This window comes from Pantoea sp. RIT-PI-b, from assembly GCF_001187905.1.
Classification (GTDB): domain Bacteria; phylum Pseudomonadota; class Gammaproteobacteria; order Enterobacterales; family Enterobacteriaceae; genus Pantoea; species Pantoea nemavictus.
Genome location: NZ_LGIS01000012.1, coordinates 461,374 through 519,044, shown reverse-complemented (window position 1 = coordinate 519,044; position 57,671 = coordinate 461,374). Strand labels below are relative to the sequence as shown.

Annotated in this window: 51 protein-coding genes (2 of these 51 only partly in view); 19 read left to right on the top strand and 32 right to left on the bottom strand. The window is 57.1% G+C overall.

Annotated elements, in window-relative coordinates:
* Positions 1-445 carry the end of a 30S ribosomal protein S12 methylthiotransferase RimO gene (rimO, locus tag AC790_RS04155; RefSeq protein ID WP_049850988.1) on the top strand. The gene continues 881 nt to the left of window position 1, outside the view, so only the last 445 of its 1,326 coding nucleotides appear in the window; its start codon lies beyond the left edge, outside the window; its stop codon occupies positions 443-445.
* Here the strand turns inward: rimO and AC790_RS04150 are convergent.
* The gene (locus AC790_RS04150) at positions 442-891 is read right to left on the bottom strand and encodes a DUF4385 domain-containing protein (protein ID WP_049850987.1); all 450 of its coding nucleotides are present in this window, start codon (positions 889-891) and stop codon (positions 442-444) included. The genes rimO and AC790_RS04150 overlap by 4 nt on opposite strands.
* A gap of 115 nt (positions 892-1,006) precedes the next feature.
* On the opposite strand from AC790_RS04150, the gene AC790_RS04145 reads away from it, so the two are divergent.
* Complete coding sequence (locus AC790_RS04145) at positions 1,007-2,668, top strand: methyl-accepting chemotaxis protein (RefSeq protein ID WP_049850986.1); 1,662 nt, start codon at positions 1,007-1,009, stop codon at positions 2,666-2,668.
* A 135-nt stretch (positions 2,669-2,803) separates the two neighbouring features.
* On the opposite strand, the gene gsiD is transcribed toward AC790_RS04145, so the two are convergent.
* The 5 genes from gsiD to AC790_RS04120 form a co-directional block, all read right to left on the bottom strand.
* Positions 2,804-3,709: a glutathione ABC transporter permease GsiD gene (gsiD, locus tag AC790_RS04140; protein WP_049850985.1), complete on the bottom strand. Its 906-nt coding sequence runs from the start codon at positions 3,707-3,709 to the stop codon at positions 2,804-2,806.
* Between the two features lie 10 nt (positions 3,710-3,719).
* Complete coding sequence (gene gsiC / locus AC790_RS04135) at positions 3,720-4,640, bottom strand: glutathione ABC transporter permease GsiC (RefSeq protein ID WP_007887711.1); 921 nt, start codon at positions 4,638-4,640, stop codon at positions 3,720-3,722.
* 49 nt (positions 4,641-4,689) lie between these two features.
* On the bottom strand, positions 4,690-6,225 hold the full coding sequence (gene gsiB, locus AC790_RS04130) for a glutathione ABC transporter substrate-binding protein GsiB (protein ID WP_049850984.1): 1,536 nt from the start codon (positions 6,223-6,225) through the stop codon (positions 4,690-4,692).
* 63 nt (positions 6,226-6,288) lie between these two features.
* Complete coding sequence (gene gsiA, locus AC790_RS04125; protein ID WP_007887715.1) at positions 6,289-8,145, bottom strand: glutathione ABC transporter ATP-binding protein GsiA; 1,857 nt, start codon at positions 8,143-8,145, stop codon at positions 6,289-6,291.
* A 9-nt stretch (positions 8,146-8,154) separates the two neighbouring features.
* On the bottom strand, positions 8,155-9,120 hold the full coding sequence (locus tag AC790_RS04120; protein WP_049850983.1) for an isoaspartyl peptidase/L-asparaginase family protein: 966 nt from the start codon (positions 9,118-9,120) through the stop codon (positions 8,155-8,157).
* 359 nt (positions 9,121-9,479) lie between these two features.
* Between AC790_RS04120 and moeA the strand changes: the two genes are divergently transcribed.
* Together moeA and moeB are read left to right on the top strand one after the other, a co-directional pair.
* On the top strand, positions 9,480-10,715 hold the full coding sequence (gene moeA / locus AC790_RS04115) for a molybdopterin molybdotransferase MoeA (RefSeq protein ID WP_304437688.1): 1,236 nt from the start codon (positions 9,480-9,482) through the stop codon (positions 10,713-10,715).
* Entirely contained in the window at positions 10,715-11,470 is a 756-nt protein-coding gene (gene moeB, locus AC790_RS04110; protein ID WP_049850981.1) for a molybdopterin-synthase adenylyltransferase MoeB, read from the top strand. The genes moeA and moeB overlap by 1 nt, the downstream gene beginning before the upstream one ends.
* A gap of 74 nt (positions 11,471-11,544) precedes the next feature.
* On the opposite strand, the gene AC790_RS04105 is transcribed toward moeB, so the two are convergent.
* The 7 genes from AC790_RS04105 to mntR all read right to left on the bottom strand — a co-directional run bounded on the left by AC790_RS04105 (position 11,545) and on the right by mntR (position 20,188).
* On the bottom strand, positions 11,545-13,137 hold the full coding sequence (locus AC790_RS04105; RefSeq protein ID WP_007887723.1) for an ABC-F family ATPase: 1,593 nt from the start codon (positions 13,135-13,137) through the stop codon (positions 11,545-11,547).
* Positions 13,138-13,441: 304 nt separating this feature from the next.
* Positions 13,442-13,843 carry an H-NS family nucleoid-associated regulatory protein gene (locus AC790_RS04100; protein ID WP_007887725.1) on the bottom strand — a complete coding sequence of 134 codons (402 nt, stop codon included), beginning with the start codon at positions 13,841-13,843 and terminating at the stop codon, positions 13,442-13,444.
* Positions 13,844-14,258: 415 nt separating this feature from the next.
* Positions 14,259-15,788 (bottom strand): efflux transporter outer membrane subunit, encoded by a 1,530-nt coding sequence (locus AC790_RS04095; RefSeq protein ID WP_007887727.1) that lies wholly within the window; start codon positions 15,786-15,788, stop codon positions 14,259-14,261.
* Between the two features lies 1 nt (position 15,789).
* Positions 15,790-17,358 carry a DHA2 family efflux MFS transporter permease subunit gene (locus AC790_RS04090; RefSeq protein WP_007887728.1) on the bottom strand — a complete coding sequence of 523 codons (1,569 nt, stop codon included), beginning with the start codon at positions 17,356-17,358 and terminating at the stop codon, positions 15,790-15,792.
* The gene (locus AC790_RS04085; protein WP_007887731.1) at positions 17,355-18,485 is read right to left on the bottom strand and encodes an HlyD family secretion protein; all 1,131 of its coding nucleotides are present in this window, start codon (positions 18,483-18,485) and stop codon (positions 17,355-17,357) included. Before AC790_RS04085 ends, AC790_RS04090 begins: the two co-directional genes overlap by 4 nt.
* A 114-nt stretch (positions 18,486-18,599) precedes the next feature.
* Positions 18,600-19,709 (bottom strand): SLC13 family permease, encoded by a 1,110-nt coding sequence (locus tag AC790_RS04080; RefSeq protein WP_049850980.1) that lies wholly within the window; start codon positions 19,707-19,709, stop codon positions 18,600-18,602.
* A gap of 20 nt (positions 19,710-19,729) precedes the next feature.
* Positions 19,730-20,188 (bottom strand): manganese-binding transcriptional regulator MntR, encoded by a 459-nt coding sequence (gene mntR / locus AC790_RS04075; protein ID WP_007887735.1) that lies wholly within the window; start codon positions 20,186-20,188, stop codon positions 19,730-19,732.
* A 201-nt stretch (positions 20,189-20,389) separates the two neighbouring features.
* On the opposite strand from mntR, the gene AC790_RS04070 reads away from it, so the two are divergent.
* A complete protein-coding gene (locus AC790_RS04070; protein WP_049850979.1) occupies positions 20,390-20,584 on the top strand; it encodes a hypothetical protein in 195 nt (64 codons plus the stop codon).
* 146 nt (positions 20,585-20,730) lie between these two features.
* On the opposite strand, the gene ompX is transcribed toward AC790_RS04070, so the two are convergent.
* Positions 20,731-21,240 (bottom strand): outer membrane protein OmpX, encoded by a 510-nt coding sequence (gene ompX, locus AC790_RS04065; RefSeq protein ID WP_007887740.1) that lies wholly within the window; start codon positions 21,238-21,240, stop codon positions 20,731-20,733.
* A gap of 378 nt (positions 21,241-21,618) precedes the next feature.
* Between ompX and rhtA the strand changes: the two genes are divergently transcribed.
* From rhtA to ybiO, 6 genes are all read left to right on the top strand, one after another.
* A complete protein-coding gene (gene rhtA / locus AC790_RS04060; protein ID WP_049850978.1) occupies positions 21,619-22,527 on the top strand; it encodes a threonine/homoserine exporter RhtA in 909 nt (302 codons plus the stop codon).
* A gap of 296 nt (positions 22,528-22,823) precedes the next feature.
* Positions 22,824-23,327: a DNA starvation/stationary phase protection protein Dps gene (gene dps / locus AC790_RS04055; RefSeq protein WP_036620516.1), complete on the top strand. Its 504-nt coding sequence runs from the start codon at positions 22,824-22,826 to the stop codon at positions 23,325-23,327.
* A gap of 322 nt (positions 23,328-23,649) precedes the next feature.
* Positions 23,650-24,396, top strand: coding sequence for a glutamine ABC transporter substrate-binding protein GlnH (gene glnH / locus AC790_RS04050; protein WP_007887743.1), 747 nt, complete (start codon positions 23,650-23,652; stop codon positions 24,394-24,396).
* An 85-nt stretch (positions 24,397-24,481) separates the two neighbouring features.
* The gene (glnP, locus tag AC790_RS04045) at positions 24,482-25,141 is read left to right on the top strand and encodes a glutamine ABC transporter permease GlnP (RefSeq protein ID WP_007887744.1); all 660 of its coding nucleotides are present in this window, start codon (positions 24,482-24,484) and stop codon (positions 25,139-25,141) included.
* Complete coding sequence (gene glnQ / locus AC790_RS04040) at positions 25,138-25,860, top strand: glutamine ABC transporter ATP-binding protein GlnQ (protein ID WP_007887746.1); 723 nt, start codon at positions 25,138-25,140, stop codon at positions 25,858-25,860. Before glnP ends, glnQ begins: the two co-directional genes overlap by 4 nt.
* 156 nt (positions 25,861-26,016) lie before the next feature.
* Positions 26,017-28,290, top strand: coding sequence for a mechanosensitive channel protein (ybiO, locus tag AC790_RS04035; protein WP_049850977.1), 2,274 nt, complete (start codon positions 26,017-26,019; stop codon positions 28,288-28,290).
* Between the two features lie 2 nt (positions 28,291-28,292).
* On the opposite strand, the gene rlmF is transcribed toward ybiO, so the two are convergent.
* From rlmF to AC790_RS04005, 6 genes are all read right to left on the bottom strand, one after another.
* Entirely contained in the window at positions 28,293-29,219 is a 927-nt protein-coding gene (rlmF, locus tag AC790_RS04030; RefSeq protein WP_049850976.1) for a 23S rRNA (adenine(1618)-N(6))-methyltransferase RlmF, read from the bottom strand.
* Between the two features lie 79 nt (positions 29,220-29,298).
* Positions 29,299-29,694, bottom strand: a complete 396-nt coding sequence (locus AC790_RS04025; RefSeq protein ID WP_007887749.1) for a hypothetical protein — start codon at positions 29,692-29,694, stop codon at positions 29,299-29,301.
* A 16-nt stretch (positions 29,695-29,710) separates the two neighbouring features.
* The gene (locus AC790_RS04020) at positions 29,711-30,586 is read right to left on the bottom strand and encodes an HlyD family secretion protein (protein WP_049851214.1); all 876 of its coding nucleotides are present in this window, start codon (positions 30,584-30,586) and stop codon (positions 29,711-29,713) included.
* 37 nt (positions 30,587-30,623) lie between these two features.
* Positions 30,624-30,818 (bottom strand): DUF1656 domain-containing protein, encoded by a 195-nt coding sequence (locus AC790_RS04015; protein WP_049851213.1) that lies wholly within the window; start codon positions 30,816-30,818, stop codon positions 30,624-30,626.
* Complete coding sequence (locus AC790_RS04010; protein ID WP_049850975.1) at positions 30,808-32,688, bottom strand: FUSC family protein; 1,881 nt, start codon at positions 32,686-32,688, stop codon at positions 30,808-30,810. The genes AC790_RS04015 and AC790_RS04010 overlap by 11 nt, the downstream gene beginning before the upstream one ends.
* A 110-nt stretch (positions 32,689-32,798) precedes the next feature.
* The gene (locus AC790_RS04005; RefSeq protein WP_049850974.1) at positions 32,799-33,704 is read right to left on the bottom strand and encodes a LysR family transcriptional regulator; all 906 of its coding nucleotides are present in this window, start codon (positions 33,702-33,704) and stop codon (positions 32,799-32,801) included.
* 152 nt (positions 33,705-33,856) lie between these two features.
* Between AC790_RS04005 and AC790_RS04000 the strand changes: the two genes are divergently transcribed.
* Positions 33,857-34,492 (top strand): flavin reductase family protein, encoded by a 636-nt coding sequence (locus AC790_RS04000; RefSeq protein ID WP_049850973.1) that lies wholly within the window; start codon positions 33,857-33,859, stop codon positions 34,490-34,492.
* Positions 34,493-34,919: 427 nt separating this feature from the next.
* Here AC790_RS04000 and hutH (AC790_RS03995) read toward each other — a convergent pair whose 3' ends face one another.
* The 7 genes from hutH (AC790_RS03995) to hutI form a co-directional block, all read right to left on the bottom strand.
* Positions 34,920-36,413, bottom strand: a complete 1,494-nt coding sequence (gene hutH, locus AC790_RS03995; RefSeq protein ID WP_049850972.1) for a histidine ammonia-lyase — start codon at positions 36,411-36,413, stop codon at positions 34,920-34,922.
* Positions 36,410-37,204 carry an ABC transporter ATP-binding protein gene (locus tag AC790_RS03990; RefSeq protein ID WP_049850971.1) on the bottom strand — a complete coding sequence of 265 codons (795 nt, stop codon included), beginning with the start codon at positions 37,202-37,204 and terminating at the stop codon, positions 36,410-36,412. The genes hutH (AC790_RS03995) and AC790_RS03990 overlap by 4 nt, the downstream gene beginning before the upstream one ends.
* Before the next feature lies 1 nt (position 37,205).
* Positions 37,206-37,934, bottom strand: a complete 729-nt coding sequence (locus AC790_RS03985) for an ABC transporter permease (RefSeq protein WP_007887768.1) — start codon at positions 37,932-37,934, stop codon at positions 37,206-37,208.
* A gap of 11 nt (positions 37,935-37,945) precedes the next feature.
* Positions 37,946-38,665 (bottom strand): ABC transporter permease, encoded by a 720-nt coding sequence (locus tag AC790_RS03980; protein WP_036620519.1) that lies wholly within the window; start codon positions 38,663-38,665, stop codon positions 37,946-37,948.
* Positions 38,666-38,677: 12 nt separating this feature from the next.
* Positions 38,678-39,529, bottom strand: a complete 852-nt coding sequence (locus tag AC790_RS03975; protein WP_007887773.1) for a transporter substrate-binding domain-containing protein — start codon at positions 39,527-39,529, stop codon at positions 38,678-38,680.
* Between the two features lie 391 nt (positions 39,530-39,920).
* The gene (gene hutG, locus AC790_RS03970) at positions 39,921-40,712 is read right to left on the bottom strand and encodes an N-formylglutamate deformylase (protein ID WP_049850970.1); all 792 of its coding nucleotides are present in this window, start codon (positions 40,710-40,712) and stop codon (positions 39,921-39,923) included.
* Positions 40,709-41,926, bottom strand: a complete 1,218-nt coding sequence (hutI, locus tag AC790_RS03965) for an imidazolonepropionase (protein ID WP_049850969.1) — start codon at positions 41,924-41,926, stop codon at positions 40,709-40,711. The genes hutG and hutI overlap by 4 nt, the downstream gene beginning before the upstream one ends.
* 91 nt (positions 41,927-42,017) lie before the next feature.
* Between hutI and AC790_RS03960 the strand changes: the two genes are divergently transcribed.
* Positions 42,018-43,373 (top strand): formimidoylglutamate deiminase, encoded by a 1,356-nt coding sequence (locus AC790_RS03960; RefSeq protein ID WP_049850968.1) that lies wholly within the window; start codon positions 42,018-42,020, stop codon positions 43,371-43,373.
* On the top strand, positions 43,370-43,909 hold the full coding sequence (locus AC790_RS03955) for a HutD family protein (protein WP_049850967.1): 540 nt from the start codon (positions 43,370-43,372) through the stop codon (positions 43,907-43,909). Before AC790_RS03960 ends, AC790_RS03955 begins: the two co-directional genes overlap by 4 nt.
* A gap of 174 nt (positions 43,910-44,083) precedes the next feature.
* Here the strand turns inward: AC790_RS03955 and hutC are convergent, their stop codons facing one another.
* Complete coding sequence (gene hutC / locus AC790_RS03950) at positions 44,084-44,839, bottom strand: histidine utilization repressor (protein ID WP_007887779.1); 756 nt, start codon at positions 44,837-44,839, stop codon at positions 44,084-44,086.
* A 319-nt stretch (positions 44,840-45,158) separates the two neighbouring features.
* Here hutC and hutH (AC790_RS03945) point away from each other — a divergent pair, with 319 nt between their 5' ends.
* The 3 genes from hutH (AC790_RS03945) to AC790_RS03930 all read left to right on the top strand — a co-directional run bounded on the left by hutH (AC790_RS03945) (position 45,159) and on the right by AC790_RS03930 (position 50,490).
* The gene (gene hutH, locus AC790_RS03945) at positions 45,159-46,712 is read left to right on the top strand and encodes a histidine ammonia-lyase (RefSeq protein WP_049850966.1); all 1,554 of its coding nucleotides are present in this window, start codon (positions 45,159-45,161) and stop codon (positions 46,710-46,712) included.
* A 10-nt stretch (positions 46,713-46,722) separates the two neighbouring features.
* The gene (gene hutU, locus AC790_RS03940) at positions 46,723-48,408 is read left to right on the top strand and encodes a urocanate hydratase (RefSeq protein ID WP_049850965.1); all 1,686 of its coding nucleotides are present in this window, start codon (positions 46,723-46,725) and stop codon (positions 48,406-48,408) included.
* 924 nt (positions 48,409-49,332) lie between these two features.
* Positions 49,333-50,490, top strand: coding sequence for a M20 aminoacylase family protein (locus tag AC790_RS03930; protein WP_049850963.1), 1,158 nt, complete (start codon positions 49,333-49,335; stop codon positions 50,488-50,490).
* A gap of 163 nt (positions 50,491-50,653) precedes the next feature.
* Here the strand turns inward: AC790_RS03930 and ybiB are convergent, their stop codons facing one another.
* The 3 genes from ybiB to AC790_RS03915 are packed head-to-tail and all read right to left on the bottom strand — an operon-like array spanning position 50,654 to position 54,770.
* Positions 50,654-51,622 (bottom strand): DNA-binding protein YbiB, encoded by a 969-nt coding sequence (gene ybiB, locus AC790_RS03925; RefSeq protein WP_049850962.1) that lies wholly within the window; start codon positions 51,620-51,622, stop codon positions 50,654-50,656.
* Positions 51,623-51,674: 52 nt separating this feature from the next.
* Complete coding sequence (dinG, locus tag AC790_RS03920) at positions 51,675-53,819, bottom strand: ATP-dependent DNA helicase DinG (protein WP_049851212.1); 2,145 nt, start codon at positions 53,817-53,819, stop codon at positions 51,675-51,677.
* 54 nt (positions 53,820-53,873) lie between these two features.
* On the bottom strand, positions 53,874-54,770 hold the full coding sequence (locus tag AC790_RS03915; RefSeq protein WP_007887790.1) for a LysR family transcriptional regulator: 897 nt from the start codon (positions 54,768-54,770) through the stop codon (positions 53,874-53,876).
* A gap of 124 nt (positions 54,771-54,894) precedes the next feature.
* Here AC790_RS03915 and speB point away from each other — a divergent pair, with 124 nt between their 5' ends.
* Together speB and AC790_RS03905 are read left to right on the top strand one after the other, a co-directional pair.
* Complete coding sequence (gene speB / locus AC790_RS03910) at positions 54,895-55,851, top strand: agmatinase (protein ID WP_049850961.1); 957 nt, start codon at positions 54,895-54,897, stop codon at positions 55,849-55,851.
* Complete coding sequence (locus tag AC790_RS03905) at positions 55,851-56,936, top strand: iron-containing alcohol dehydrogenase family protein (RefSeq protein ID WP_049850960.1); 1,086 nt, start codon at positions 55,851-55,853, stop codon at positions 56,934-56,936. Before speB ends, AC790_RS03905 begins: the two co-directional genes overlap by 1 nt.
* 180 nt (positions 56,937-57,116) lie before the next feature.
* On the opposite strand, the gene AC790_RS03900 is transcribed toward AC790_RS03905, so the two are convergent.
* Positions 57,117-57,671: the final stretch of an MmgE/PrpD family protein gene (locus AC790_RS03900; RefSeq protein WP_049850959.1), read on the bottom strand. The gene runs 807 nt beyond the window's last position; 555 of the gene's 1,362 nt are visible here — the last part of the coding sequence; its start codon lies off the right edge, out of view; its stop codon occupies positions 57,117-57,119.

The following is a 57,671-nucleotide window of genomic DNA, read 5'->3' as shown; positions in this document are numbered from 1 at the left end:
CTGCCCGGAGCTGACGCTGCGCTCAACCTTTATTGTTGGCTTCCCGGGTGAAACCGAAGAAGATTTCCAGATGCTGCTCGACTTCCTGCAGGAAGCGCGCCTCGATCGCGTTGGCTGCTTCCAGTACAGCCCGGTGGAAGGCGCAACCGCTAACCAGCTGCCGGATCAGGTGCCGGACGATGTGAAGCAGGATCGTTTCGATCGCTTCATGCAGCTGCAGCAGAAGATCTCCAGCGAACGTCTGCAGGAGAAAATCGGCCGCGAAGTGCTGGTGCTGATTGATGAAGTGGACGAGGAAGGCGCGGTGGGCCGCAGCATGGCTGATGCCCCGGAAATCGACGGCGCGGTCTATCTGAATGGCGATCGTCAGTTAAAAGTCGGCGACGTGGTTCGCGTCAAAGTCGAGCACGCCGACGAATACGATCTGTGGGGCACGCGCGTTTAACCATACTTCTGCTGGTGCGCCCGTTTGCGCGCCAGATAGTCAGTATCGGCGCGCAGTTTATCCCAGCACGCTTTGAAAACGGCCGCCGCAGCGGCCTTCTCTTTTTCTGTGGTACGCGGCAGTTCGTTGCCCGCCGCGTCATATTTACGCCCACCCTGATGATTGCTGTAGCGCCGCGCGCGCGTATAGCCCATCTGAATGTATTTCCGCGCCATATCCATACCAACAAAATCATCCTGCGCGCGATACTCCTCAAACAGCTGCATAATCTGCTGCGAAGATTGCTGCGCCAGCTCTACGGTGCGAAAGCGCCAGTGTGGCAAAATCTCACTTTTGTAAGGTTCGACCATCAGCACGCCCTGTTCGCCACGTCCAACCTGATATAACTCTGGCTGCCGACGAAAATCAATGTGCTTGAAATCCTGCTCATAATTAAACGCTTTCATCTGGTTTTATCACCCTCTCATCATCCCGTGACGTAATTATTTCCTGCTGGCACTTAAGCGATGTGTTTTTGCACCGATAACGTAGATATAAGCCTACTTCCTCAGAGATGCCCCTATGTTTAAACGAATGAGAATTGTGACCGCCATCATGATGATTTTGGTGGTATTCACCGTGATGCAGGCGATTTCAGGATCGCTGTTCTTGTCATCACTGATTACCGGTCAGCATAATTTCACCACCAGCAATCAGCTATCGCATCAGCAGCGTGAACTAGCCGACGGCTGGCAAACGCTGGTGAAAACCCGCGTTATCATTAACCGCGTCGCGATTCGCATTCTGAAAAAGCAGACCGATGACGCGTCACTTGCAGCCATCAATAAACTGCTGATTAGCGCTAACGCGTCCCTTGATGAAGCAAAGCAGCATTACGATCTCTACCAAAGCATGCCGCGTCTGCCGGGACAAAGCGCTGACTCAGCCAGCGTGGTTGATGCGAAATTCATCGCCTTCACCGAATTGCTGCAGCAGTCGGCGGCATTCCTCAAAGCCAATGATTACGCTGCGTATGGCAACCTGGATGCACAACAGGCGCAGGACGATCTTGAAGCGGCTTACAAACAGTGGCGCGAGCAGAACGTCCAGCTGCTGGCGGAACGCAGTGCGCAGAACGACAGCACCTATCAGCAGATGCTGGTAATGGTAGCCGTGATGGCGGTAGTTGTCGTGCTGATGCTGGTTGCCGTGTGGATGCTGGTACGCCGTATTCTGCTCGCCCCGATGAAACAGGTGCAGCAGCAGATGGAGCGCTTCGCCGACGGCGATCTCTCCGCCAGCCTGCAGGTCGAGGGCCGTAGCGAAATGGCCTTGATTGCCGCCAGCCTCAATCATATGCAGCAGTCGCTGCTCAGCACCATCAACAATGTGCGTGATAGTGCGGATGCCATATTCGGCAGCGCCAGCGAAATTGCCACCGGCAATAACGATCTCTCCTCGCGTACCGAGCAACAAGCGGCTTCGCTGGAAGAGACGGCGGCAAGCATGGAAGAGTTAACCGCGACGGTGAAACAGAATGCCGATAACGCGCGTCAGGCCACGCAGCTGGCGAAAACCGCCTCCGAAACCGCGGATAAAGGTGGCAACGTGGTGGATGGCGTGGTGAAAACCATGCGCGACATCGCCGACAGTTCGAAAAAAATCGCCGACATCACCAGCGTAATTGATGGCATTGCGTTCCAGACCAACATCCTTGCGCTCAACGCGGCGGTCGAAGCCGCGCGCGCTGGTGAACAGGGCCGCGGCTTTGCCGTGGTGGCAGGTGAAGTACGCAACCTGGCACAGCGTAGCGCCCAGGCCGCTAAAGAGATCAAACTGCTGATTGAGAATTCAGTGCAACGCGTGAACGTCGGCTCGCAGCAGGTAAGCAGCGCTGGCGACACCATGCAGGAGATCGTCAGCGCGGTGACCCGCGTCACCGATATCATGGGCGAGATCGCTTCGGCCTCAGATGAGCAGAGCCGCGGCATCGATCAAATTGGTCAGGCGGTGAACGAGATGGATCGCGTGACGCAGCAGAACGCCACGCTTGTGCAGGAATCCGCTAACGCTTCAGCATCGCTGGAACAGCAGGCAAGCAGCCTCTCTTCAGCGGTGGCGCGTTTTAAAACCGGCACCCGCCAGGCGATCGTGCCGGTGGCGAAAATGGTGAAGCCGGCGATAGCGTCCACCCGCGCACAGCCTGTTGCCGCGCACAGTAATGACCACTGGGAAACGTTCTGAGGCTATAAATCGGTGTGCCGTTCGCACCAGTCGCCATCAATGAGCGGCCGAAGGCGTGCGGTGATTGAAACGGTCGCCATGAATGGCGACCCTACGATTTTGTAGGGTGCGCATTTATGCGCACCGGGTTTTCCATCAGGTCTTCAATTTCGGATCAAGCGCATCGCGCAAGCCATCACCCAGCAGATTAAACGCCAGCACGGTAAGGAAAATCGCCAGGCTGGGGAAAATCGCCACGTGCGGCGCAATGACCATATCGGCGCGCGCCTCATTCAACATCGCGCCCCACTCTGGCGTTGGCGGCTGCGCGCCCAACCCCAGAAACGACAAGCTCGCCGCAGTGATAATTGATGTGCCGATGCGCATGGTGAAATAGACCACAATCGACGACACCGTGCCGGGTAGAATGTGTCGCATGATAATGGTCCAGTCCGACGCCCCAATGCTGCGCGCCGATTCAATATAGGTTTGGTGCTTCAGTACCAGCGTGTTGCCGCGCACCAAACGGGCAAAAGCAGGAATACTGAAAATCGCCACCGCGACAATCACATTGCTCATGCCGCTGCCCATGATCGCCACCACCGCTATCGCCAGTAGAATGCCGGGAAAGGCGAACAGCACATCGCAGATACGCATGGTGATGCGATCCCACCAGCCTTCGTAGTAACCGGCCAGCAAACCTAACACCGTGCCAATTAGCGCGCCAATCGCCACCGAGAAGAAACCGGCAATCAGCGAGATGCGCGTCCCCACCAGCACACGGCTGAAGATATCGCGTCCCAGCGAATCGACGCCAAACCAGTGCATTAATGACGGCCCTTCATTCAGCCGGTCGTAATCGAAAAAGTTTTCCGCATCAAACGGCGCCATCATCGGCGCGATAAACGCCACCACAATCAGCAGCAGCACAAACAGTCCGGCCAGCAGCGCCACATGCTGACGGCGAAAACGCCGCCAGAATTCGCGCCACGGCGTGCGTACCCGGTTTTCCGTGATGGTCGGCATGGTCTTTAATGCCGCGGCACGTCGCCAGTTCTTCAATTGCGACTCCTTACTTGTAGCGAATTGCCGGGTTGATTGCCGCGTACAGCACATCGACAATCAGGTTAATCAGGATGAACTCCAGCGAGAACAGCAACACTTCGGCCTGAATCACCGGGTAATCGCGCATCTCAACCGAATCCACCAGCAAGCGGCCTAAGCCTGGCCAGTTGAACACCACTTCCACCACAATCGAGCCGCCCAGCAGGAAACCAAACTGCAGGCCCATCATGGTCACCACCGGAATCATCGCGTTACGCAGGCCGTGTTTCACCACCACCAGTGATTCGCGTACCCCTTTGGCGCGGGCGGTGCGCATGTAATCTTCCTGCATCACCTCCACGAATGAGGCGCGGGTGAAGCGCGCCATCACCGCCGCCACCGCGGCACCCAGCGTGATTGACGGCAAAATGTAGTGTTTCCAGCTATCGGCTCCGACGGTAGGCAACCAACCCAGCTGCACCGAAAACACCTGCATCAGCAGCATGCCGAGCGCGAAAGCCGGGAACGAAATCCCCGACACCGCCAGCGTCATGCCGATACGATCCGGCCAGCGATTGCGCCATACCGCCGAGGTGATACCAATCGCCATGCCGAAAATAACTGCCCACACCATGCTGCTCAGCGTGAGCCATAGCGTAGGGAAAAAGCGCGCGGCAATTTCATCAATCACTGGACGCTTCGAGACCAGCGAATGACCGAAATCGCCCTGCACTGCATTGAGCATGAAGTGCCAGAACTGCTTGATCAGCGGCTGATCGAGGCCGAGATCCTGACGCACCAGCGCCACTACCGAGGCATCCGCTTCCGGGCCAGCAATCAGGCGCGCCGGATCGCCCGGCAGCAGGTGAACAAACAGGAACACCAGCACCGCGACAATCAGCAGCGTGGGAATCAATCCCAGTAATCGTTTGAGAAAATAGTTGAGCATGCGAAGTCCTGCGCAGCATCGGCCAGCCCCGCAAGGCTGGCCGCGTCTGTTACTTCAGATCCGCCTCATCAAAATTGAATGAGGTATCGGGCATGACATAAAAACCGCTGAGGTTTTTATTGTTGGCAGACAGCAGTTGCTCGACCACCAGCGGGATCCACGGATGATCGTTCCAGATGCGATCCTGTGCGTCTTTATACAGTTTGGCTTTCTGGTCGCGATCGGTGGTTTTCAGCGCATCGCCGAGATCTTTATCCACCTGCGGATTGCTGTAGAAGGCGGTGTTAAAGATCGCTGGCGGCCAGGACGTGGTAGCGAACAGCGGCGTCAGCGCCCAATCGGCTTCACCGGTTGACGCCGACCAGCCGGTATAGAACATACGCACACCGCTCTCTTTCTGCCCTTTGCTCTCCACTTCAGCCGCGCGCTGACCGGCATCCATCGCCGTCACTTTGACCTTCACGCCCACCTGCGCCAGCTGCTGCTGGGTAAACTGCAGTACTTTCTGCGCGGTGCTGTGGTTATGCGATGACCACAAGGTGGTTTCGAAACCGTTCGGGAAGCCCGCTTCTTTCAGCAATTCACGCGCTTTAGCCGGATCGTATTTAATCGCCGGATAGCTCTGCGCAAAATCGATGGTCGGCGGCACGATGCCGGTTGCTGGCGTGGCATAACCCGCAAACGCCACTTTTGCCAGCGCCTGACGGTTAATCGCGTACTCCAGTGCTTCACGCACCTTCGGATTATCAAACGGCTTTTGCGTGACGTTGAGGCTGATGTAGCGCTGCATGATCGACGGCGTGGTCACCACATCGAGCTTGCTGTTACCTTGCAGCAGTTTGGCCTGCTCGAACGGCACCGGGAAGGCAAAGCTTGCTTCACCGGTTTGCAGCATCGCCGCGCGGGTGTTGTTATCCACCACCGGACGCCAGGTAATGCTATCCAGCTTCGGATAACCTTTTTTCCAGTAGCCCTCCCACTTCTTCACTTTCACGAAGTCGGTCTGATTCCAGGTATCAAAGGCAAACGGGCCGGTTCCGACCGGATGGAAGCCGATATCCTTGCCATATTTCTTCAGCGCGGTTGGCGAAATCATTACCGCCGCCGGGTGCGCCAGGTTATTGATGAAGGCCGAGAACGGCTGCTTCAGGGTGATCTTCACCGTGGTTGGGTCAACCACTTCAGTGGTGGCAATGTATTTGAACAGGTTATAGCGCTTGAGATGGTTGTCCGGATTGCTGGCGCGATCGAGGTTAACTTTCACCGCGTCGGCATTGAAATCGGTGCCATCCTGGAATTTCACACCGGAACGCAGCTTGATGGTGTACGTCAGGCCATCGCTGCTCGCCTGATAGCTTTCCGCCAGCACGTTGGTCAGCTTCATGTCTTTATCAAAGCCGAATAAGCCCTGATAGAAAGACTTCGCCACCGCCTGCGACAGCGTGTCGTTGGCATCGTAAGGATCGAGCGTGGTAAAGGTTGAGGCCACCGCAATCACCGCATCTTTCGCCGCCCACGCGGGCAGCGCCAGCGCCGAACTCAACAAACCGGCAGTGATAACCCCTTTTCGCATAATATGGTGCATCGTTATCGTTCTCCTGTAATCCCTGTCATGCGCGACATCTGAAGATGTGCGATTGGTTGCTGCTCAGGCGCCGCTAATAGCGTGGCGGGCGACAAAATGGCCCGGTGCCACTTCCAGTAAGGGCGCCACTTCCGGCTCATCACCCAGCGGGCGAATCGGGCTGGGGATCTCATCCACCATCAGCGCCCGCTCACGATGCCGGTGGGCCGGATCGGCCACTGGCACCGCGGCCATCAGTTTTTTGGTGTAAGGATGACGCGGCTGTTCGAACACCGCCTGGCGCGGTCCCATCTCCACGATCTGTCCAAGATACATCACCGCCACGCGATGGCTGATGCGTTCCACCACCGCCATATCGTGCGAAATAAATAAGAAGGCGATACCAAACTCACGCTGCAAATCGAGCATTAGATTAATGATCTGCGCCTGAATCGATACATCCAGCGCCGACACCGATTCATCGGCGATCACCACTTTAGGATTGAGCGCCAGCGCGCGAGCAATGCAGATGCGCTGCCGCTGACCGCCTGAGAATTCGTGCGGATAGCGCTGCGCATGTTCCGGCAGCAGGCCAACGCGTTCCAGTAGCCAGGCAACGCGCTTCTCCGCCTGACGGCGATCCATCGTTTGATGCACCAGCAGCGGTTCCATAATGGAAAAACCTACGGTCAACCGCGGATCGAGCGAGGCGTAAGGATCCTGGAAAATAAACTGGATATCGCGGCGCAGCGACGCCAGCGCATTGCCCTGCAACGCATCAATGCGCTGGCCGTCAAAGGTAATAGTGCCGCCCTGGCTGGCCACCAGCCGCAGCAGTGAACGTCCGGTGGTGGATTTACCACAGCCGGATTCGCCCACCAGCGCCAGCGTTTCACCGGCGTAGAGATCAAAACTGACTTTCTCCACCGCGTGCACGCGGCGCTTAACGCGATTGAGCAACCCGCCGCGAATATCGAAACGCGTAACTAAATCGCGGACCTGTAAAATCGGCGGGCGATCGTGGCGTACCGTATCCTGCGGTTGAGCCCGCTCTTCGCGGCCGTTGGCATGCAGTAAGGGGAATTTTGCCGGCAACGCCTGGCCGTGCATCGCGCCCAGCTTCGGCACCGCTGCCAGTAACGCGCGGGTATAGGGCTGCTGCGGATCGGCAAACAGCTGCTGCACCGGCGCGCGTTCAACCACATCACCGCGATACATCACCTGCACGCGATCGGCCATCTCTGCCACCACGCCCATGTCGTGGGTGATAAAAATCACCCCCATCTGCATCTCTTTTTGCAGCACGCGGATCAGCTGCAGGATCTGCGCCTGAATCGTGACGTCGAGTGCGGTGGTGGGTTCATCGGCAATCAGCAGCGCCGGTTTGCACGACAGCGCCATCGCGATCATCACGCGCTGACGCATGCCGCCGGAGAGTTGATGCGGATAGCGCCCCAGCACATTTTGTGCTTCCGGAATACGCACCAGATCGAGCATGCGGCGCGCTTCGGCCAGCGCCTGCTGGTGGCTTTTCCCCTGATGCAGACGGATAGATTCCGCTATCTGCTCGCCGACGGTGAACACCGGGTTAAGCGAGGTCATCGGCTCCTGAAAGATCATCGCCATATCGGCGCCGCGCACCTTGCGCATCTGACCGCTGGAAGCGCGCATTACATCCAGCACCTCGCCATTACGGCGACGCAGCTGAATTTCACCGCTCACATCGCCACCGGCCTGTTGAATCAGACGCATCAGCGCCAGCGAGGTGACGGATTTGCCCGATCCCGATTCACCCACCAGCGCCAGCGTTTCACCGCGATGCAGGTCGAGCGACAGGTTGCGCACCGCTTCGGTAATGCGCCCTTCATGCTCGAAGCGCACGTTAAGATCGCGCACCGCCAGAACCTGCTCCGGCGCAAACTGCAGCTGTTGGTCCGTCATGCCTGCTCCTTAGCTGTCGCGGTAAATCGCTACCTCAACGTCACCCTCAACATAGGCGAATCCGCGATACATACCTTCGCTGTTAAACGGCAGCGCCACATTGCCTGCGGCGTCAATGGCGATCAGCCCGCCGCTGCCTTCCAGTTCCTGCACTTTGTCGTGAATGACATTGGCAGTGGCCTGCTGCAGCGAGCGTCCGGCGTAATGCATCTGCGCCGCCACGTCATAGGCGGCGAGCGTACGGATAAACACTTCGCCGGTGCCGGTACAGGAGACCGCCACGCTGTCGTTGCTGGCATAGCAACCTGCGCCCACCAGCGGTGAGTCGCCGACGCGACCGGCCTGTTTGTTGGTCATGCCACCGGTTGACGTGGCGGCCGCCAGATTACCCTGAAGATCGAGCGCTACCGCACCCACGGTGCCAAATTTGCGATCCGGGTCCAGCGGATCATCGCTGTGGCTGTTAGCTTCACCATCATGATCGAGCACCATCTGCTGGCTGTGCAGCGCGCGTTGCAGCTGCTCCCAGCGCTCGGGCGTGGAGAAGTAATCGGCATTAACCGGTTCTAAGCCTTGCTCGGCAGCGAAGGCTTCTGCGCCCGCCCCGATAAACAGCACGTGCGGGCTATTTTCCAGCACCTTACGCGCGGCGAGGATAGGATTACGAATGTGGCTGACGCCCGCAACCGCCCCCACATCGAGCGTGCGACCATCCATGATGCTGGCATCCAGTTCGTGCGTGCCTTGATGGGTGAACACCGCACCTTTACCGGCGTTGAACAACGGACACTCTTCCAGCAAGCGAACCGCTTCGGTCACCGCATCGAGTGCACTGCCACCCGCCGCGAGAATCTGCTGGCCTGCGGTAACGATTGCGGTGAGTTGCTGACGATAGTGCTGCTCTTTTTCGGCGCTCATTGCCGCGCGCGTAATCGCGCCGGCACCGCCGTGAATTGCGATAACTGCTTTAGCCATAACCGGTACCCTGTAAAGGAATCAGAACCAAAAACACTGATTTAGAATGGTTTTCATCTTTTTTTGGCAATTTTCGACTATAGAAAGCCCCCCTCATCTTGTAAAGCAGAAACTGTCTTCATGGTCATAACCTTTTATTGTGGATTATGCTTTTTTGGTCGCGATGGGTTTACTCACTTGATAGTTGCAAACCAAGACAACCGATATCACCGATCGCACGCAGCGTAGCGGCGCAACTTATTGCGCGATAAATCGCGCCGCTATGGAATGTGCGGTGAATGAGTAACGTGCGCGCTCGCTTAACGGCCACGCATTACCCATAATAGACCGCATCTGAAATTAACCAGGCAGAGATGGACATGGAACCTTTTACCGCAGGATTAATCTCCCTCGAAGACGCGCAGCAAAAGATGCTGCAGCAGTTAACGCCCATTAGCGATTCGCTGAACGTTTCGCTGTTTGAAGCCGCCGGGCGCATCACCGCTAAACCGATTAACTCACCGCTCGATGTGCCCTCTTTTGATAACTCAGCCATGGACGGTTACGCCGTTCGTCTGGCGGATAGCGCAGCCGATCGCGTGTTGCCGGTGGCGGGAAAAGCCTTCGCCGGTGCGCCCTTTAACGGTGAGTGGCCAGCGGGTAGCGTGATTCGCATTATGACCGGCGCGCCGATTCCCGCCGGTTGTGATGCCGTGGTAATGCAGGAGCAAACCGAGCAGCGCGACGGCGGCATTGTGATTACCGCACCGCTGCAGGAAGGGCAAAATATCCGCCGCATCGGCGAAGATATTCAGGCGGGAAAACAGGTACTGGATGCCGGTGTGCGCCTTGGTGCCGCCGAGTTGCCGCTGCTGGCGTCGCTGGGCATCGCCGAAGTGAGCGTGCTGCGTAAACTGCGTGTGGCGATCTTCTCGACAGGTGATGAACTGCAGGCGGTGGGTCAGCCATTAGCCGCCGGCCAGATTTACGATACCAACCGTTTCACCGTCGCGCTGATGCTCAACAAACTGGGCTGCGAAGTCATCGATCTTGGCGTGATTGCTGACGACCAGGCGGCGCTGCGTACCGCCTTTACCGAAGCCGATCGTCAGGCCGATGTGGTGATCAGCACCGGCGGCGTGTCGGTCGGCGAGGCCGATTTCACCCGCGCGATGCTGGAGGAGCTGGGCGCTATCACCTTCTGGAAACTGGCGATCAAGCCGGGCAAACCCTTTGCCTTCGGACGGCTGGCAAACAGCTGGTTCTGCGGCCTGCCGGGTAATCCGGTCTCGGCAGCGGTGACGTTCTATCAGCTGGTACAGCCGCTGCTGGCGACGCTCACTGGCCAAACCACGCGCATCATGCCGCTGCGTCAACGCGCGCGCGCCACGCAACGCCTGAAGAAATCCCCGGGTCGTCTCGACTTCCAGCGTGCCATTTTCAGCCGTGGTGACGACGGCGAGCTGGAAGTGCGCAGCACCGGCGCGCAGGGTTCGCACGTCTTCAGCTCCTTTGCGCTGGCCAACTGTTTTGTGGTGCTCGAGCGCGATCGCGGTGACGTTGAGCCCGGCGAGTGGGTAGAAATTGAAGCCTTCAACAGCCTGCTGGAGGGCTAATGAGCGTGGAGTTGAGCGATGATGAGATGCTGCGCTATAACCGCCAGATTGTGCTGCGTGGCTTCGATTTTGATGGCCAGGAGAGACTCAAGGCGGCACGCGTGTTGCTGATTGGCCTCGGCGGATTGGGCTGCGCGGCGGCACCTTACCTGGTGTCGGCAGGCGTGGGCCATCTCACCTTGCTCGATTTCGATACCGTGAGCCTGAGCAATCTGCAACGGCAGATCCTGCACAGCGATGCAAAAATTGGCGTGGCGAAAGTCACCTCGGCACAGCAGCCGCTGGCGGCGCTTAATCCGCACTGCCAGCTCGAGCCGATTGATGCGCAGTTAGATGATACGCAGCTCAGCGCACTGATTGCCCGCCACGATGCCGTGGTAGATTGCACCGATAACGTCACTACGCGCGAGCAAATCAATCGCCTTTGTTTCCAGCACCAGGTCCCGCTGATTTCCGGTGCAGCGATTCGTATGGAAGGCCAGCTGAGCGTATTTACCTGGCAGCCCGGCGAGCCGTGCTATCGCTGCATCAGCCGCTTATTCGGCGATCAGGTGTTGAGCTGTGTAGAAGCCGGGGTGATGGCACCGCTGGTGGGTGTGATCGGCGCGATGCAGGCGATGGAAACCCTAAAGGTGCTGACGGAGTTTGGCAAACCAGCCAGCGCGCGCTTACTGATGTATGACGCAATGAGCGCGGAATTCCGCAGCATGAAAGTCGCGCAGGATGCGCATTGTGAAGTTTGTGGGAAGCCGTAAATGATGAAGGCCGCCTCCAGGGCGACCTTCATTACAGTAAGGTGCGCATTGATGCGCACCTGGCGATGCAGAGATTAAACAATACCCTGGCTGCGCAGGTAATCTTCATAGTTACCCGTGAAGTCGACAATACGATCGGCTTTCATCTCCATCACACGCGTGGCCAGCGAGCTCACAAACTCACGGTCATGCGAGACGAAGATCAAGGTGCCTTCGTACATTTCCAGCGCCATGTTGAGCGACTCGATCGATTCCATATCCAGGTGGTTAGTCGGTTCATCCATGATCAGAATGTTCGGCTTCTGCATCATCAGCTTGCCAAACAGCATGCGGCCCTTCTCACCACCGGACAGCACCTTAGCGGGCTTGTTGATCTCATCATGACCAAACAGCAGACGACCGAGAACGCTGCGCACCGCCTGCTCGTCATCGCCTTCCTGCTTCCACTGGCTCATCCAGTCAAATACCGTCAGATCTTCAGCGAAGTCTTCCGCATGATCCTGACCGTAATAACCGATGCGTGCATTTTCAGACCATTTCACCGTACCGCTATCGGGAGTATGTTCACCAATCAGCGTTTTCAACAGCGTGGTTTTACCGATACCGTTAGCACCCAGAATCGCCAATTTCTCGCCGACTTCTAACATCAGGTTGAGCTTATTAAACAGCGGACCGTTATCAAAACCTTTGGTCAGCGCCTCAACTTCCAGCGCATTACGGAACAGCTTCTTATCCTGATCAAAACGGATAAACGGGTTTTGACGGCTGGAGGCTTTCACCTCTTCCAGCTTAATTTTATCAATCTGCTTAGCACGCGAAGTCGCCTGACGGGATTTAGAGGCGTTGGCGCTAAAGCGGCTAACGAACGATTGCAGATCGGCAATTTGCGCTTTCTTCTTCGCATTATCCGATAATAAACGTTCGCGCGACTGCGTCGCCGCGGTCATATATTCGTCATAATTACCCGGATAAACGCGCAGTTCGCCGTAATCCAGATCCGCCATGTGCGTACAAACCATATTCAGGAAATGACGGTCATGCGAAATGATGATCATGGTGCTGTTACGTTCGTTGAGCACTTGCTCCAACCAACGAATGGTATCTATATCCAGGTTGTTGGTCGGTTCATCGAGCAACAAAATATCGGGATTAGCAAATAATGCCTGCGCTAACAGCACGCGCAATTTCCAGCCCGGCGCAATTTCACTCATCGGGCCGTAATGCTGCTCCACGGGAATGCCCACGCCCAGTAATAATTCACCGGCACGTGATTCCGAACTGTAACCGTCCATTTCACCGTATTCGACTTCAAGGTCGGCCACTTTATAGCCTTCCTCTTCGCTCATTTCTGGCAAGGCATATATACGGTCACGCTCTTGCTTCACTGCCCACAATTCATTGTGGCCCATGATCACGGTGTCCAGCACACTATATTGCTCAAAGGCAAATTGGTCCTGGCGTAACTTACCGATACGCTCATTAGGATCGAGGGAAACATTTCCACCTGTTGGAACCAGGTCGCCGCCCAGTATTTTCATAAAGGTTGATTTACCGCTGCCGTTCGCACCGATTAAACCGTAACGATTACCGCCGCCAAATTTAACGGAGATATTCTCGAACAGCGGCTTACTGCCGAACTGCATGGTGATATTGCTGGAAACTAACACGGCATTGACCTTTGTTACGCAGTGGAGGAAAAACAGCGGGCATTATGCCAGAAGCGGGCACCCTGACGCCACCTCTGCGCCAGAAGCAGAGCGTGTAATGAGCTGAACATGTTGAGCGCATACGCAAAATAATTTGCGCGATAGCAAGGCCGCAAGCGGGCGAGTCCCTGGAATCTTACGCCGTTGAGTGAACGAGACCAGCGTGTGCAGCTAATGTGCCCGGGCGCGAGGTAAAATGTATTTAAATAAATAAAAAAAGCCGAAGACATTTGCCTTCGGCTCCCACTTACAAGGATTGTGCGGATTATTTGATCAGGAAAGTGTCGAGGCTTTTACCTGAATCCAGTGCTTTCTTAATCGCAGCTGGGGTACGGCCTTGGCCAGTCCATGATTTTTCTTCACCGTTTTCGTCAGTGTAAGAATATTTCGCTGGACGCGGTGCACGCTTGGCGCGCTTTTTACCCACTTCCAGAGCACCCAGTAATTCGTTCGGGTCAATACCGTCAGCCAGCAGCATTTCGCGATATTTAGACAGCTTCTCTTCTTTTTCGCGATTCTGTGCTTCTTCTGCATTTACTTCGTCGCGACGTTCAGTCACAACGACGGTTAATTTTTCCAGAATCTCTTCCAGATCGGTCAATGGCAGTTCACGAGCCTGCGCACGTAATGTGCGAATGTTGTTCAGAACTTTAAATGCGTCACTCATCACAATGTCCTTGCTTAAGGGGGTTAAATAAACTGTAGTGGCAAGATTACCTAATTCAAATAAAAAAATAAATTAATTTTATTGCCTGGATTAATCTGAAGTTGCTTACATATTTCTTACGTTGAGGTTTAAAAGCGCCGCATCGCCTTTAATTAACCCTGAATTAACAACCCTTGGTTGTTGCTTATGTTGCAGCTGGAATCGATTTCAAACCAATATTCCCAGGTATTAAACAATCATTTAGCAGCTATTGTGCTGTGCAGCATAACTGAGCATAAAGGTAAAAAAGGATTAATGGTGTAACGCAGGCCCTATTTTCATAGGGGATTATTATATTGCCGAGGATGGGAGAGAAATCTCATTTTTACTTATCGTGGCGATAAAAAGCCGGTGGTTAACCGGCTACTAAGTAAAATTAATGCACCTCTGTTGCCGGGCCAAACACAGAATAGTCCGGCAGGTTGACGTTTTGATAAGGTTCCCAACCGCCGCCGAGCGCTTTATATAACGCCACCAGATCGAGCGCACTTTGCATACGCGCCTGAGTCGACTGCGCTTTGGCTTGCGACAGTTGACGCTGGGCATCCAGCACATCAATAAAGGTCGAAATGCCCTGCCGATAACTGTCGCTGGCTAAATCAAAGGCGCGCTGCAGAGCGCCCGTGGTCTCATCCAGTGCGATGACCTGCTGCTGATCGGCACGATAGCTCACCAACGCGTTCTCCACATCCTGCAGCGCGGTCAACACCGTTTGACGATAATCGAGCGCCGCGTTCGCTTGCTGAGCACGCGCCAGTTTTACGCTGGAAACTAAACGACCGCCCTGGAAAATGGGGATAGAGAGCGACGGCCCTACGCTGAAGAAGTGGCTGCTCCAGTCATCCAGATAGCTGGCATCGGTGTTGCGCACCCCAAGTTGCCCGGTCAGCGACAGGCTGGGGAAGAGATCGGCAACCGATACGCCAATGTTGGCGGTTTGTGCATGCAACGTCGCTTCTGCCTGACGAATGTCCGGGCGACGACGCGCCAGCGTCGCCGGAATCCCCACCGGCACCATTTTCGGCAACTCGGGCAGCGCTTTGGGGTTCATCAACTCGTTATCCAGCGCGCCTGGCGTTTTCCCCAGCAGAACCGCAAGGCCGTTCATGGCCTGTAATTGCTGTGCCTGATACTGCGGCAGCTGCGCATTGAGTGAGGCCAGCTGTGCGCGGGCATTTTCCACATCCGTGGTAGGCGCCAGACCGTTTTGCTGCTGGCTTTGCGTCAATTCCCAGGTTTGCTGCGCCACCTCGATCTGCTGCTGCAACGTTGCCAGCACCGCCTGTGAACCACGCAACTGCAGATAAGCGCGAGCCACTTCTGCTTCCAGCGACACCAGCGCATCGTTGCGCTGTTCAATGGCCGCCTGCTGCTGCGCATCCGCCGCTTCCATCTGGCGGCGTACTTTGCCCCACAGATCGAGCTCCCAGCTGGCGTCAAAACTGCCCTGATAAAGAGTAACGGAATGGTCCAACCCGTTCAGCTGGTTGGCCACATCGCTGTCTACCTGATCGTAAACACCGTTAGACTTCAGTAAGCCCTTTAAACCCAGCTGCTGTCGCGTGACTTTTGCCGAGCCGTTGAGGGACGGGAACAAACCGCCGCGCGCTTGCGCCAGCTGCTCGCGCGCGCCAGCAATGCGCAGTACCGATTGCTGCAGCGTTAAGTTGCCGGCAACCGCACGCTCAATCAGGCTATCCAGCTGCGGATCGTTAAAACTTTTCCACCACAGCGGATTGGTCGCCGCCGCCAGCGGTTTGGAAGCCTGCTGCGAAGGCAAATCATGGTAGCTACCCGGCGTGTGCGCCTGCGGCGGCTGGTAATCAGGTCCTACGGCGCAACCGGCCAGCAATAATGACAGCGCCAGCAGCGTCAGTGACGGCGTCGAGCGCGAAATCTTGTTCATGTTAATGTGCTCCTGCACCGCCTTCGCTCTTAATCGGCGAAAGCAACCAACAAAATGGAATCAGTAGCAAAGCCACGATACTCAGGCCCATAAATACGTCGATGTACGCCAGAATACGCGCCTGGGCGATCATCTCCTGATACAGCTGCCCGCTCGCCAGCACCAGCGGATCGCCCACCGCAGTGGTGAAATTACGAATCGAGTCGGCCCAGTGTTGTAGCGTGAGATTGTAAGGTTCATTGAGCGGCGACATGTTGTGCACCATGTTCGCCGATCGTGTCTGCATACGTTCCGTAATCCCCGCAGTGGAAAGCGAAATGCCGATTGAACCGGCAACGTTTCGGAACATGGTGAACAGCGCCGAGGCATCGGCATTCAGACGCTGCGGTACGGTAATAAAAGCAATGGTGGTGAGCGGCACAAACAGGAAGCCCAGTCCGATCGACTGCGCGCTACGCATCATCACCAGGGTCTTGAAATCGACGTCCGGCGTCAGCGTGCTGGAGTAGAAAAAGGCGCTGGCAAGACAGGTAAAACCGAACGCGATGATATAGCGCGTTTGCACGATCGGCATCAGCTTCAATACCAGCGGAATGGTCAGCACAATCAGTATCGCGCCGGGCGACAGCACCAGCCCCGACCAGGTGGCGGTATATCCCAGATCCTGCTGCGCCAGTTGCGGAAGCACCACCGAACTGCCGTACAAAATCATCGCCATGCCCGCCATCAGCAAACCCGCAACCCAGAAGTTGCGATCTTTCATTACCGTGAGATCAACCACCGGCTTACGCGCGTACAGTAACCAGTAAATCGCGCCAACAATACCGACCAGCGCCAGCGTGGCGAACAGGATGATAAAATGCGAAGCAAACCAATCCTCATCTTCGCCGCGATCGAGGAACACCTGCAGACAACCGAGTCCCAGCGTGATCAAACTGATGCCGATGTAATCAATCTTCAGGCGACCTTTCGCCCACTTACGCTCCCACGGCGGATCTTCCAGCAGCTGGTAAATCGCCATCACGGTTAAAATGCCCACCGGAATATTAATGAAGAACACCCAGCGCCAGCTGTAGTTATCCGTAATCCAGCCGCCAAGCGTCGGACCGATAACCGGCGCGACGATGATGGCAATCGATGACAGGCCAAACGCTTTGCCGCGATCTTCCGCCTTGAAGTAATCAAGCAATACCGATTGCTGCACCGGCTGCAATCCGCCACCAAAAAAGCCCTGCAGCACGCGGAACAAGATGATCTGCCACAGCTCAGTGGCGATGCCGCACAGGAAGGAGCAGATGGTGAACATCACGATGCAGATCAGGAAGAACTGCTTGCGGCCGAACAGGCGACTGAAAAACGCCGAGATCGGTAAGACGATGCCGTTGGCGACCAGATAGGAGGTCAAAACCCAGGTGGATTCGTCATAGCTGGAGGAGAGCGAACCCGCGATATGCGGCAGTGCGACGTTGACGATGGTGGTGTCAAGGATCTCCATAAACACCGCCAGCGTCACCGTGATGGCAACCAGCCACGGATTGCTGGCCGGACGCCAGCTTTCGCTCGCACTCATTCCACTGTCACCTTCGGCTCAACAGACAGGCCCAGCGGCAACGGATGATTTGGATCCAAACCTTTGTCGATAACGATTTTCACCGGCACGCGCTGGACAATTTTCACATAGTTGCCGGTGGCATTCTCGGCCGGGAAGGTGGAGAAGCGTGAACCCGAGCCCATCTGCACACTATCAACGTGCCCTTCCAGCTTCATATCTGGCCAGGCATCAACGCTGATTTCCACTTTGTTACCCGGCTTCATGCGCGCCAGCTGCGACTCTTTAAAGTTGGCGTTAATCCAGATTTCAGGTGAAACCAGCGAGAACAGTGCGCTGCCCGCCTGCACCAGCGTACCGAGATGCACGTTACGCTTAGTGACAAAACCATCATAGGGCGCACGTACCTGGGTATACGAGAGATTCAGTTCGGCGGTGTTAAGTTGTGCTTCGGCCTGGGCAACTTGTTGCTCACGCGCTTCAACATTGGTTTCCTGCTGACGAATTTGCAGCTTAACCTGCGAAGCCACTTCGACCTGAGCTTTAGCGCTCTGCAATTGTGCTTCAGCTGAACGCAACTGAGCGGCGGCAGTATCAATATTACGTTGTGAAGTGGCGCGAGGATCGACACCGCGCTGACGACGATAATCTGCCTGCGCATTCAATAAGTTCGCCTGCGCTTTGGCCTGATCGGCAAGCGCCTGGTCACGCTGCGCCGGATACTGCACGCGCGACAAATCTAACTGCGCCTGTGCCTGATGCAGCTGCGCTTGCGCTAATCCCAGCTGCGCTTTGGCCTGATCGCGCTGCGCTTCGGTATCGCGCGCGTCGATTTCAACCAGCAGATCCCCCTTCTTCACCCGCTGATTATCGCGCACCAGCAGCTTGACCACATAGCCAGAGGCTTTCGGCGCAATGGTCACGGCGTTGCCTTCCGTAAAGGCATCGTCGGTACTTTCAATGTTGCGCGTGGTGAGCCAGAACCATAACGCCACCACAATCATAATCACCACCACAACGGCGAGGATTATCAGGGGTTTCTTTCCGGGGCGTTTACGTTCTGGTTCGTTGTTGTCTTGATTGGATGTTGATGTATTTTGCGGATCTTGCTGATCGCGTGCGGACGGCTGATTCTGGTTTTCACTCATAATTTTTCATCGTAGGCAGTTGTCCCGATTCCGGGCAAAAACGGTCAACATAACCTTAGATGGGAAATTGACAAATGCCAATGCAACTTTACACAAGCCGACATTGGCCCGCCGTTAAGCTAATAAGTGCAACAGCAGCCATCCACCCGCCATCGACCAGGCGAGCATGGGGATAGAAAACAGATGGAAACGCCACCAAACGCGCGCATCCTGCGCCATGCGCAGGGCGATCAGGTTGGCGAGCGATCCGGGCAATAAGCCAAAACCGCCGATATTCACCGCCCACGCCAGCACCTCGGACGGTGGCACTTTCTGCAAAAGCAAAATGGTGGCGGGGACGTTACTGATGATTTGCGATAAACCGATCGCCAGCAGGTAAAGTCCGCCCTCACCTAATTGGCCAATCGCGGCAAAATGCGGCTGCAGCCAGGATAAATGCATCAGCAAAAATACATCGATAAACATCGCGACAAATACCAGCAATAAACTCCAGTCGATGCTGATCAATACGCTGCGCGCCATAATCAGGAAACACGCCGCCACCAGCAGTAACGCCCAGCCGGTCATTTTCATTTCAAGTGCAACAATAAAAACGATATACAGCGCGACGCTAATCACAAATAGCGGCTTGCGCCACGGCTGGGTTTCATTCTGCTGATGCTTTTGAATCGCGCGTGCCGGAAAGCTCCACCACGTCAGCGCCATCAGCGTAAGCATCAGAAAGGCCGCTAGCGGCGCCATCTGTCCAATAAATCCGCCAACGCTAAGCGAACCGTGGCTCCACAACAGAATATTTTGCGGGTTGCCGACCGGGGTCAATAACGATCCCGCATTGACGGCCAGCGCTTCAAAAATAATCAGACGTGAGATCGGTAGACGCGAGAATTTCCGCAACGTTAACGTCAGCGGAACCAGAATAAACAGCGCGACGTCGTTGGTAAGAAAAGTAGAAAGCAAAGCCGCCGCGCACACCATAAACAGCGCCAGCGCCCGTTCATGCTGGAAGCGTCGGATCAGGCGCGCACCGAGCACATCAAAATAGCCGCTGTTCTCCAGCCCTTTCGTCAACATCAACAGGCCAGTCAGCGTCATGATGGTGTGCCAGTCAACGGCACCAGGCAGTTGCGACCAGCGAAAATTCGCCAGCGGCAACATAATCACACCCAACAGCAACAACAAATGCAAAATACGATCGCGCATTAAAGAACGAAGCAGGATGGGCATGATGGCGGAAGGCCTTGTAGTTAGCGACTCTCGTAAAATTTCTGGAAGACGGCCAGCGTTTCATCACTGACGTGATGCTCCAGGCCTTCTGAATCACGGCGCGCGGTTTCCGGGCTAACACCCAGCGCCAACAGGAAGGTTTCTACAATATGGTGGCGCACGCGGCTCGCTTCAGCCAGCTTCTCGCCTTCGGCGGTCAGAAACACCCCGCGATAGGGTACTTGCTCAACCAGTCCGGTGGTACCAAGGCGCTTCAACATCTTCGCTACGGTGGGCTGCGAAACCCCGAGACGCGCAGCCATATCTACCTGACGCGCCTCGCCAAATTCGCGAATTAAGTCAGAGATTAACTCAACGTAGTCGTCAATCAGCTCACGACGATGCGCTTCGCGCACCTGGCGAAATCCTTCAACATGCTCCTCAATCTCTTTCAGCGGCCCCTGGGGCGTGTTGGTGGCGATTTTTGCACGACGACTCATTCAACTTCCTCTTTATTTTCTGCCGCACTTTACCTGCGGTGCGGGCTGGCTGCGCTCATTGTAAACCAGGCACAAATAAGCACAAATTTTTCCTAAATAGTGTTGGCTAAAGAGTATAGCCAGTGCTATCTTTGTTGATAATGTAAGCGAATAGCGTATAAAGGCTACAAGAAGATGTCGTAATTCACTCGGGAGGTGAACATGACTACCATGAAAAACTGCCTCGACTGTGGCAAATGCTTCCAGGCTGAACAGAGCAAACCGGCTTTCGAGCTGAAATCGCTGCTGTGCCTGTTCACGCGCTCGCCGTTTGCGCTGCGTTTGATGCTAATTGAAAAGCTATCCGGTAAAGCGCTGGTTGAACGTCCGTGCCCTAACCTGATCTGGCGCGGCTAAATCCCACTCCTCCAGAATTTAACAAAGCCCGCTCATGTAGCGGGCTTTGTGTTTTAAACCGCCACACAGGGATTGATGACAGAGTGGCGCGCATAAAAAAACGGCCCCGAAGGACCGTTTATTGTGCAACTGGTCTAAGCAAGAACTTAGAAGCTGTAACCTACGCCAGCAATCCAGGTGCCAACGTCGACGTTGCGGATGCGGCTCTGCTCGTAACCCACGTCCAGTGCAACGTTTTCGATTGGGTTAAACTGCATACCTGCACCGTAAGAGAAACCGTAGTCGCTGGTATCAGCTTTCTGGCGCTCTGGAGCGGTAGACTGGAATTTACCGTAGCCAACACCTACAACACCGTAGATGCTTGCCCAGTCGTTCAGACGGTAAGCTGGACCACCGGTCACGCCGTAGTATTGGCCTTTGTTATAAACGCCAGCGTCAGTACGATCTTTCTCGGTGTAAGTGAAAGAGCCGATCCAACCCAGTGGGTTAGTACCGTCTTCGTAACGATATTTCAGGTTGAAGCCGTTTGCTTTGTTAGCAACGCCTTGATAATCGCTCTGAGCGTAACCACCGGTAACGGTGCTTTGTGCCATGGCAGAACCTGCAGAAACTGCAAGTACACAAGCCAATGCTGAAAGACATGCAATTTTTTTCATAACCACCTCAAATGTGAATATACTTCTCTCCTGACAACGCTATAAATATAACAAAAAACAGCTAGAAACTCTGCCCGCAATTTGTTGTCTAACAGATTGTTTGGTGTAACAGAAAGTTAATGAAGTTTCCTATGTCATTCATTTTACTTATAAAAACCATCATTTTTCTGCAACAAAATTTCCGATCACAAAAAATGCGTTTAAGTATATTCCTAAAAAAACCTGACGTTTCTTTACGGAAATGGCCCTGAAAACGGGCAAATTCTGAACTACTAACGCTTTTTATTTCCCCGCTTCGTGTCTCCTTATTTGCTGAAGATTCCTTTACACTGGGTACTTGTTACTTCGCTGTTAAAACCTAAAGGAATGGATTACAGGATGTCTGCGCCTCCAACGACCAAAAATATGGCCCCAGTGTTGTTCCCTATCGCCGTACTTCTTATTGCAATGCTTTCACTGCAGGGCGGCGCTTCATTAGCGAAATCCCTCTTTTCTACCGTCGGCGCGCCGGGCATCACCGCACTGCGCCTGGGACTTGGCACCGTTATTCTCTGCATTATCTTTAAGCCGTGGCGTTTACGCTTCACGCGTGCGCAACGCAAGCCGCTGCTGATGTATGGCTTAGCGCTCGGCTGCATGAACTACCTCTTCTATTTGGCGATTCGCACCGTGCCGCTTGGCGTCGCGGTGGGTTTAGAATTTCTTGGCCCATTAACGCTGGCATTAATCGGTGCGCGTCGGCCGCTTGATTTCATTTGGGTGCTGCTGGCGGTGATCGGTTTATGGTTTCTGCTGCCAATCGGCGCAGGAATGAGCCACATCGATCCGCTCGGCGCCTTGCTGGCGGTCGGTGCCGGCGCTTGTTGGGCGGTCTATATTCTTGCGGGTCAGCGCGCGGGTGCCGAACATGGTCCGGCAACGGTCGCGATGGGATCGCTGATTGCATCAGTGATTTTCGTTCCCCTCGGCCTGACCTTTGCCGCTCCGGGGATCTGGCACTGGGAAGTACTGCCTTTGGCACTGCTGATCGCCCTGCTCTCGAGCGCGATTCCTTATTCTCTTGAAATGATGGCGCTGACGCGTCTACCAGCGCGCATTTTCGGAACCTTGATGAGTCTGGAACCGGCGATGGCTGCGCTGTCGGGCATGCTGTTCCTTGGCGAGTTGTTAACGCTCCAGCAGTGGATTGCGTTGCTGGCGATCATTATCGCCTCTGCGGGTTCAACGCTGACCATGAAACAAAAAAGCGCGAAAATAAGCGAAGTGGATATTAATAATCCGCAATAAATAATCCTCTATTTAGCCTGCTTCAGGCAGGTTAAATATAGACGCATTCTCATTATCATTTTTTGGCCGATAATAAGAATTTTCTGTTATTATTTTGCAACAGGATTAATAAATAATTAACATCGCAATTAAATCATTGTTTTATATAACGTAAAATAAAAACCGCACAATCCATGAGCAACATTAAGGTTTATCTATTCCTGTCATCGTTTTAATCAACTCTGCAGAGTCTAAAACTGCTGCTATACTAATTTCCGTGCTTGATTAGGACAACCATCAATAAGAGGACATTAATGATGAGTACCGCAAAACTGGTTAAAACTAAATCGTCTGATCTGATTTACACCCGTAATGACGTCGCTGACAGCGATAAAAAAGCGACCATCGAGGTGCTCAACCGTCTGGTAGTGGAGTTTATTGACCTGTCGCTGATCACCAAGCAGGCGCACTGGAATATGCGCGGCGCTAACTTTATTGGCGTACATGAGATGCTTGATGGCTTCCGTACGGCGATTACCGATCACCAGGACACTATTGCTGAACGCGTGGTTCAGCTGGGCGGCGTGGCGCTGGGTACCACCCAGATCGTCAACGACAAAACACCACTTAAAAGCTATCCGCTAAATATTCATAGCGTGCAGGATCATCTGAAAGCGCTGGCCGATCGTTATGCGATTGTAGCGAATGACACGCGTAAAGCGATCACTGAAGTCAGCGATGAAGATACCGCTGATATCTTCACCGCGGCATCGCGTGATTTGGATAAATTCCTGTGGTTCATCGAATCAAATATTGAATAAATTTCAATCTCACAATAAAGGCGGGTCATCCCGCCTTTTTTTACGTCTGTAACATTGTGGTGCTTTTTTTGACGTCGTTAACAATTCCTTAAACCCTTCTTTCGCTCGCCCCGCCCATGGTGCACACTGTGCCTGCACCACAACAGCACCTTGCACCAAAATAAGGCACCAATAAGGTGCAACCCTTTTCTGCAGCGCAAAATCGTGTCAGCAAGTGCTTAAAACGACTGATTTCGTGAAAAATGAAAAGTTGGCATAATTTTTTCATATGATAAGCCGTACATCGGGCCATCAGGCCTGAAGGGTAATAAGGAAAAAAATGATGAAGTCATTGATTAAAGTCTCCGTGGCCGCGCTGGCGCTGGCCTTCTCCCTTTCTTCCACCGCAGCAGACAAAAAACTGATTGTCGCCACCGACACCGCATTCGTTCCCTTCGAGTTCAAACAAGGCGATAAATACGTCGGTTTTGATATCGATTTGTGGGACGCGGTCGCCAAAGAATTGAAACTGGATTACACCTTCAAGCCGATGGATTTCAGCGGCATCATCCCTGCGTTGCAAACCAAAAATATTGACCTGGCGCTGGCCGGCATCACCATCACCGAAGAGCGTAAGAAAGCCATCGAGTTCTCAGACGGCTACTACAAAAGCGGTTTGCTGGTAATGGTGCGCGAAAATGAAAAAGACATTAAAGGCATCGACGATCTGAACGGTAAAGTTGTGGCAGTGAAAAGCGGCACCGGTTCGGTTGATTACGCGAAAGCGCACATCAAATCGAAAGATCTGCGTCAGTTCCCGAATATCGACAACGCTTACATGGAGTTAGGCACCCAACGTGCTGACGCCGTGCTGCACGATACGCCAAACATCCTGTACTTCATCAATACCGCCGGTAAAGGCCGCTTCAAAGCGGTTGGCGAATCCATTGAAGCACAACAATATGGCATCGCCTTCCCGAAAGGCAGCGATGACCTGCGCGAAAAAGTGAACGGCGCACTGAAAACCCTGCGCGACAACGGCACTTACAACACCATCTATAAAAAATGGTTCGGTACTGAACCAAAATAATTGCGGCCTAAGCCGATTTTTCCAGCGGGGAGCATAAAACTCCCTGCTTTTTACATTTCCACGCAACAGATTTTGGAGTCACACCATGGAGTTTGACTGGAGCGTCATTTGGCCTGCCCTGCCGATTTTAATCGAAGGTGCCAAAATGACCCTGCTGATCTCGGTCCTCGGCCTGGTCGGCGGTTTAATTATCGGTTTAGTCGCCGGTTTTGCGCGCGCTTACGGCGGCTGGATCACCAATAACATCGCACTGGTATTCATCGAACTGATTCGCGGCACGCCAATCGTAGTCCAGGTGATGTTTATCTACTTCGCCCTGCCGATGGCGTTCCCCGACCTGCGTATCGATCCGTTCAGCGCGGCGGTGGTCACCATTATGATTAACTCCGGCGCCTATATTGCAGAGATCACTCGCGGTGCGGTGCTGTCGATTAATAAAGGCTTCCGTGAAGCGGGTCTGGCGCTGGGTTTGTCGCGCCGCGAAACCCTGCGTTACGTGATTATGCCACTGGCACTGCGCCGTATGCTGCCACCGCTGGGTAACCAGTGGATTGTAAGCATCAAAGATACTTCGCTGTTTATCGTGATTGGCGTGGCCGAACTGACGCGTCAGGGCCAGGAGATCATCGCCGGTAACTTCCGCGCGCTCGAAATCTGGAGCGCCGTTGCCATTATCTATTTGGTTATTACGCTGGTGTTGAGCTTTGTGCTGCGCCGTATTGAGAAAAGGATGAAAATTCTGTGATTGAATTTAACAACGTCTCGAAGAATTTCGGCCAGACTCAGGTGCTGCACGACATCAACCTGAAGATCAATCAAGGCGAAGTGGTGGTGATTATCGGGCCATCGGGTTCCGGTAAATCCACGCTGCTGCGCTGCATCAACAAGCTGGAAGAGATCACCACCGGCGACCTGATTGTCGATGGCATGAAGGTTAATGACCCAAAAGTTGATGAGCGCTTAATTCGTCAGGAAGCGGGCATGGTGTTCCAGCAGTTCCATCTGTTCCCACAGATGAGCGCGCTGGATAACGTGGCCTTTGGCCCGATTCGCGTGCGCGGTGCGAAGAAAGAGGAAGCGCACAAGCTGGCGCGTGAGCTGCTGGGTAAAGTGGGCCTCGCCGAGCGTGCGCACCACTTCCCGTCTGAGCTTTCCGGTGGTCAGCAGCAGCGTGTGGCCATTGCGCGTGCGCTGGCGGTGAAGCCGAAAATGATGCTGTTTGATGAACCGACCTCAGCGCTGGATCCCGAGCTGCGTCACGAAGTACTGAAAGTGATGCAGGATCTGGCTGAGGAAGGTATGACCATGGTCATCGTGACGCACGAAGTGGGCTTTGCACAAAAAGTCGCTTCACGTCTGATCTTCATCGACAAAGGCACCATTGCCGAAGATGGTAATCCAGACGAGCTGATCACCAACCCGCCGAGCGATCGTCTGCGCGAGTTCCTGCAGCACGTATCCTGATAGCCAGGTCGCCATGGTTGGCGACCGATTCTGTAAGGTCGTCATTGATGACGACCTTCTTCCTCACCAGCCCACACACAAATCAATTTTCCTTTCAGAATCTGTACCTTCCATCACTGACTATACTTCCCTCTTGTGCCGTTCAAGGAGAAAGCGATGTTGTCTGCCAGCCCACCCGGTCGTGCCACCCTGTGGTTACTCTTCAGTTTGCTCACCCTGTTTCTCATGCCTTCGGCGCAGGCGGTTAATCTGCCTCAGGCCGCCGTGGCAGCACAGCAGTCACAAACGCCAGCCAGCAGCAGCGTGGAAGGTGAACCCAGCGTAGAAGAGAAAAAAGCCGCCTACGCCGCGCTGGCCAATATTCTGGATAACAACGCTTCACGTCAGGAATTGATCGATCAGTTACGCCAGGCCGCTAACAGCAAATCCACCAGCGAACAGCCGGTGCTCGCCCCACCGCAGGCGGATCAGGAAGATCCTACGGTGCTGGAGAGCGTCACCAACGTCACGCGTCAATATGGCGGCGCGGTGGCCTCACAGTTTGTGAAGTTACATGACAACATCACCAACGCGCCGCACAAAGCCTTCAACCAGCAAACCTTTCTCAATGCGCTGAAATACTTTGCCGGCCTCGCTGCCGCGGTGTTTGCCTTTTACTGGCTGACGCGCCGCATGATGTGGCCGGTGTGGCGGCGCATGGGACGCTGGGGACGCCAGCAAAACCTTGAGCGCACCAAGTGGCTGCATCTGCCCGCCACTATCTTCATGGCGTTTATTCTTGATATTTTGCTGCTGGCGCTGACGCTGTTTGTCGGCCAGATCATCAGCGACAACTATCACAACGGCAACCGCACCATCGCCTATCAGCAAGGGCTATTCCTCAACGCCTTTGCGCTGATTGAATTCTTTAAAGCGGTACTGCGCCTGATATTCTGCCCGCGTTTCCCCGCGCTGCGCTTCTTCCACTTACCGGATGCGCGCGCCAGCTACTGGAACACACGTTTAAGCTGGCTGAGCGGCATTATTGGCTACGGCTTATTAGTGGTGGTACCCATTGTTTCCAATCAGGTCAATATTCAGGTGGCTGCGCTGGTTAATATGCTGATCATGGGGATCATGACCGGGTGGGCGCTGTGGCTGATTTTCCGCAACAAAAACAACATTCATCACGAACTGTCGCGCCTCGCCGATCGCAGCATGAGTTTCTTTGCGCTGTTCATCCGCGCCTTCGGTATGGTGTGGCACTGGCTGGCCAGCGCCTACTTTATCGCGCTGTTCCTGTTCTCGATCTTCAATCCCGGCGACAGCCTAAAGTTTATGATGTCCGCCACGGTGCGCAGCCTGGCCATCGTCGTCATCGCCGCGCTGATTTCCGGCATGCTCACGCGCTGGATCGGCAAGACCGTTACGCTCTCACCGGATATGCGCCGCAACTATCCCGAGCTGCAAAAGCGCGTCAATGATTGGATAAAAGCGCTGCTAAAACTGGCGCGCGTAGTCACGGTATTCGCCACGCTGCTGTTGCTGCTTAACGCATGGAATCTGTTTGATCTTTGGCATTGGCTGACCCTCGGTGCCGGACAGAAAATGGTGGATGTGCTGATTCGCATCGTGATGATTGTGCTGCTATCGGCGGTAGGCTGGACGCTGCTGGCCAGTTTGATCGAAAGCCGTCTGGCGTCAGATTCGCACGGTCGTCCGATGCCCAGCGCACGCACCCGCACGCTGCTGACGCTGTTCCGTAATGCGCTGGCGGTGGTGATTAGCACCATCACCATTATGATTTTGCTGTCTGAAGTCGGGGTCAACATTGCGCCGCTGCTGGCCGGTGCCGGTGCACTCGGCCTGGCGGTGTCATTCGGTTCACAAACGTTGGTGAAAGATATCATTACTGGCATCTTTATCCAGTTTGAGAACGGCATGAACACCGGCGATCTGGTGACGATTGGCCCGATCACTGGCACAGTGGAGCGCATGTCCATTCGCTCGGTGGGCGTACGCCAGGATACCGGCGCCTATCACATTATTCCGTGGTCATCGATCACCACTTTCGCCAACTTTGTGCGCGGTATCGGCTCGTTCGTCGCCAACTATGATGTGGATCGCAGTGAAGATACCGAACGCGTTAACGCGACGCTGCAAGGTGCGGTGCAGGAATTGCTGGAGAATCCGGACATTCGCGGCATGGTGATTGGCGAGCCGAGCTTTGCGGGACTGGTGGGCTTAACCAATCAATCCTTTACCGTGCGCGTCTCCTTCACCACCCAGCCGCTGAAACAGTGGACGGTGCGCTTTGCGCTGGACGACAAGGTGAAGAAGCACTTTGATGCGGCCGGCATTAAAGCACCGCATCAAACGGTGGAAGTGATGCAAACCGGCAGCGATATCACGTCCGCTGCCAGTTTACCGGCGCTACCGCCGGCGCAATAAATTCAGCGTTTCAGCCGCTTAGCGCGTGTCGCTGGCGGCTGGAATGTCCAGGCGATAAAGCGGCTCTGCTTCTGCCCCTGCGCCATTTCGATGATGCGCACTTCATAAGCGTCCAGATCGCGCAACTGGTCACGCAGCGCCGGCAAGTTCTCTTTGCGTGACACCAGCGAGGTGAACCACACAATGTTGTCTGAGTGCGCCACGCTTTCATCAATCATCTGACCGACGAACTTGCGCTCGCCGCCATCGCACCACAGTTCGCTGTGATGACCACCAAAATTGAGCGGCGCGTTTTTGCCTAAGCCCAGATTACGCGTTTTGCGCTGGCCAACAGTGGCCGCTTCTTGCGCGGAGGAGTGGAACGGCGGGTTACACAACACCGCATGATAGCGTTCGTTCTTGTGCACCACGCCGGCAAAAATGGCAGCGGCATCCTTTTGACGACGCAAACGCACGCCGCGCTGCAAGCCCGGATTGCTCGCTACAATCTGCCCTGCGGCAGTTATCGCTTCGGCGGTGATATCGGTGCCGGTGAAGCGCCAGCCATATTCGGCGTTGCCAATCAGCGGATAGATGCAGTTCGCGCCGCAGCCGATATCCATCACATCTAAATCGCGCGGGATCACGCCACCGTTGTCGCTCGCCAGCAGATCGGCCAGCGCGTGCACGTAATCAGCACGGCCCGGAACCGGCGGCGTCAGGTAGCCTGCCGGCAACTGCCAGTTAAGGTTGTAGAACAGTTTCAACAGGGCCTGATTCAGCAGCATAACCGCTTCAGGATCGGCGAAATCCACTGACAACTCACCGTAGCCGTTGGGACGCACTTTCACCGCCAGCGGCGGATGGGCTGCGGTCAGAGCAGCAAAATCATAACGGCCCTGATGGCGGTTACGCGGATGGAAAGGTGACGTGGCGGCTGGCTTGTTCATAGTTTCTCCGGAAAATAGCGCGGGCGTAAGATACCCCGCTGCGCGCGTAAAAGAAATTATCAGCCGCCGTTTTTTGCCATTATTTCTGTGCGCGAGCCAGCCATTGCTGCATCTGCGCCAGGGCATAAGTGCGTGAACTCACCACCTGATGAGGAATGCCGAACATTTTGCGCATCTTACGCAGTTCCGCACAGCGCGACGCCTCACTCTCAATACTCAGCATTCCTTTGCAGCGTTGACTCAGCAGTTGGCGATGGCGAATCAGCCAGTCACCCCGTTGCCGCCGATCGGCCTCGGTCTCTTCAACGCGCATGTGATCGTAGACCACCACAAACGGCGCCTCTTGCTGCAGCAGCGCCAGCATCTCCGCTTCCCATTGGCTGGCGTAACCCGGCAGCACGGCCTGCTGGTTAAGGCACACCAGCGGAAAAGCCTGAATATCATAAACGGTAAAATCCTGGGGATTTAACGACATACAACCTCCTGATTGATTAAAGCCAGTGCGCCAGCAACGCTGTCAGACGTCCGCGGGCGCGTGTGTTACCCGCCACCGCAATGCTGCAGCTCATGCCAGCCGTGAGTAATTTATCCTGCGGTAGCGCCTCGAGTTCGATGCGCACTGGAATGCGCTGCGCCAGGCGAATCCAGCTAAAGGTGGCTTCTACGCCGGGCAAACCCTGTTCATCCACCTGCTGATTGGTGTCGCTGATGCCATGGCCAAAGCTGGCAACGCGGCCGCTAAGCGTTTGGCTGTCGCCCATCAGATGAATATCAACGCGATCGCCAATATGCATGGCGTGTAGTTTGGTTTCTTCGAAGTAGCCGGTAACCCAGAAGCTGTGCGCATCCACCAGCGCCACATCCGGTGTGCCTGCTACCGCATAATCTCCCGCCTGTAAGCGCAGATGGGTTACGTAGCCATCCACCGGTGCGCGCACCGTGGCACGTTGTAGATTGAGCTGCGCGAGAGCCAGCGCTGCGCTCGCCTGCTGCTGTTGCGCCTCCGCCACCAGCAATGCCTCGCGCGCACGTTGTACCTCCTCAGCGGCCATCAGCGCCGCCATTTGCCGCCGCCGCTGCGCCTCATCGCGCTTTTGCTGCAGCGTGGCGTTGGCCTCCCGCAGCTGAGCTTCAGCCTGTGCCACCGCAAGCTGGAAGCGCAGTGGATCAATCACAAACAGCGTGGTACCGCGCGCCACAAACTGGTTATCCGCCACCGGCACCGTCTGCACCGTGCCGGAAACCTCCGGGGCAATGCGAATCACCTGCGCACTGATGCGACCATCGCGTGTCCAGGGCGCCAGCACGTAGGCCCGCCACAGAGCGATTGCCAGCCAGATTGCGACGGCCACCACCAGCAGCGTCATGACCATCCTAAGGGACGACTTCCATGAGAAAACTGAATCAGACATAGAGAATTAACACCGCCAGTAAGAGAAAAGACAAAGCGAATTCGAACAGCGCCGGATGCCAAACCCAACGCAGCACACCACAGCGCACCAGCAGCGCACGTGCAGCAAGGAATAGCGGGAAAGTGGCACAGAGATAGATAAAGAAAGGCGGCAGATAGATGCCGGCAATCGGCACCTCACTTAACATGCGCATCCCCTCCCTGCTGCGGCGAGAAGTAGTCAGCATGCTGCTGCAATAGCTGCGCGAGGGCGCTAAAACCGGCCGCTAAAGTCGCATCACCGCGCAGCAAACGTGCCGTGCGTTGAGCGTGCTTTGCCGCCTGGAGCGGGTTACCCGCGCGACGTGCAATACGCTGTTGTGCCGTGACAATTTGCGATCGCCACGGCGAATCGATTGCCAACGCGCGTAAACGCAGCACTTCACGCCCCAGCTGCAGGCTGGCTAAGCCCTGCTGCAGCGCAAGATCCTGTGCTTGCGGTTGGGTGCGCAGCAGCGCCCCCAGTTGCGCCAGCCGATGCTGCTGCTGTTGCTGCCAGCGCAGCGGTTTCGCCGCTTTTCCCGCCAGCAACGCCAGACTGTTGAGCCGAATCCGCGCCCGCAGTCTCTGCACATGACGCGCCGGGTTACGTGGCATCAACTGAAACGCCAGCAGCGTTAACGCCGTGCCGGTCAGCCACGCCAGCGACCAGTTAAGAAACTGCGTAACGTCATACACCATGGGATTACTGGCCGCCGTTAAGGTGTTAAACCCCACCAGATACGCCAACCCGCTCAGAATATGTTGCGGATAGCTGGTGACATAAATACCCGGCAACCAAAACAGGCTCAGCACCAGCAGCAACAGCGGTAAACCATTAATCAACGGCAGGACCAGAAAGGCGCAGATCAGCGCCATCGGCAGCGCATACAGCGTGCCACGCAAAAACTGTTGTGCACCGGCGGCAGGCTGAGGAGATGCGGAGAGCAAGGCGCAATAAGGCGCAATGATCAGCAGCATAATATCGCCCGCAGGCCAGCCGCTACCCAACCACAGCAGCGATGCCGCCAGTAGCGTTAAGGTGGCACGTAATCCATTGCGCCGTGCACCGCTCCAGTCACGATGAAAACTCGGCGCGACCAGGCGCGGTGATGAAGAAGTGTAGGGCAGATAGCTAAGCACCTGCACCACGCGTTGCATGGCGTCAATGTGCGTCTGAGGCTGCGTTTTATCAGCGCACGCGTCTAGCAGCAGATGCCGCGCCGTAGGCAATCCCGCCCGGCCCTGCGCCAGCGCATCGGCGACACGTTGCCAGATCGCCGCTGGCTGGCTGACGCCGCTCGCCACCATCTCACCCAGCGCATCCATGGCCTGCTGGATGGCGCGGCTATGCTGCGCAAGCGTGACGGACTCCTGGCGGGCTGCTGCCAGCAAATCGTCAACGCTGTAGATTTCGCTCATCAGTCGATGCTGGGCCGCGGGCGGGCCTTGCATAGCCAGTAGCGTGGCGGTTTGCTGCGTTAAACGCAGCAGCAGCGCGTCCAGTTTGCTGCTTAGGGTGCGGCGACTAAACAGTGCCGTCACCAGCCCAAGTGACATCACACCAATCGCCACCGTCGAGGCGCGGCCCACCGCGTGTGCAAAAGCCAGGTCGGGATGCTGCATCGCCCCAAGGGTTGCCAGGCCAATGGTGTAACCCGCTACCGCCGCGCCCGAGGCGCGAAAGTGGCGCAGCACGCTCATCGCCATCACGCACACGCCGAGCCACAAGCTCTCTGCCAGCATAAATAGCCACGGAAGCTGGGCAAACGCGGCCATCAATGCCAGCGCCACCACCATGCCAACCAGCGTGCCGATCAGGCGCCATTTACCTTTGCCCAGCACCGCGCCCTGTACCGGATTGAGCACCAGCAGCACGGTGGTCGCCGCCGAATAGGGCATGTCCAGTTCCAGCGCGTAAGCCACTACCAGCGCCAGGTTGGCGGCGATTAACGAACGCAGAATATAGGTCGCGCGCGGCGTGGTTAAATCGCACTGCAACACGAACCGGTGGGCAAATGAGAGAGTGCGGGACTGCATGGAGAATCCTCAACCGTGAAAGTTGGGCTCACTGTAGGGAAAGGAATCCATGCGTAAAAGTGACGATTGTTAAATTGATGAGTGCGTCAAACGCACGGATTAAGCAATATTCAGCCGTCGTTGCTGCATAACTGGCGGATGGTCTGACGCAACCAGCGGTGTGCCGCATCCTGCTGGAAGCGCGGATGCCAGGCCTGCGTTAACAGCACTGTCTCGAGCGGCACCGGCAGCTCAAAGCTGCGCACGCGCATGCCAGCACTCACCGCGCTGCGCGCCAGATGCTCCGGCAGTGGTAATAACAGGTCAGAATCCTGCAGGGCGAAGATCGCGCTATAGGGTGTGGCCACAATCAGCGATATCTGACGCTGCAATCCCTGCTGCTCCAGTGCGCTATCAATCGGTCCCGTGGCTTTGCCGCGACGTGAAATGCTGATATGTCCCCAGCGCGTCAGCTGCTCGGGAGAGATATCCCCAGCAAAAATCGGATGGTCGTGGCGCGCCAGCCCAACAAACCGGGTGGTAAACAGCGGCTGCACGCGAATTTCAGGACCAAGCTGGCGCGCCGCGCTGATAAACAGATCGACGCGGCCGTTGCGCAGTAGCTCCACGTCCACATCATCCTCTTCCGGCGCAAAGTGCAGCAGCGCGCGAGGCATCTCCTGCGCCATGACTTCCAGCAAACGCCCGGAATAGAAGCCGGTGAAAGTATCATTGGCGCGCACATTGAAGCGGCGATCTAGCCCCACCAGCGGCACATTTTCGCCCTGCGTGAGCACCTGCGTGGCCTGTTCAACCGCTGCACGCACCTGCTCACGCAGCGCCAGCGCGCGTGGCGTGGGCACCAGCTTGCGTCCCGCCTGGACAAAAACCGGATCGCCCAGGGTGTCGCGAATCCGCCCGAGCGTGCGGCTCATCGCCGGTGCGCTGAGGTTCATGCGCCGGGCAGCCGCCGCCACGCTGCCCTCTTCCAGCAAAATATCCAGCGCAATTAATAAGTTTAAATCGGGGTGTTTCATTGCCACTCCCTGCAACCAGCCAAAAGGCCATATTAGCCGTATTACGGATACGTAAACAACGGGGAGCAATGCGTGCGTTGTACGCAATTACTGGCTATTGCGCTCTAAGCTAACCGGCTAAGATAAAGCTTTGATCATCACCGGGAGCAGAAATGACACGTCAACGTTACTCTTATCAGCCACGCGCTGGACACGGTTTGCCGCACGATCCGCTGAATGCCATCGTCGGTCCACGCCCGATTGGCTGGGTCAGCTCACAGAGCGCCAGCGGCACGCGCAATCTGGCGCCGTACAGCTTCTTTAACTGCTTCAATTATCATCCGCCGATTATTGGTTTTGCCAGCAGCGGCTGGAAAGACAGTGTGCAAAATATCTCGGAGACCAAAGAGTTTGTCTGGAACCTGGCAACGCGTCCGCTGGCCGAAGCGATGAATGAGAGCTCCGCGTCAGTGCCGTCCGATCAGGATGAGTTTGCGCTGGCGGGATTAACGCCATTGGCAGCGTCACACGTCAATGTCAGCATGGTGGCAGAAAGCCCGGTGAATTTTGAGTGTAAGTTGACGCAGCTAATTCAACTGCAGGATGCACAAGGCCATCCGATTGATAGCTGGCTGGTGCTGGGTGAAGCCGTCGCCATCCATATTGATGAGGCGTTGCTGGAGAATGGCATCTACCAAACCGCCAAAGCGCAACCGATCCTGCGTGCCGGTGGTCCGTCGGCCTATTACGGCATCAGCGAGGAGCTGCGCTTTGATTGGGGGCGCCCGGATGCCCGCCGATCCTCGTAAGCCCGGTCGCCATAAATGGCGACCCTACGATGGGCTCATGCGGTTTGTAGGGTCGCCATTCATGGCGTAATGCCAATCAGTTAAGCGCTGAGCAATTTTCGTTCGCCATCGGCTGGGGCAGTTTCAGCTATGCCGTGCGGCGACCGAGAAGAGGGCGTCTGGCCACGCCCTCTTCACTCCCGGGCCCTGCGCCAGCCCATCCCGCCGCTACGCGGTGCCTTCGCTCCTTCACGATTCCTGACGGACCGGCGGCGATTCGCTCCTGCTCAGCGCCGCCTCTCGCCGCATCCCTGCGGCTCGCCCTGGAATCACTCACTCGCTCAGCGGGCTGGGATGTCGCCTCAACACCCGCGCTGCAGCATCAATGCATACTCCTGAATCATCATCGCTGTAACGCCTGTAGGGTCGCCATTCATGGCGACCGCTTTTAAAACCCCGCGCTACACCCGCTTTTCAACACTTCAACCGCGCGCGCAATCTCCGGGGCCAGCCAGCGATCTTCCTGCCAGTTGGCCACCACGGTGCGTAGGCGACGTAATGCCTGCGCCGTGCCTTGCGCCAGCTGATCTTCGCCGTGGAAATCCAGCGCCTGCGCCGCCAGCAGATACTCAATTGCCAGAATCTGCCACACATTGCCCAGCAGCTTCAGCAGCTTGAGCGCCGCACCGGTGCCAAGGCTGAGATGATCTTCCTGCAAACCCGAGGTGACATAGTTATCCAGCACCGCCGGTTGCGCCAGCTGGCGATTCTCTGCGCACAGCGACGCCGCCACATACTGCGCAATCATCATGCCGGAGTTAACGCCCGGCTGTGCCACCAGAAACGCCGGTAAGCCGCTCACCAGGGGATTGACCAGGCGATCGAGGCGTCGCTCGGCGATGCTGCCCACTTCCGCCATCGCAATCGCCAGCAGATCCGCCGCCATCGCCACCGATTCACCGTGCGGATTAGCCTGCGACACCACGCGCCAGCTATCCGCCGTACCGAGCACCAGCGGATTATCGGTACAGGCATTGAGTTCAATGGTGATCTGGCGCGCCGCGTGATCGAACTGATCGCGGCTGGCCCCGTGCACCTGCGGCATCGAACGCAGGCTGAGTGCATCCTGGGTGCGAATACCAACGCTGGCCGCCAGCAGCGGACTATCGCTCAGCAGTTGACGCAAGCGCTGACCGCTGCGCTGCATGCCCGGGCTGGCTTTCAGCGCGATCACTTCGGCGTCAAAGGCCACCAGCTGTCCACGCAGCGCCTCAAAACTCATCGCACCAGTGACATCCGCCCAATCGAGCAAACGCGCGGCATCATCCAGCGCCAGGCAGGACAAGCCCGTCATGCACGGCGTACCGTTCACCAGGCTCAAACCCTCTTTGGCGCCGGGACGATAGGGTTGCAAACCCACCAGCGTTAACGCCTGCGCAGCGGGCATCATCTGGTTTTGATACTCAACCTCGCCAACCCCTATCAGCGCCAGGCCGATATGCGCCATATGGCTGAGATAGCCCACCGATCCCTGCGCGGGCACCTGCGGCGTAATCTGCTGATTAAGCAGCGCCAGCAGATGCTGCACCAGCGCCACCGACACGCCGGATTTTCCGTGGCTGTAATTAGCAATGGCCGCACACAGAATGGCGCGCGCCTGTTCACGCGTCAGCACTTGACCCACGCCGCAGGCATGGCTCAGCAGCGTATTACGCGATAGCTGGCTAAGCTGCTCCTCCGGCAGCGTGATATTACACAGCGCGCCCAAGCCGGTATTGATGCCATAGGCAATCTGGCCGCTGGCCACAATCTCATCGACAATCGCGCGACCTTGCGCAATGCGCTGCCAGGCGCTAACGCTCAGGCTTAGCTCCGCATTGTGGCGTGCCACCTGCACCAGTTCCTGCCATGTTAGCGGGCTATCGCCCCACACCACGGTCATGCTGGCTGCTCCACACCGTGGTGGCTGGAGATAAATTGCTTAAAGCGCGGCGATCCCTGCTCGCCAAACATCTCTTCCGGCGCACCCTGACAATCAATAGTGCCCTGATGCATAAACACCACGCGATTGGAGACGTTGCGCGCAAAGCCCATTTCGTGCGTCACCACCAGCATGGTGCGCCCCTCCTCTGCCAGGCTGCGCATCACTTTCAGCACTTCGCCCACCAGTTCCGGATCGAGCGCCGAGGTCGGTTCGTCGAACAGCATGACTTCGGGATCCATTGCCAGCGCGCGGGCAATCGCTACGCGCTGCTGCTGGCCGCCCGACAGCTGCGCCGGATAGAAATCTTTGCGATTCAGCAATCCCACGCGATCGAGCAGCTGCTCCGCCTGCGCGATGCAGCTTTTTTTGTCGCGTTTCAATACGTAGTGCGGGCCTTCGATGACGTTTTGCAGCACCGTCATGTGTGACCACAGATTAAAGCTCTGGAACACCATGCCCAGCCGTGAACGCAGGCGCTCAATCTGTTTTGGGTTGGCCGCCAGCTGATGACCGCGCGCGTGGCGCTTCATCTCAATGGTTTCACCGCCCACGCTCACCACGCCGGCATCCGGCGTTTCCAGCAGGTTGATGCAGCGCAGCAAGGTGCTTTTGCCCGAGCCGCTGGCACCGAGAATCGAGATGACATCGCCTTGATGTGCCTGCAGCGAAATGCCTTTCAGAACTTCCATCGCGCCAAAAGATTTATGGATATCGGTGGCGGATAAGGTAACGGGTGATGTGTGATGCATATTACTCTCCGGCAAGCGGTTTAACGGCGGGCAACGGCTTTTTTGCGGCACGATGCTGCGCACTCAGATGGCGCTCTAACAGCCCGTACAGCTGGACGATAATAAAGTTGAGAATCAGGTAGATGGCCGCCGCGCAGATAAAGACTTCCATGGTGCGATAGGTGCGTTGAATGATCTGCTGCGCCACACCGGTTACGTCCCAAACGGTCACCAGACTGGCTAACGCGGTGGATTTCACCAGCAGGATCGCTTCGGTGGAGTACGCCGGCAGCGCATAGCGCAACATGATCGGCGCAATAATGCGGCGCAGCAGCAGCCAGCGCGACATGCCGCAGGCTAGCCCGGCTTCCACTTGTCCGGCGGGCACGGCCAGCAATGCGCCGCGCAGAATCTCGGCGGTATAGGCCGCGGTGCACAGCGACAGCGCCAGCACCGCACAGATGAACGGCTCGCGCAGGAACGGCCAGACGAAGCTGTGGCGGATCACGCCAAACTGGCCAAGGCCGTAATAGATGAGAAATAGCTGGATCATCAGCGGCGAACCGCGAAACACCAGAATATAGCCGCGCGCAAAGCCGCTTAGCACGCGCCAGCGGCTCATACGCAGTGACAAAATACCGATCGCCAGAATGCCGCCGCAGAGAAAGGCGCTGATAAACAGGCCCAGCGTCACCGGCAGCGCGGCGCTCAGCTTGAGAAAGGTGTCAGAGAGAAAGGCGAAATCGATCATGCTGCTGCTCCTTAATGCTGTGCCGCAGTGCGACTTTGCCACGCACGACCGAGGCGCGACTCTGCCCGGCGAAACGCATGATTAGACAGCAGCGTCAGCACCAGATAACAGGCAGCGCCGACCAGATAGAAGGTGAAGTAATCGCGCGTGGATCCAGCGGCGACCTGGCTGGCACGCATCAGCTCGACGATGCCGGTGACCGACACCAGCGCCGAGTCTTTCAGGCTCATCTGCCACACATTCGACATGCCCGGCAGCGCATAGCGCACCACCTGCGGCAACAGAATGCGTTGCGCGATACGCCAACGCGGCATGCCTATCGCCACTGCCGCTTCGACTTCGCCTTTGGCCAGCGCCAGACGCGCCGCGCGATACACTTCCCCTTGATACGAACCCGAGATGAGCCCGATAGCCAGCGCACCAATCAGGAACGGCGGCGCTTCGATAAAACCATCGGCGCCAAACATCTGCCCGACCAGCGTAATCAGGCCGGATCCACCAAAATAGAACAGGTAGATCACCAGCAGTTCCGGGATGCCGCGGAACACCACCGAATAGCCTTCACCTAACCAGCGCAGCCAGCGCTGAGGTGATAACTTGGCCGCCGCCACACCGGAACCGACCACCGCACCAATCATCAGCGCCACCAGCGACAGCAGCAGCGTGGTACAGGCGGCGCTCAGGATCAGGCGGCCCCAGCCATCAGCACCAAAACTCAGCAGGCTCATCATCTTTCACCTCACTTACGGGGTTACGTCAGTTTTAAACCACTTCTCACTGAGCTTTTTCACCGTGCCATCGGCCAGCGCGGCATGAATCGCCTCATCCAGCTTGGCTTTCAAATCGTTATCCGCCATGCGCACGCCCATCGCTTCGCCCTCGCCCCAGATCGGGCCGCCGAGCTGCGGGCCGCTGAAGACCAGGTTGTTGTTCTCTTTACGCGCCAGCATCGATTGCGCAAAGGTCACATCATCGAATACCGCATCGATACGACCCGATTGCAGATCAAGCATCGCATCCGCCGACGAGGTGTATTCGCGTACGTCGGCATCACCTTTGAAGTACTTATCGATAAACGGCGTGTAGACGGTGCCAGAGGCAATGCCGATGGTTTTGCCCTTTAGCGCCGCTTTCAGCGGGGCAATCGCTGCGTTGATCTCTTTTTCATCGTCATGCAGCTTGATGATGTTGTGATCGGCCGGCAGCAGCGGGCTGTCTTTGGTGGTGATAAAGGTGGCGGGCGTTGAAGCATAAGGCGCGGTGAAGTTGACCACTTTTTTGCGATCTGGCGTGATGACAATCGCATCCATGATCACGTCATATTTACCGGCATTCAGGCCAGCGATCATGCCGTCCCAGTTCTGCACCACCAGCTTGCACTGAATGCCCATGCGCTTGCACAGATCTTCCATCAGTTCAGGTTCAAAGCCGCCTAACTTGCCGCCCGGCAGCGTCAGGTTCCAGGGTTCATAGCTGCCTTCAGTAGCGATAGTGATCGATTTCCACTCTTTCGCCTGTACAGCAACACCGCTGATCATCAGGCTGGCAAACAGGGTCGTGAGGCAAAAACGGCGAATCGGGGCGCGGTACGTCATGCGGCTTCTCCTGGTTATTTATCAAGTTTCTCGGTCTCTGCGGGTGATATTTTTGCAGATGACCTTTCATGTATATACAAGTTAGCGTGCGGCAGATCATTGTCGGCATAAGCTTTTTGTGAGCCAGCCAGTATAAAAAATCATAATCGCTGCGTGGTGTTTACTTGTACATACAACCTAGCAAGCGCTATGCCAAAATGGCAAAGCCGCAGAATCAGGGGGATTGTCACGCAGCGCGATCAATGCTGCACCGTATGGGGGCAGGATGTGCATGGTGGTGGTGCAGAGTAATGAATCGTAGCGGCGCAATTTATTGCGCCATTTTCTGGATGGGCATAATGCCGCCATTAATACGCGCGATAAATCGCGCCGCTACGGTTTGTGCGGAGGGTTAAACGGGTTTACCCGCTTCAATAAACGCCTGCAGCAGCGGTTTTAGCACCTTCTGTAGCTGCCCGGCGCGGTCCTGTTGCCAGGCAAACGGCGGCGTCTCATCCATATAATTAAGCTGCGCCAACTCCAGCTGCACCGCCTGCACGCCCTGCTCCGGCTGGCCGTAGGCGCGCGTAATATAGCCACCTTTGAAGCGTCCGTTGGCGATCCAGCTGTAATCGTTTTGTGCCGTACAAACCTGTTTGATCGCTTCAATCACCGGTGTTGAACAGCTGGCGCCATCATTGGTGCCGATGTTGAGATCCGGCAAACGCCCGTCAAACAGGCGCGGAATGACGGAGGCGATCGAGTGTGCATCAAACAGCAGCGCGTAACCGTGCTGCGCCTTCAGGCGCGCCAGCTCCTGCTGCAGCTGCTGGTGATACGGCTGCCAGATGGTGTCCAGATAGCCCTGACGCACCTCAGCACTCGGCGTTTTACCTGCGACAAAGGTTGGGCTGCCGTCGAATAACGTTTCCGGATATAAACCGGTGGTCGCCGTGGTGTAGAGCGGTTGATTGTCCGCCGGACGATTGAGGTCAATCACAAAGCGCGAATAGTGGCCAATTAGCACGCTGGCACCCAAATCGCGGACAAAATCGTACAGCAGCGGCAGATGCCAATCGGTGTCCGGCAGGCCGCACGCCGCGTCGCTCAATCCGGCCTCGACTTCTGGCGTTAATTGGGTGCCCGCATGCGGAATGCTAACCAGCAACGGAATCTTGCCGGCGGTGAAATGAAAAGAGGTCATTGCGCTTCTCCACGATAGATAACCTGGCACGGCAATTCGCCGCCCAGCCAGTAAACCAGCTCTGCCGGACGTGCCAGCGGCCAGTGAACAAAATTCGCCACCTTGCCCGCTTCCAGCGAACCGTGTGATTGCGATAAGCCCAGCGCTTTAGCGCCCCACAGCGTCACGCCAGCCAGCGCCTCTTCCGGCGTCAGACCAAACAGCGTGCAGCCCATATTCAGCATCAGGCGTAGCGATAGCGCCGGTGAGGTGCCCGGATTGGCATCGCTGGCCAGCGCCATCGGCACGCCGTGTTGCCGGAACAGTGCGACCGGCGGACGCTGGGTTTCGCGCAGCAGATAAAACGCGCCCGGCAATAGCACCGCCACGGTGCCGTGCTGTGCCATCGCTTTGGCATCCTCTTCAGTCGCATATTCCAGATGATCGGCGGAGAGCGCACCGTAACGCGCCGCCAGCGCCGCGCCGCCCAGCGCGGAAAGCTGCTCGGCATGCAGTTTCACCGGCAAATCTAAGGCTTTTGCGGCATCGAATACCGCGCTGACCTGCTGCGGTGAAAAGGCTAAATGTTCGCAGAATGCATCCACCGCATCCGCCAAACCGTCTGCTTTTACCTGCGGTAACAGGCGTTGGCAGATGATATCGATCCAGCCTTGCGGGTTGTCTTTAAACTCCGGCGGAAAACCGTGCGCGGCTAAACAGGTGGCCTGTACATCGGCGGGCACCGTTTCCGCCAGCTCGCGGATGGCACGCAGCATCGTGAGCTCGCTGGCTTCATCGAGGCCGTAACCGGATTTAATCTCTACCGTGGTCACGCCTTCCGCCAGCAGACGATCCAGCCGCCACCGCGCGCTTGCCACCAGCTCTTGCTGAGTTGCAGCTCGCGTGGCGCGAACCGTGGAGAGAATGCCGCCGCCCTGCGCCGCAATCTCCGCATAGCTGACGCCATTCAAACGCTGCTCAAACTCCTGGCTGCGATCGCCGCCAAACACCAGATGCGTGTGGCAATCCACTAAACCAGGCGTAATGATGCCGCCGGAAAATTCGTGCTGTTTACGCGGTGCGAAAGCCGGACAATCGCTGCGCGGCCCCACCCAAATCAGTTTTCCCTGATCGACCGCTAGCGCGCCGTCGGCAATCAGATTGTAGTGTCCGTCACGCATCGTAACGATGTCGGCCCCCAGCCACAGGCTGTCGATCTGCTTCGCTTCTGCCATCCCACTCCCCTTCACGTTCGGCGATTTACACTGCGCATCAAAGTATGTATATGTATATGTATATACAACTTTCCGCCATGCAGGATCAACCATGACAACGTATTTTGCCCCACGCGCATTGCTGGCCGACGGCTGGCATGAGCACGTGCTGATCACCACCAACGCAGCCGGCCAAATCACTGAACTCACGCCTGATAGCGAACCCGGTACGGCCACGCGCCTTGCTGGATCGGTTATCCCGGCGATTGCCAATCTGCATTCGCACGCCTTTCAGCGCGCGATGGCTGGGTTGGCCGAAGTGGCGGGCGATCCGCAGGACAGCTTCTGGACATGGCGCGATCTGATGTACCGCATGGTGCAGCGGCTATCGCCGCAGCAGGTTGGCGATATCGCCACGCATCTCTACATCGACATGCTAAAAGGCGGTTACAGCCAGGTGGCGGAATTCCACTATCTACACCACGATCCGCATGGGCAGCCGTATGCCGATGATGCAATGCTGCTGCATTTAATGGCAGCGGCAGACACGGCAGGCATCGGCCAAACTTTGCTGCCGGTGCTGTATAGCTACAGCGGCTTTGGTGCGCAGCCGGCCAGCGACGGTCAGCGCCGTTTCATCCAGCAAACTGAAGCTTACCTGCAACAGCAGCAGCGCGTGGCGAGCTGGAGCGCGGATAAACCGCTGCTTAATCATGGCATCTGTTTCCATTCGCTGCGCGCGGTGAGTGAAGCGCAAATGCATGAGGTGTTAACCGCCTGCCCGCAGGATGTGCCGGTGCACATTCACGTTGCCGAGCAGGAAAAAGAGGTGAATGACAGCCTGACGTGGAGCGGCGAACGTCCGGTGGCCTGGCTGCTCAACCGCTTTAATGTCGATCAGCGCTGGTGTTTGATTCACGCTACCCATCTGGATGACGATGAGATTCAGCGCATGGCGGCAAGCGGCGCGGTGGCCGGTTTATGTCCAACCACTGAAGCCAACCTCGGCGACGGCATTTTTCCGGCGGTTGAGTACATTGCACGCGGCGGCCGCTGGGGCATTGGTTCCGACAGCCATGTTTCGCTCAGCGCGCTGGAGGAGCTGCGCTGGCTGGAGTACGGCCAGCGACTACGCGATCGCCGTCGCAACCGCATCACATTGCCGAATCAACCGTCGGTGGGCGATCTGCTGTGGCAGCAAGCCGCGCAGGGCGGCGCGCAGGCGTGCGGTTTAGCAGCGGGCGAACTGGCGATGGGCAAACGTGCCGATTGGTTGGTGCTGGCAGAAGATGCATTTCTCGGCAGCGTGAGCAGCGCTTCGCTGCTGAATCGCTGGCTGTTTGGCGGGCAGCGCGAGCAGATTCGCGACGTATTTGTGGCCGGTAAACAGGTGATTCATCATGGCCATCATCCGGCCGAAGAAGTAGCAGCGGCGCGCTTTGCCGAGGCGATGAGGGCGCTGCAATGAGAACGCGTTTTGCCTATGAGCAACTGCCGGTGAGCCGCTGGCGTAACGGCGGCGGCGAGACGCGCGAAATCATCAGCTATCCGCCAGGCGAAGTGCAGTTTGCCTGGCGTGCCAGCATCGCTACCATTTCCGCCGACGGGCCGTTTTCGCCCTTCCCCGGCATCGACCGCGTGATTACCCTGCTACACGGCGACAGCGTTGTGCTGGAGAGTGAGCACGCGCAACAGCGCTTAACGCCGCTGCAGCCGTGGGCATTTCCAGGTGAATGGGCAGTTGAGGCCAAAATTAGCGGCAGCTGTCAGGACTTTAATATCATGACGCGGCGCGATAGCTGGCATTCAGAGGTGGCGATCGCAAAACAAACGGTTAGCAGTGAACACGGCGTGGCGTGGGTGGTGGCGGGAACATGGCAGACCGCTTCTGGAGAGATGCTGGCGGTGAATCAAGGGATCTGGTGGCTGGATGAAAACACCCGGCTGGCACCCCAAACGCCGAATGCCCAACTGCTGTTCGTGGCGCTTAGCCGGGTAGAGTGAGAGCCGCATTCCCCTCATCCCAACCTTCTCCCGCCAGCGGGAGAAGGAGCCGATCGAGCGATGAACGAGTAGATTCAGCGATGAACACCTCGATTCAGCTCAATCATCCCAAACCGCACCGGCTAGTCCCCTCTCCCGCCCGCGGGAGAGGGCTAGGGTGAGGGGAAGCAACGCTTAACCATGCCCTCGAAAACGCCCCAGCAACTTATAACGCGAGCCCGGATAGAGCAAACGCGCGTAAGTCACAATCTTATTGTCGCTCCACGTCTGACGACGAATCAGCAGGCACGGCTCATGTTCATCCAGCGCCAGATGCTTACGCTGGCGCAGATCCGGCAGCACCGCTTCAACAATATGCTCACCGGCGGTCAACGGCGCCACGCGCATTAAATAGGTGTACGGCGTCAGCTGATGATAATCCTGACTGAGATAATCCGGCGCCACCAGCGGATTGACCAGACGATCTTCCAGCTGCACCGGCAAGTCGTTTTCGTAATGCACAATCAGCGAGTGAAACAGCGTTTGGCCGGTGGATAAGCCCAACACCGCTGCCTGCTCGGGGTCGGCCTTCATCTGGCCAATCGATAAAATTTTGCAGCTGTGCTGATGACCACGCTGAGCGATCTCATCGGCAATATTGTGCACTTCCAGCATTGCCGTGTAGCCCTTCATCTCCGCGACAAAGGTGCCTACACCCTGCATGCGCACCAGAAAACCCTCGCTGGTCAGCTCACGCAACGCGCGGTTGATGGTCATGCGGCTCACGCCCAACTCGTTCACCAACTCACTTTCAGATGGCACCCGCTGGTTGGCTTTCCAGTGACCTTCGCGGATCTGGCTGACGATCGCCTGCTTCACCCGCTGGTAAATTGGCGCGGGCTCATCGCCCATCGCCGCAGCCAGCTGTGCTACTGCTGTTTGCTCGGCCATTTCCTGTTCCTTTTATGAATAATGCCCAAAGTTTACTGTCTCAGCCCGTAAATGTATATACATCTAATTGTGCAGACAGCTCAGCATTGGTGCAGCTTTCGCCCTGTTTCGGTGCACCCTTGACGCCGTAGCGTCTGCTACAGCGCACTGCGCGGTATTTCACAGAACCAGAACAATCTGGCATAGCGCTTGCTACTTGTATAGACAAGATTAGACACTTATGCTTCACTCATCGCATTCCACGGTAAATCGGACAGCCTCATCGCAAAATATTGGCGTCCGACATATGCCAGATCACTTGTATAGACAGGAGTAGACTATGTCAGGTTCGGTTCAGGAAATTCGCCTCGTTCCCGGTGAAGTGGACCTCGCGACCTTGCGCACCATCTATCAAAGCAAGGTTACGCTCACGTTGGCGGATGACGCGCGTGCGGCGATCGATCGTGCCCATGAAACCGTTGATGCCATCGTCGCATCCGGCAACGTGGTGTACGGCATCAATACCGGTTTTGGCAAGCTGGCGCAGACGCAGATTCCCTCGGCGCGGTTGGCCGAACTGCAACGCAATCTGGTGCTGTCGCACAGCGTGGGGTTGGGCGATCTGCTGCCCGACAATGTCGCGCGTTTGGTGGTGGCCACCAAAATTATTAGCCTGGCACGCGGTCATTCCGGCGTGCGCATCGAACTGATCGAAGCCCTACTGGCGCTGTTCAACGCCGGTGTGATGCCGTGTATTCCGGAGAAAGGATCGGTCGGCGCATCCGGCGATCTGGCACCGCTGGCGCACATGTCGCTGATGCTGCTCGGCGAAGGCCAGGTGCGCGTGGATGGCCAACTGATCCCCGCCACCGAAGGGTTGGCGCGCGTTGGCTTACCGCCAATCGTGCTGGGGCCAAAAGAGGGCCTGGCGCTGTTGAATGGCACCCAGGTCTCAACTGCGCTGGCGCTGCGCGGCCTGTTCGAAGCGGAAAATCTGTTCGCCGCTGGCTTGATGGCCGGTGCGTTATCGCTGGAAGCGATCAAAGGTTCAGTAAAACCTTATGATGCGCGTATTCACGAGGCGCGCGGTCAGGTGGGACAGATCAACGTCGCCGCCGCCGTCTCCTCTTTATTAGCCGGTAGCGAAATTCTCAGCTCGCACACCCACTGTGGCCGCGTGCAGGATCCCTACTCGATTCGCTGCGTACCACAGGTGATGGGCGCCTGCCTTGATAACCTGACGCACGCCGCGCGCGTGTTGCAGATTGAAGCTAACGCGGCTTCCGATAACCCGCTGGTGTTCAGCGACAGCGGCGATGTCATCTCCGGCGGCAACTTCCACGCCGAGCCGGTCGCCTTTGCCGCCGATATTCTGGCGCTGGCGATTGCCGAAATCGGTGCCATTTCCGAGCGTCGTCTGGCGCTGCTGCTGGATACCGGTCTTTCTGGCCTACCACCGTTCCTCGTCAACGACGGCGGTGTTAACTCCGGCTTTATGATTGCGCAGGTGACGGCAGCGGCGCTGGCTTCCGAGAATAAATCGCTGGCGCACCCGGGCAGCGTTGACAGCCTGCCGACCTCGGCCAACCAGGAAGATCACGTCTCAATGGCCACTTACGCCGCCCGTCGCCTCGGCAGCATGTGCTTTAACACCGCCGCCGTGGTAGGCATTGAAGCGATGGCCGCTGCGCAAGGTATCGATTTCCACCGCCCGCTGCAGAGCTCGCCAACGCTAGAGCAAGAGATGCGCCGCATCCGCGCGAACGTGGCCTTCCTCGATCACGACCGTTTACTGGCGCCGGATATTGAATCCATGCGCCTGTGGGCCAGCGATTCAGCCTGGCCAGAATCCCTTACCGCGCTGCTGCCAAGTCAGCGTAAGACTGTTAATTAAGGAATCGATGATGAGCGAAACTTTGACTCAGGCTGTAGCCCGTGAAATCCGTGCGCCGCGCGGTAATGAATTGCACTGCGCCAACTGGTTGATTGAAGCGGCCTACCGCATGATCCAGAACAACCTCGATCCTGACGTGGCGGAGCGCCCGGAAGATCTGGTGGTGTACGGCGGCATCGGTAAAGCCGCACGCAACTGGGAGTGCTTCGAGCAGATCCTGCGTTCGCTGCGTGCGTTACAGCCGGAAGAGACGCTGCTGATCCAGTCTGGCAAACCGGTGGGCGTGTTCCGTACCCATGCCGATGCGCCGCGCGTGCTGCTGGCCAACTCCAACCTGGTACCGCATTGGGCGACGTGGGATCACTTCCACGAGCTGGATAAAAAAGGCCTGATGATGTACGGCCAGATGACGGCCGGATCGTGGATCTACATCGGTGCGCAGGGCATCGTGCAGGGAACGTTTGAGACCTTCGCCGAAGCCGGTCGCCAGCATTACGACAGCGATCTGAGCGGTCGCTGGATCCTCACCGCCGGTTTGGGCGGCATGGGCGGCGCACAACCGCTGGCGGGCGTACTGGCCGGTGCCAGCGTGTTAGCCATTGAGTGCCAGGAGTCGCGTATCGATTTCCGTATCCGCACCCGCTATGTCGACCATAAAGCCTACACGCTCGACGACGCGCTGAAACTGATCGATCAGGCGAATAAAGAGAAGCGCGCTATTTCTGTTGGCCTGCTGGGCAACGCCGCTGAAATTGTGCCAGAGCTGGTAAAACGTGCCAAAGCAGGCGGCATGAAGCCGGATATCGTCACCGATCAGACCTCGGCGCACGATCCGATCAACGGCTATCTGCCGGTGGGTTGGGATGTGGCGCGCTGGGAAGCTGAGCGCGTCAGCAATCCGAAGGCGGTGGAGAAAGCCGCGCGTGCCTCCATGGCGGTACATGTGCAGGCGATGCTCGATTTCCATCATATGGGCGTGCCAACCGTGGATTACGGTAACAATATCCGTCAGGTGGCGCTGGATGAAGGCGTGAAGAATGCCTTCGATTTCCCCGGCTTTGTGCCCGCCTATATTCGTCCGCTGTTCTGTGAAGGTAAAGGCCCGTTCCGCTGGGTAGCGTTGTCGGGCGATGCCGAAGATATCTACAAGACCGATGCCAAACTGAAAGAGCTGTTCCCGGATCACCACAATCTGCATCGCTGGCTGGATATGGCGCAGGAGCGTATTGCCTTCCAGGGCTTACCGGCGCGTATCTGCTGGCTGGGCCTCGGCGAGCGTCACAAAGCGGCGCTGGCGTTCAACGAAATGGTGCGTAACGGTGAGCTGAAAGCGCCCATCGTGATTGGTCGCGATCACCTGGATTGCGGTTCCGTGGCTTCACCGAACCGTGAAACCGAAGCGATGAAAGATGGTTCAGATGCGGTTTCAGACTGGCCGCTGCTGAATGCCTTGCTGAACACTGCGGGCGGCGCGACCTGGGTGAGCCTGCATCATGGCGGCGGCGTCGGCATGGGCTTCTCACAGCACTCCGGCGTGGTGATTGTCTGTGACGGCAGCAAAGAGGCGGATGCGCGTTTGGGCCGCGTGCTGTGGAACGATCCGGCCACTGGCGTAATGCGTCACGCGGATGCCGGCTACGAGCAGGCACAAGCCTGTGCACATGAGCACGGCCTGAACCTGCCAATGCAGAAGTAATCCAGGTACGCATGAATGCGCACCCTACAAAAATGCGCACTATCGTTGTAGGGTCGCCATTCATGGCGTAATGCCGATCAGTTAAGCGCTGAGCGACTTTCGTTCGCCATCGGCTGAGGCAGTTTCATCTACGCTGTGCGGCGACCGAGAAGAGGGCGTCTGGCCACGCCCTCTTCGCTCCCGGGCCTTGCGCCAGCCCATCCCGCCGCTTCGCGGTGCCTTCGCTCCTTCACGATTCCTGACGGACCGGCGGCGATTCGCTCCTGCTCAGCGCCGCCTCTCGCCGCATCCCTGCGGCTCGCCCTGGAATCCCTCACTCGCTCAGCGGGCTGGGATGTCGCCTCAACACCCGCGCTGCAGCAGCAATGCCTATTACTGAATCATCATCGCTGTCACGCCTGTAGGGGCGCCATTCATGGCGACCAGGTAGCCCAGAACCTTCAGCCTGCAAAATTTCAAAGCAGATACGGTAATGACAGGCGACGGTGTTGGGCGCTATCCGCAGCGCCGAGCGCAGAGTGACGGCCAGGATGAGCCGACAGGACGTCGGCGAAAGCGCGGCATGAGCCAGGGATGGCGAATCCGCGCGGTCCGTCAGGCCGGAGTGATAAGCGAGGGAACAGCGAGGACGGCGCAGGCGCGGATTGCTAAGGTCCGCGCCTTCGAACCTTAGCCCGGCCGCCGGCTTCACACATTCTGAAACTGCCATAGGCTTAGCGGGCGGAACCCCTGCGATGCCAGTACGCTGCTTAACTGACGAGCATTACGCCATTCATGGCGACCTGTTTCTTTAAACCTGTTTATTCCATTCCGCTATACCCTATAGCCAAATTCTTACGCTCCACGATAGACGCCGCCATGCGCTTGCCACTACAGTAAATACATTATTTTGCAGCCACTGCTGCTGATGGAGAGCCTTACCTTATGAGCCTGCCTGCTGTCCTGCTGGAAAACGCCCTGCACTGGCGTCGTCAGTTACATCAACATCCTGAGCTGGGTTACCAGGAGCAGCAAACCAGCGAGCTGGTCGCTAACGTTCTGGCTGATGCCGGATTACAGGTGTTTCGTGGCCTGGCGGGCACTGGCGTCATTGGCACATTAGAAAACGGTCCCGGTCCGATTATTGGCCTGCGTGCCGATATGGACGCGTTGCCGATTACCGAAAAAGGCACTCCGCAGTGGAAGTCACAGAAAACCGGCGTCATGCACGCCTGCGGTCACGATGGCCACACCGCCATTCTGCTGGCCGCAGCCTGTCAGCTCGCCGCCACGCGTAACTTCAGCGGCACACTCCACTTTATCTTCCAGCCCGCTGAGGAGAACCTCGGTGGCGCACGCAAGATGGTGGATGAGGGTCTGTTCCAGCGCTTCCCGATGGATGCGGTTTACGCCATGCACAACTGGCCGGGGATGCCTGTAGGAACGCTGGCGGTGAATCCAGACGCGATGATGGCGTCACTCGATTCGTTTGAAATTACCCTGCACGGTAAAAGCTGTCATGCGGCGATGCCGGAAAGCGGTGCCGATCCGATGGTTGTGGCGGCGGAACTGATTCTGGCGCTGCAAACCATTCCATCGCGTCGCCTGTCGCCGCTGGCCTCCGCCGTGGTGAGCGTGACACAGATTCACGGCGGCGAAGCGATTAACGTCATTCCTGAGCAGATCGTGTTGCGCGGCACAGTGCGATGTTTGCAGACCGACGTACGTAATCGCGTGCGCGGTCTGATTGAGGATTTTGTCACTACCTTGCCGCGCCCGTTTGGCGTTAGCGGCGAGATTCACTGGTATCCCGGTTATCCGGTCACCGCCAACCATGCCGAGCAGGCAGAACAGGTGCGCGCGGTCGGTGTCGATCTGCTCGGTGAAGCGCAGGTCAACTGGCAGGTTAACCCTTCCATGGCATCCGAAGATTTTGCCTGCATGCTGGAAGCCTGTCCCGGCGCCTATTTCTGGTTAGGTGCCGATGGCGCGACACCTTCCGCACCGCTGCATAACGCCAACTACGACTTTAACGATGAGCTGCTGCCAATCGGCATTACCTTCTGGCAGCAGTTAGTGGAGAGCGTGCTGGCGAAAGCCTGATCGCGGTCGCCATGCATGGCGGATGTTTGCTCGTACCGTAGCGGCGCAATTTATTGCGCATTATCTGGATGGGCACATTACCGCCATTGAAAAGCGCGATTAATCGCGCCGCTACAGATTGTGCATGCTACAAGTAAGGCGCTTAATTCAATGGCTTTATTCTTTAAATCTCTGCCAATTGCAAACGCGCTTCCGCATCCGCCAGGTTGGCCGATTCACCGGTCGCCACCAAACAGCATGCCAGCTGCAATCGCAGCGCCTGCGGCACCGCGCGTTCACCGGCTAACACCTGCTTGATCCACGCGGCGGTATCCGCTGCGCTTTTGCTTTCCGGCAGTTCCACGCTCACTTCCGGCTGGCGCTCAACCCACACTTCCGCTTCGCTACCCGCGCCGCGCATGTAATTGATAGCCGGACAGCGCTGCGGATTGGCGTACACCTCACCTTCCGTGCCATTCAACAGAATCGCCGGAGCATCAATATCCTGGAAGAATTTGCCCACGCGCGGCACATATTCCGGATGCGACACGCTGGCCAGGCGCAGTGCCGCACGCTCAGCAAACGGCGTGGCCAGCTTCGCCAGCGTATGCGCGCTATTGCGCACGCCCATGCGCCAGCGCAGCGACAGCTGTTTCGCCATCGGCGCACAGAGGTGGTCGATGGTGATAAACGCCAGCTCGCCGTTATCCAGCTTCGCCTGCGCCTGTTCAGCAGACGTTACCGGCGCGATGTCCAGCGCCGCCAGCACCGCTTCGGAGGTGATGCGCGTCGGATCATCGCTAACGCCGTGCAGCAGCACCGGGAAGCCGAGTTTCACCAGCAGCAGCGCCAGCAGCGGCGTCAGGTTGCCCTGGCGTCGTGCGCCGTTGTAGCTGGGGATAACAATCGGCATCGGGCGGTTAGCAGGTGCCTGCAGCTGCATCATCTGCTGCTGCATGGCGTGATAAAAACCACGCATCTCCTCTTCGCCTTCGCCTTTGATACGCAACGCAATCAGGATGCCACCCAGCTCCAGCTCCGGCACTTCACCCGCCAGCATCGCGCGGTACAACGCCTGCGCGGTGTCGAAATCGATATCGCGCGCGTGATTTTTACCGCGCCCAATCTCTTTAATGATTTTGTTCAGTTCCATCAGGCATTCCCGCTTCCAGGGCGCGCCGCCATGCGGCTGCCAACATTGATAATTAGGTTTTCTTACTGCGGCGTTTTTTTGCTTTTTCACCGCTGGCTTCCGGCATCGGCGGTTGCTCAATCGGGAACACCGGTAATGCGGCCAGCAGTCGGCTGCCGTAGGCTTTGTTGAGCAGGCGGCGATCGTAAATCACGATTTCGCCAAAGCAGCTGTGGCTGCGAATCAAACGTCCTACCTGCTGAATCAGAGTAAATGAGGCGCTCGGCAAGCTCTGCACCTCGAAAGGATAACGTTTCAGGCTCTTCAGCCATTCGCCCTCGGTCAAAATTACCGGACTGTCCACCGGCGGAAAAGCGATTTTATGGATATGTACCTGCGACAGCAGATCGCCCTTCAAATCCAGCCCTTCGGCGAACGATTGCAGCCCAACTAAAATACTGGTTTTGCCGGCTTCGACGCGTTCCCGATGCAGCGCCACCAGCCGCGAACGCGGTTGATCGCCCTGCACCAGCATCGACAGGCGCAGATCGGTAACGTGGCTGACAAACTGCTGCATCGCGCGCCCGCTGGCGAACAGCACCAGCACGCCTTTGTGCTGCTCTTCGGCAATCTGCTGGCGGAAAAAGCGCGCCATCTCAGCGATGTGTTCCGCTTCCTGCGCCATCAGCGGCTCAAACTGCATCTGCGGGATAACCAGTTTGCCCTGTTCGATATGGTTAAACGGCGAATCCAGCGCCACAAAACGATCGCCCGCTTTTTCGCTCAGGCCAGACATCTCCTGCAATCGGTTAAAGCTGTTCAGCGATCGCAGCGTCGCGGAAGTCACCACCACATGCGGAATTTTGCGCCACAGGATTTTTTCCAGCTGATCGCTAACGCGAATGCCCGCGCAGTGGAACAGCAGATGCGCCTGCCCTTCACGAATTTCACGCGTAATCCATTTCGATACCGGTGCATTCGAGGCTTTCTCCATCGCCGCCAGCCGCCACAGTTTGCTGATCGATTCGAACCAGCCGAAATGGCGATTGAGCTGAATGATGGCTTTATGCAGCCGCATAATGTCGGCTTTCCCGGTTTGATCGCCGAGCTCGTTGAGCAATCCTTCACTCAAGCCGCGCAGCGCATCGCTGAGCTTAAACAGCCGCGCGCAGAGGCTGATCAACTCTTCTGGCAGTTCGCCCAGCACAAAGCGGAATTCGCCCGGTTGATTGTTGCTCGGCAGCAGCGGATTGAGGGCGTCGCAGAGAATTTGCAGCAGCTCGCGCATTTCATCGCAGTGACCTTTGAGGCGTTCCGGATTGGTGAGCGGCGGCGGCGATTTTGGCCGAAACTGCGCCATGATGGTCTCTACCAGCCGCACGAACAGATCGAGCTGCAAACTGCTCCAGCCCGGCGTGATTTCCGCACTCATCTCCAGCGCATCGCGTGCCACTTCTGGCAAATGATGACCTTCATCCAGCACCAGCATCAGGTTTTTTGCCGGCGGCAGCACCGATTCATTCTCCATCGCCGCCATCACCAACGCATGGTTCGCCACCACCACATCCGCCTGCTCAATTTCGCGGCGCGCAACAAAGAACGGGCATTCGCGATACCAGCGACAGTGATGGCCAAGGCAGTTGGCTTTGTCGGTTGAGAGGCGCTTCCACAGGCTATCGTCGATGGTGACATCGGTGTGATCGCGCAAACCATCCCAGCGGTAGCTGCTGAGTTGTTTCTCCAGTTTGGCGCAGAATTTCTGCTCCTCTTTGGAACCGCTCACCGCCTCTTCATCGAGATAGAGCAATAAATCGCCCTGCTGATCCTCGGTAGCCGCCAGCGCCGCAAGGTTACGCGGGCAGACATAGCGTCCTCGGCCAAAGGCCGCAGTAAAGGTGAGATCGGGGATAATTTTCTTCAGCAGCGGCAGATCCTTCGTGAAGATCTGATCCTGCAACGCCACATTGGCGGTGCTGATCACCAGCCGTTTTTCCTCGGCGCGGCTCACCGCAATGCCGGGAATCAGATAAGAGAGGGTTTTTCCTACGCCGGTTGGCGCTTCAATCGCCAGATGGCGCCCTTCGTCACCGGCCAGACTTTTCGCCACTTCGGCAATCATCTGGCGCTGCGGCGCGCGCGGGATAAAGTCAGGAACCTGCTGCTGCAGCGCCTTATACCATTGCGCAATCTGGCTTTTTATCGCTGCTGTCAGGGCCATATTCATTACTGTTTGCTGAATTGGCCTGTATTTTTACACAGTATTGGCGCAGCGTCAGCTTTCGCTGCTATTTTTTCGCGCTGGATTCAGAATTTCACGCATCGCGCGGATCAGCGTTTCACGCGCGCGCCCGCGGCGAAAAGCAAAGGAGAAGGGTGCGCGGAAGTGGAAATGGTGCGGCAGCAGGCGGCACAGCGCGCCCTGCTGTTCTCCGCTGCGCGCGTAGTGTTCGGGCAGATAACCGATAAAACGGCCGGAGAGAATCAGCGTCAGCTGCGCTTCAATACTCTCCACCGACGCGTTACTCTGGCGGAAACCGCGCTTGTTCAGCTCCTGTTGATTCCAGTAACGTCGCGTCACCATGCCGGTTTGCTGCACGGTACGCACATCTGGATGGCCCTCAGCCAACGGATGTTCCGGGCTGCAATAGAGCCAGTGCTGCTCCTCATACAGCGGGATGGTCACCAGATTGCTGGCACGCAGCGGAAAGTGGCCAATCGCCAAATCGAGCCGATCCTCCAGCAATTGCTGCTGCAGCTCATTGGGATCGCGTACGCTCAGGTTAAAAAACACCGCCGGAAAGCGCTGGTTGAAGCGGGCAATGGCGGCGGGCAGATCCAGCGTGCTGTCGGTGACGGTGGCATCCACCACGCCCAGCGAGAACGTCCCACCCTGCGCGCTTTTCAGCGTTTCCACCTGCTCCTGCCAGCCCGCCAGCGTCGCCAGCATCTCCTGGCTGTAGCGATAAAACTGCTCGCCTTTGCTGGTGAGCGTAAAGCCGCCGCGCCCGCGCTGACACAGAATAAAACCGAGCTGACTTTCCAGCTCGCTCATGTAGGCGCTGATGGCGGGCGTGGTCATGTTCAGCGCCTGCTGCGCGCGTGAATAGCCCTGATTTTCCACCACGCTGGCAAACACCTGCAGCAGTTTAAGGTTGGGAAGCGTCTGCACCGATTTTCCTTCAGTGATTACTGACTAAAGTTAAGTAATCTCTGAAGTGATTATCTGCTGTCAAGGATTTTTCCCGTCAGCCAACCGGGTAATGATGGGCTTCACTTAGCCGCAGGAGCCCATGATGACCGATTATCCTCAGCCGCAAGGCGGTAATGAAATGCCTCGTTTCGCCGGACGCGGCACCATGATGCGTCTGCCCGCCGCGGAATCCCCGGCCGATTTAGATGTGGCTTTTGTCGGCATCCCGCTGGATATCGGCACCTCGCAGCGCAGCGGCACACGCTACGGGCCGCGCGCCATTCGCGCCGATTCGGTGATGATTCGCCCGTATAACATGGCCACCGGCGCGGCGCCGTTTGATTCGCTGCGCGTTGGCGATCTCGGTGATGTGCCGATCAACACCTACAGCCTGCTGAAATCGGTCGATATCATTGAAAGCTATTATACCGAGCTGAATAACTGGCCGATTATCCCCTTAACGCTCGGTGGCGATCACACGCTGACGCTGCCAATTTTGCGCGCGCTGGCGAAGAAGCATGGGCCGATGGGCCTGATTCATATCGATGCGCATACCGATACCAACGATGAGATGTTTGGCGAGAAGATCGCGCACGGCACCACCTTCCGCCGCGCGGTGGAAGAAGGCCTGCTTGATTGTCAGCGCGTGGTGCAGATTGGCCAACGTGCGCAGGGTTACGCCGCCGATGATTTTCAATGGGGCGTCGATCAGGGCTTTCATCTGGTGCCTGCCGAGCAGTGCTGGTATCGCTCGATGACGCCGCTGATGGCCGAGGTGCGCGCGCGTATCGGCGACGGCCCGGTGTATCTCTCTTACGACATCGACAGCTTCGATCCCGCCTGGGCGCCCGGTACCGGTACGCCGGAAGTGGGCGGTTTGACCTCGATGCAGGGGCTGGAGATCGTGCGCGGCTGCCGTGGGCTGAACCTGGTGGGCGGCGATCTGGTGGAAGTGTCGCCGCCGTATGACATCAGCGGCATGACCTCACAGCTGGCGGCCAATATCCTTTATGAGATGCTGTGCGTGTTGCCCGGCGTCCGTTACACAGAGAACAAGTGATGACACAACAGAATCTGGTGTTCCCGGCACGCGTGCTACGCGGTGCTGGGGTGATCAATCAACTGGGCGCGATTTGTGCCGGACTCGGCCAGCGTGCGCTGCTCATTGGTGGCCATCAGGCGTTGCAGGCCGTGGAAAGCCAGGTGCGTGCGCAGCTGCTGGCCGCTAACGTCACGCTGCTGGCACAAGAGTGGTTTGGCGGCGAAACGTCGATCACGCACATCAATCGTCTGGCCGCCATCGCCAGCGAGTTGCACGCCGAGGTGCTGATTGGCGTGGGTGGCGGTAAATCGCTGGATACGGTGAAAGCGGTCGGCGCGCAGCTCGGCTTGCCGGTGGTGACGCTGCCGACCATCGCCGCCACCTGTTCGGCGGTGACGCCGCTGAGTATTCGCTATGACGACAACGGCAATTTCTTCGATATCTTCCCGCTGCCGCAGGCTCCGGCGGCGGTGATTATTGATAGTGAGCTGCTGGCCAACGCGCCCGCGCGCTGGCTGGCGGCTGGCTTGGGCGATACGCTGGCCAAGTGGTACGAGTTCCGCGCAGTCAGCGCCCGTCATCCCGCGCGCGAAGGCAATGCGCGTTCTTCGCTGGCGCATAGCCGGATCTGTTATGACGTGATTGCCGAACACGGCCCGGCAGCCTATGCCGCGGTGCTGCGCGGTGAGAGTAGCGCGTCGCTCGATCAGGTGCTCGATGCGATTTTTACCTGGGCCGGATTGACCTCGCTGATGAGCAACGGCGCGCATGCTGCGGCTTCACATGCGATTTATGAAGGCTTTACCTTCTGCGATAAAACCCGCGAATTTGGCCACGGCTTGCTGGTCGGCTTCGGCAACCTGTGCTTGCTGGCGCTGGAGAACCGCACGGATGAGGAAGTGCTGGATGAGATGCGCCTGGCGCGCGACTGCGGCGTACCGCTGACGCTGCGCGAAATTGCCGATTTAGCGGCGAGTGAGCTGGCGCTGATTGTGCGTGAATCGGTGCACGCGCCGGATATGGCGAATATGGCCGAAGCGGTGACAGAAGCGCGTTTACTGGCGGCGATTGAGCGGATTGAGGGGTTGGCGGGCAGGGTTTAGTTTATGGTTTGAATGTGCTCGCTGTGGTTTGAATGTGCTCGCTGTCCCCCTCCTCGGTCCTCCCCCATTTATGGGGGAGGAAGATGCTGCCATATGTTCGTTCTGAAGCTGCATGTGGCAGCGTCTCCTTCCCCCATTTATGGGGGAAGGCCGGGATGGGGGACAACGAGCACAATAAAATCACCTAACCGCCAACAGCCCCACCACTTCGCGCACGTCGGCCACTTCCTCTAACTCCAGACAGATCGCTTCTAGCCGTTCGACCTGCTCCAGCGGCAGCACGCGCAATGCCAGACTGCGGTACTTCGCCAGCAGCGCCTCAAGACTTAACGGATTAGTCGGCGCGCCCGACGGCACCGGCACGTGCTGCTGCCACTGCGCGCCCTGCACGGTTTCCAGCCGCACCCACGGTTCATCGTCGCGGCTCTGCTGCTCATCGATCACCAGCACAATGCGCGCCAGCAGCGCTTCCACCGCTGGATGCAGACGTTTAGCGTCCTCATAGCTCGCCAGCTCGGCTGAGCCATACAGCGCGCGCGCCGCCAGCGCATAGGGCAAACTCATCTGCGCCGCCGCCAGACTGCGCAGCTCGCGTCCACCACACATCTCCAGCAGGAACGGATTAACGCCCACCACAATGCGCGCAATCTGCTCTACCCGCACATCATGCTGCTGCAGTAACCTACTCAGCGCATCAATCGCCGCGTGGGTGCCACGGCAGGATGCGTACGGCTT

What these genes read in the sequence shown, in the direction of transcription:
- AC790_RS04150 (WP_049850987.1), bottom strand. Translation starts at nt 891, where the DNA reads ATGAAAGCGTTTAATTATGAGCAGGATTTCAAGCACATTGATTTTCGT.
- AC790_RS04145 (WP_049850986.1), top strand. Translation starts at nt 1,007, where the DNA reads ATGTTTAAACGAATGAGAATTGTGACCGCCATCATGATGATTTTGGTG.
- gsiC (WP_007887711.1), bottom strand. Translation starts at nt 4,640, where the DNA reads ATGCTCAACTATTTTCTCAAACGATTACTGGGATTGATTCCCACGCTG.
- gsiB (WP_049850984.1), bottom strand. Translation starts at nt 6,225, where the DNA reads ATGCACCATATTATGCGAAAAGGGGTTATCACTGCCGGTTTGTTGAGT.
- gsiA (WP_007887715.1), bottom strand. Translation starts at nt 8,145, where the DNA reads ATGACGGACCAACAGCTGCAGTTTGCGCCGGAGCAGGTTCTGGCGGTG.
- AC790_RS04120 (WP_049850983.1), bottom strand. Translation starts at nt 9,120, where the DNA reads ATGGCTAAAGCAGTTATCGCAATTCACGGCGGTGCCGGCGCGATTACG.
- moeA (WP_304437688.1), top strand. Translation starts at nt 9,480, where the DNA reads ATGGAACCTTTTACCGCAGGATTAATCTCCCTCGAAGACGCGCAGCAA.
- moeB (WP_049850981.1), top strand. Translation starts at nt 10,715, where the DNA reads ATGAGCGTGGAGTTGAGCGATGATGAGATGCTGCGCTATAACCGCCAG.
- AC790_RS04100 (WP_007887725.1), bottom strand. Translation starts at nt 13,843, where the DNA reads ATGAGTGACGCATTTAAAGTTCTGAACAACATTCGCACATTACGTGCG.
- AC790_RS04095 (WP_007887727.1), bottom strand. Translation starts at nt 15,788, where the DNA reads ATGAACAAGATTTCGCGCTCGACGCCGTCACTGACGCTGCTGGCGCTG.
- AC790_RS04090 (WP_007887728.1), bottom strand. Translation starts at nt 17,358, where the DNA reads ATGAGTGCGAGCGAAAGCTGGCGTCCGGCCAGCAATCCGTGGCTGGTT.
- AC790_RS04085 (WP_007887731.1), bottom strand. Translation starts at nt 18,485, where the DNA reads ATGAGTGAAAACCAGAATCAGCCGTCCGCACGCGATCAGCAAGATCCG.
- AC790_RS04080 (WP_049850980.1), bottom strand. Translation starts at nt 19,709, where the DNA reads ATGCCCATCCTGCTTCGTTCTTTAATGCGCGATCGTATTTTGCATTTG.
- mntR (WP_007887735.1), bottom strand. Translation starts at nt 20,188, where the DNA reads ATGAGTCGTCGTGCAAAAATCGCCACCAACACGCCCCAGGGGCCGCTG.
- AC790_RS04070 (WP_049850979.1), top strand. Translation starts at nt 20,390, where the DNA reads ATGACTACCATGAAAAACTGCCTCGACTGTGGCAAATGCTTCCAGGCT.
- ompX (WP_007887740.1), bottom strand. Translation starts at nt 21,240, where the DNA reads ATGAAAAAAATTGCATGTCTTTCAGCATTGGCTTGTGTACTTGCAGTT.
- rhtA (WP_049850978.1), top strand. Translation starts at nt 21,619, where the DNA reads ATGTCTGCGCCTCCAACGACCAAAAATATGGCCCCAGTGTTGTTCCCT.
- dps (WP_036620516.1), top strand. Translation starts at nt 22,824, where the DNA reads ATGAGTACCGCAAAACTGGTTAAAACTAAATCGTCTGATCTGATTTAC.
- glnH (WP_007887743.1), top strand. Translation starts at nt 23,650, where the DNA reads ATGAAGTCATTGATTAAAGTCTCCGTGGCCGCGCTGGCGCTGGCCTTC.
- glnP (WP_007887744.1), top strand. Translation starts at nt 24,482, where the DNA reads ATGGAGTTTGACTGGAGCGTCATTTGGCCTGCCCTGCCGATTTTAATC.
- ybiO (WP_049850977.1), top strand. Translation starts at nt 26,017, where the DNA reads ATGTTGTCTGCCAGCCCACCCGGTCGTGCCACCCTGTGGTTACTCTTC.
- rlmF (WP_049850976.1), bottom strand. Translation starts at nt 29,219, where the DNA reads ATGAACAAGCCAGCCGCCACGTCACCTTTCCATCCGCGTAACCGCCAT.
- AC790_RS04025 (WP_007887749.1), bottom strand. Translation starts at nt 29,694, where the DNA reads ATGTCGTTAAATCCCCAGGATTTTACCGTTTATGATATTCAGGCTTTT.
- AC790_RS04020 (WP_049851214.1), bottom strand. Translation starts at nt 30,586, where the DNA reads ATGACGCTGCTGGTGGTGGCCGTCGCAATCTGGCTGGCAATCGCTCTG.
- AC790_RS04015 (WP_049851213.1), bottom strand. Translation starts at nt 30,818, where the DNA reads ATGTTAAGTGAGGTGCCGATTGCCGGCATCTATCTGCCGCCTTTCTTT.
- AC790_RS04010 (WP_049850975.1), bottom strand. Translation starts at nt 32,688, where the DNA reads ATGCAGTCCCGCACTCTCTCATTTGCCCACCGGTTCGTGTTGCAGTGC.
- AC790_RS04005 (WP_049850974.1), bottom strand. Translation starts at nt 33,704, where the DNA reads ATGAAACACCCCGATTTAAACTTATTAATTGCGCTGGATATTTTGCTG.
- AC790_RS04000 (WP_049850973.1), top strand. Translation starts at nt 33,857, where the DNA reads ATGACACGTCAACGTTACTCTTATCAGCCACGCGCTGGACACGGTTTG.
- hutH (WP_049850972.1), bottom strand. Translation starts at nt 36,413, where the DNA reads ATGACCGTGGTGTGGGGCGATAGCCCGCTAACATGGCAGGAACTGGTG.
- AC790_RS03990 (WP_049850971.1), bottom strand. Translation starts at nt 37,204, where the DNA reads ATGCATCACACATCACCCGTTACCTTATCCGCCACCGATATCCATAAA.
- AC790_RS03985 (WP_007887768.1), bottom strand. Translation starts at nt 37,934, where the DNA reads ATGATCGATTTCGCCTTTCTCTCTGACACCTTTCTCAAGCTGAGCGCC.
- AC790_RS03980 (WP_036620519.1), bottom strand. Translation starts at nt 38,665, where the DNA reads ATGATGAGCCTGCTGAGTTTTGGTGCTGATGGCTGGGGCCGCCTGATC.
- AC790_RS03975 (WP_007887773.1), bottom strand. Translation starts at nt 39,529, where the DNA reads ATGACGTACCGCGCCCCGATTCGCCGTTTTTGCCTCACGACCCTGTTT.
- hutG (WP_049850970.1), bottom strand. Translation starts at nt 40,712, where the DNA reads ATGACCTCTTTTCATTTCACCGCCGGCAAGATTCCGTTGCTGGTTAGC.
- hutI (WP_049850969.1), bottom strand. Translation starts at nt 41,926, where the DNA reads ATGGCAGAAGCGAAGCAGATCGACAGCCTGTGGCTGGGGGCCGACATC.
- AC790_RS03960 (WP_049850968.1), top strand. Translation starts at nt 42,018, where the DNA reads ATGACAACGTATTTTGCCCCACGCGCATTGCTGGCCGACGGCTGGCAT.
- AC790_RS03955 (WP_049850967.1), top strand. Translation starts at nt 43,370, where the DNA reads ATGAGAACGCGTTTTGCCTATGAGCAACTGCCGGTGAGCCGCTGGCGT.
- hutC (WP_007887779.1), bottom strand. Translation starts at nt 44,839, where the DNA reads ATGGCCGAGCAAACAGCAGTAGCACAGCTGGCTGCGGCGATGGGCGAT.
- hutH (WP_049850966.1), top strand. Translation starts at nt 45,159, where the DNA reads ATGTCAGGTTCGGTTCAGGAAATTCGCCTCGTTCCCGGTGAAGTGGAC.
- hutU (WP_049850965.1), top strand. Translation starts at nt 46,723, where the DNA reads ATGAGCGAAACTTTGACTCAGGCTGTAGCCCGTGAAATCCGTGCGCCG.
- AC790_RS03930 (WP_049850963.1), top strand. Translation starts at nt 49,333, where the DNA reads ATGAGCCTGCCTGCTGTCCTGCTGGAAAACGCCCTGCACTGGCGTCGT.
- ybiB (WP_049850962.1), bottom strand. Translation starts at nt 51,622, where the DNA reads ATGGAACTGAACAAAATCATTAAAGAGATTGGGCGCGGTAAAAATCAC.
- dinG (WP_049851212.1), bottom strand. Translation starts at nt 53,819, where the DNA reads ATGGCCCTGACAGCAGCGATAAAAAGCCAGATTGCGCAATGGTATAAG.
- speB (WP_049850961.1), top strand. Translation starts at nt 54,895, where the DNA reads ATGACCGATTATCCTCAGCCGCAAGGCGGTAATGAAATGCCTCGTTTC.
- AC790_RS03905 (WP_049850960.1), top strand. Translation starts at nt 55,851, where the DNA reads ATGACACAACAGAATCTGGTGTTCCCGGCACGCGTGCTACGCGGTGCT.